Genomic DNA, 57,671 nt, shown 5'->3' with positions numbered 1-57,671 from the left:
GGCTGAGGAAGGCCGCGACCTCGCGGCCGTCGCCGCGGTGGCCCGCCAGGTCAATGAGTCCGGCCGTTCCATGGGCGTGGCCCTGAGCAGCTGCACGGTTCCCGCGGCCGGGAAGCCGACCTTCGAACTCGCCGAGGGCGAAATGGAGATCGGCGTGGGCATTCACGGGGAGCCGGGACGCCGCCGCGTGCCGCTGGCCGGCGCCGCCGAGATCGCTCGTCTGCTCGTTGAGCCGATCCTCGCCGACCTGGATTACACCGGCGCCCCGACGATCGTGATGGTGAATGGGTTGGGCGGAACCCCGTTGATCGAGCTCTATGTCATGTATGCCGAAGTCAGGAAGATCCTGGGCGCCGCCGGCATCACGGTCGCCCGCTCACTCGTGGGCAATTACATCACCGCGCTGGACATGGCGGGCTGCTCCGTCACGATCCTCAAGGCCGACGAGAATCTGCTTCAGCTGTGGGACGCGCCGGTGAACACCTCCGGACTGCGGTGGGGGATCTAGCACCATGACGAATGACACGATCAGCCTTGACCAGTTCACCGGCTGGCTCACCCGCTTTCGCAACCTGGTGACCGAGCAGGTCTCCTACCTCACCGAGCTGGACTCGGCCATCGGCGACGCGGACCACGGCTCGAACATGACCCGCGGAATGGGTGCGGTACTGGAGAAAATCCAGGCCTCACCGGCCGGCGCCGTCGACGAACTGTTCAAAGGCGTGGGGATGACCCTGGTGACGTCCGTGGGTGGCGCCAGCGGCCCCCTGTACGGCACCTTCTTCCTGCGGATCGGTACCTCGGCAGGACCGGTCGGCACCCTGGACGCGCCCGGCCTGGCGGCCGCGCTCCGTGCAGGGCTGGGCGGCGTTGTTGCCCGCGGCAAGGCCGAGGCCGGCGACAAGACCATGTTCGACGTCCTCGCTCCCGCGCTCGACGCGTTCGATGCCGAACTCGTCATTTCTTCCGATATCTCCTCGGCGGCCCGTGCCGCCTACTCCGCCGCGCAAACCGGGCGGGATGCCACCGCACCCCTGGTCGCCCGCAAGGGCAGGGCCAGCTATCTGGGGGAACGCAGCATCGGCCACATCGACCCGGGAGCCGCATCGACGGCGCTGCTTTTCCAGGCTCTGGCCGAGATCCTCGGCGAGGAGTAGACCGTGATCGGAATCGTCGTGGTGTCGCACAGCCCCCGTCTCGCGCAGGCGGCAGTGGACCTCGCAGTGGAAATGGTCGGGGTCAACGGCCCGGACATCGCGATCGCAGCCGGTGCCGGCGAGGGCGTGATCGGAACGGATGCGTTCAAGGTCGCCGAGGCCATCGCCGAGGTTGCCTCTCCCGAAGGCGTGCTCGTGATGATGGATCTGGGATCGGCTGTGATGAGCGCCGAAATGGCGCTTGAGTTCTCGGACGACCCCGACCTGCCCGTCCGGCTCAGCAGCGGCCCGTTCGTGGAGGGCCTGATGGCGGCCGTGGTGCGCGCGGCGGGTGGCGCCACCCTGGACGAAGTGGAACGTGAGGCCCGAGGTGCTCTCCGCGCCAAGCAGAGTCACCTGGGCGACGAGGACCCGGCCGATCTGCCGGCCGACTCGGGCTCGGCGGCGGAACACGCGATCGAGGTGACGCTGCCGAACCCCGACGGCCTGCACGCGAGACCGGTGTCGATGCTCGTGACCGCCCTCAGCGCCTTCGAGGCCACGGTCACGGTCGCCAACCTCCGCACCGGGCGGCCCCCGGTGCCGGCCAACAGCCCGACTGCCCTGCTGACCGTCGACGCCCGGAAGGGCGACACGATCTCCGTCGCCGCGGCCGGGCGGCAGGCCGTGGAGGCGCTCGAGGCCGTGAGCGACCTCGTGGGGAAGGGCTTCGGGGAGCTGGGGGCCGCCTCCGCTCGCGCGCCCGAGCCCGCGCTGTCCCTGTCCCAACCGCAGGCTCAGCCATCCAGCGGGGCACCATCCAGCGGAGCGCCGTCGAGCGGGCCCCTGGGCGTGAGCCCCGGCCTGGCCGTCGGTCCGATCGTGCGCATGCCGGAGACACTGGATGAACCGGGACCGGCAGCCGCACTCCCGGTGAGCGCGCGGGAGGCGGCCGCGGAGCGGATCGTGGCCGCCGCATCATCCGTAGCCCGGGCACTGCGGGACAAGGCGGCCCGGGTGTCGGGCGCGGCGCGGGGCATCCTGGAAGCAACGGCGCTGATGGCGGCGGATCCCGGGCTGATCGACGCTGCAGTTTCCCGGGTGACCGGGCAGGGCCACACTCCGGAGCGTGCCGTCTGGGCGGCCGTGGGCGAGGTCACGGCGGCCTTCACGGAGCAGGGTGGGCTCCTCGCCGAACGCATCCCGGACCTGCATGACGTGCGCAACCGCATCGTGTCCGAGTTGCTCGGCCGACCGGCACCGGGGCTGCCGGATCGTGTGGAGCCGTATGTGCTCGTGGCCCGGGACCTGGCCCCCGCCGACACGGCCCTGATCGACCCCACGGTGTGTCGGGCCATCGTCACCGTCGAAGGCGGCCCCACCTCCCACACGGCCATCCTCGCGCGGGCGCTCGGCCTGCCTGCCGTGGTGGCGGCTCGTGACGCGATGGACCTGCCCGAGGGAAGCGTGGTGATCGTTGACGGCACGACCGGTGAGATCGTCGTGAATCCCTCCGACGACCAGGTGGCGCGAGCCGAGGAACAGCACAGCCGGGTGATCACCTTCGACGGCACGGGACAGACCAGGGACGGGCACCGCGTTCAGCTCCTCGCGAACGTGGCGTCGCCGGACAGTGTTGCCGCCGCGATCGAGGCGAAGGCCGAGGGTGTCGGCCTCTTCCGCACCGAATTCTGCTTCCTCGACCACGCCGAGGCTCCGGGACTCGACGAACAGGTCGCCGCGTACCGGCAGGTGTTCGCCGGATTCCCCGGGAAGAAGGTCACGATCCGAACGCTGGATGCCGGGGCCGACAAGCCGCTGGCCTTCGTCACGGCGGCCGACGAAGTCAACCCTGCCCTCGGCATCCGGGGGTATCGCACAGCGTGGCAGCGGCCAGAACTGCTGGACACCCAGCTGCAGGCCATCGCAGCGGCGGCCGCCGCGGAAAACGCCGACGTCGGCGTCATGGCCCCCATGATCGCGACCGTCGACGAGTCCGTGGATTTCGCGGCCCGCTGTGCCGCGCACGGCCTGCACAATGTGGGCGTGATGATCGAGACTCCCGCTGCCGCCATCACGGCGGGCCCCATCCTCGAACGGGTTGACTTCGCAAGTCTGGGGACCAACGACCTCGCCCAGTACACCATGGCGGCCGATCGGCTGATGGGGGAGCTCGCCCTGCTCAACGACCCCTGGCAGCCCGCGGTCCTGAGGATGATCCGGGAGGCCTGCCAGGCCGGTCTGGCGGCCGGCAAACCGGTCGGGGTCTGCGGTGAGGCCGCGGCCGATCCGATGCTCTCCGCCATCCTGGTGGGACTCGGGGCGACCAGCCTGTCGATGTCCCCGCGCGCCCTGGGCGGTGTGGCGGAGTTCCTGCGCGGCGTGACGGTAACCCAGTGCCGGGACGCCGCGATCGCCGCGGTCGCCGCCGGCAGCGCCGGTGCTGCCCGGTCCGCCGCCGCGCTCCTGCTGGAGCCGGCGCCGGCCTAGCTGCCGGTGCCGGGTCCGCCCGAGCATCGGATTTGCACAGACGTGCACCGCGTGTCTTCAGAAAAAGCAATGTATGTCCCGCAAATCCTGAATTGCATTCAGAAATAGGTCTCGAGACGCCTGTTCGTGCGCCAGATCTCCTCTCGAATCCGGGGCCTCGGGTTGGGCGGACGTGCGGGGCAGCGCGCGGAGGGTGCGGTTGCACGGTCGCCCGCTGCACAGCATCCGGTATCGGTCGAATCGGCGGATGTAGTGTGAAATCTGTGCCCCGGAAGACCGGTTCACCGCCGCCGTCCGACAAAGATGTAGACGCAGTTCGACCAGGAAGAAGGTCCACGATGACCACTCCAATCCGCACAGTCATGAGCCCCGGACGTTACGTCCAAGGCAAGGGAGCGATCGATCGCCTCGGCGAATTCGTATCCCAGATCGGCTCCGCCCCCCTGATCGTCGCTGATGACGTCGTGTGGGGTTTCGCAGGGCAGCAGGTCTCGGCGAGCTTCGCTGCTGCCGGCCTCCGCGTTGAACGGGTCGCCTTCGGCCGCTTCGCAACCGCATCCGCGGTCGACGCGCTGGTCGAGAAGATCCGCGCGACCGCGGCCGACGTGATCATCGGCGTGGGTGGCGGAAGCACGATCGACTCCGCCAAGGCCGCCGGCTTCCTGGCCGGTATTCGCTGGGTCAGCGTGCCCACGGTGGCGTCGACCGATGCTCCCACCTCCGCACTCTCGGTGATCTACACGGATGAGGGCGAGTTCGTCGAGTACCGGTTCTTCCCGCGCAACCCCGACCTCGTGCTCATCGACACCCAGATCGTGGCCAACGCGCCGGTCGAGTTCTTGATCGCCGGAGTCGGCGATGCGCTGGCAACCTGGCTCGAAGCCCGGGCCACGGCGGCTGCCCATGCGACCACGATGGCCGGGGGGCTGCCGACCCAGACCGGCACCGCGCTGGCCAAATTGTCGTGGGACGTCATCTGGGAGAACGCTCTTCCCGCCCTCGACGCCGTGCGTGACAACCTGGTCACTCCTGCCCTCGAGAAGCTGGTGGAGGCGAACACGCTCCTGTCCGGCCTCGGTTTCGAGTCGGGCGGTCTGGCCGCCGCCCACGCCATCCACAACGGCCTGACCGCGGCCCCGCAGACCCACGGGCTCACCCACGGTCAGAAGGTGAACATCGGCTCGCTGACCCAGCTGGTCCTTGAGGGCGCGCCACGGGCCGAGGTGGAAGACTTCATCGAGTTCACCACTCTCGTCGGATTGCCCACCACGCTGACCGAGATCGGTCTCAGCCTGGACGACGAGAAGGAGCTGAGGGCCATCGCCGCGGCGTCAACCCTGCCGGGTGAGACGATCCACAACATGCCGTTCGTGGTCACTGCCGACGACGTCCTCGACGCCCTCAAGTCGATCGAGCGGCTCTCGCGCTCCGTTCGCGTGGCACGCGGCCTGCCTGCCCCCGTCAAGTACGTGCAGAAGCACTGACTTGTCGGCCCGCCGGCGCCACGAACTTTCGTGGCGCCGGCGGGCCTGCGTCTTTTCACTCGCACAGTTCCCGGGCGGTGCTCTCGTCGATGAACAGGTCGGTGATCAGGTTGGCGGCCAGCGCACCACGGAGACTGTCCACCTTGGACTTGCCCGAGACGACGCAGATGCGCCGGGGGGTGCGGCGCAGCACCGACAGTTCCGGGCCGGTGCCGCGATCATTGAGCGGGATGCCGTCGGTTGATCCGTCCGCGCGGTAGAAGACCGTCGCGACGTCGCCGACGACCCCGGCATCGCTGAGCTCCGTGAGTTCGTCATCGTCGAGGTAACCGCCGACATAGACGTGGCTGGGGACGTTGGAGAAGGGCGAACCCACGCTGAAGAGAGCGACGTCCATGTTCCGCTGCATCTCCAGGAGCCGGCGCAGGCCGCGTTCCCGCCAGTACGCCGTGCGTGTGGCCGGGTCGTCGAAAAAGGTGGGAACCGGGAACTGTTCCAGGCGGGCGCCGAACGCGTTGCTGAACCGCTGCAAGATCTCGTTGGCGTAGTCCAGGCCAGTGCTGCGCGTGTTGCCGGCGCCATTCAGCTGCACGATCTGTGCGTTGTGAGTGCGCTTGGGGGTCACGTGGCGGCTGACCGCATTCATGGTGGAACCCCAGGCGATACCCATGATCATGTTCGAATCAAAGAACTCGCCGAGAATGCGTGCAACCGAGAGGGCCACCCGCTCCAATCGGTCGACGTCACTGGCGTGGTCGGGCACCGGCACGACGTGCGCGGTGACCTGGAATCGGTCCAGGATGAGTTTCTCCACCCGGCTCGTCGCGTCGAGCGGGGACCGGATCTGGATGTCGACCAACCCGCTGGTCCTGGCCTGGCTGAGCAGGCGGGACACCGAGGAGCGGGAGGTGTGCAGCTCCCGAGCGATGGCCTCCATGGTCAGGTCCTGCATGTAATAAAGGTGGGCCGCCGTGAGAGCGTCACTCGTTCGGTCCGACAGGGACGGATCGTCCGGATGGGTCATTCTGACTCCTTGCACATATGTTCAAACCGCTTGACCGTTTGTGTAGAACCTAGCAGGGTGGAAGCAATCCCCTCAAACCCCGCAGAGAAGTGAGCGAACAGTGCTGTCCACACCCGATCAGTCTTCCTCCGCACCGGCCACGTCCAGTGGCGCCGCCGCCCAGGCCGCCATCCAGGACCGCCCCCGCGCCCAGGTTCTCATTATCGGAGCCGGCATCAACGGCATCGCGACCTTTCGCGATCTGGCCCTGCAGGGCGTGGACGTCGCCATCGTCGACAAGGGCGACTACGTTTCCGGAGCATCCTCGGCCTCCTCGCACATGATCCACGGCGGTGTGCGCTACCTCGAGAACGGCGAATTCCGCTTGGTCAAGGAGTCGGTGGAGGAGCGAAACAGCCTTCTCAAGATCGCCCCCCATTACGTCAAACCGCTCAAGACGACCATCCCGATCTACTCCACCTTCTCCGGAGTGATGTCGGCGCCGATGCGGTTCCTCACCCACAAACAGGGCGCGGCCCAGGAGCGCGGAGCTCTGCTGATCAAGATCGGCATGATGCTCTACGACTCCTTCTCCCGCGACGGTGGCAATGTGCCCCGGCACGAGTTCCTCGGCAAGAAAGCGTCGCTCACGGTGCTGCCGCAGATCAATCCGGGCCTCAAGTACACGGCCACCTACTACGACGCCTCCATGCACGACCCGGAGCGTCTCGCCCTCGATGTGCTGTCTGACGGCCTGGCCGCCGGCCCCCATGCCCGCAGCGCCAACTACATCGAGGCCGTCGGTATGGATGCTGCGGGCGTGCGTCTGCGCAACACGGTCACCGGCGCCGAATTCAGCTTCGAGGCCGACATCGTGGTTAACACATCCGGACCGTGGACCGACCTCACGAACACGGCCCTCGGCCAGGCCAGCACCTACATGGGCGGCACCAAGGGGTCGCACGTCGTGCTCGACAACCCCGAACTGCTCGCCGCGACCGGCGGTCGCGAGATCTTCTTCGAGCACAAGGACGGCCGCATCGTGCTGATCTACCCGCTCGCGGGCCGCGTTCTCGTCGGCACGACCGACCTCGAGCACGACATGACCCAGCCGGCGCGCTGCACCGAGGCCGAGGTCGACTACTTCTTCGAACTCGTCAACCACGTTTTCCCGAAGGTGGCCGTCGACCGGTCGCAGATCGTGTTCCGGTTCGCCGGCGTGCGCCCGCTGCCCCGCCACGATGACGAGGCGCCCGGTTTCGTCTCGCGCGACTATCGCATCGAATCGCGCCCGCTCGGCGCCCGGCCCGGCACCCTGCTGAGCCTGGTCGGCGGCAAGTGGACTACCTTCCGAGCCCTGGCCGAGCACCTGAGCGGTGACATCCTGACCCTGCTCGGCGTGCCGCGCACCGTCTCGACGGTCGGCCTGTCCATCGGCGGCGGCCGAGACTTCCCGGCGACGGATGCCGCACGCCGGGTCTGGGTGGCCGCCAACGGCGACGAGGTCGGCGCCGAGCGTGCCGACGTGCTGCTGACCCGATACGGCACGCGCGCCACCGAGGTGATCGCCTGGCTCACCGCCGAACCGGACGCACCGCTCACGCAGCACCCCGGCTACACCCGGCGCGAAATCGAGCTCATCGCCCGGGCGGAATCGGTCATGCACCTGATGGACCTGCTGCTGCGCCGCACCAGCATCGCTTTCCGCGGCGAAGTGACTCTGCCACTGCTCACCGAGCTGGCCGGCGTGCTCGCACCGGTTCTCGGCTGGGACGCCGCCCGGAGCGCGCATGAGGTCGACACCGCGGCGAACACACTGCTCGACATGTACGGCGTGCACCTGGCCCCGGTGGAGACGCCGGCCGTGACGGCCGTTTAGGGACTGCTCGCGGCTACTCGACGGGCGGCCGCTGCGGTCGCCTGCCTCAGCCTGACCTCCGGCTCGGCCCCGGCTCGGCTCCGTACCCACAGACTTACAGGCTGATCTGCACAAACGTGCAGCACGCTCAGGACCATCGGCGGTCTCGAGTCGCTAGGTTTTCTACTATCCGTTTCTTTCGCTTTCTTCATTTCAATGATCTAAAAGGATGTCAACGTGGACAATCTCGGTATCGTATTTCTCTCGGAAGTGGTGGGAACCGCTCTCCTGGTCCTGCTGGGCTGCGGGGTGGTCGCCAACGTCGCCCTGACCAAGAACAAGGGCTTCGGCGGCGGATTCCTGATGGTCACCATCGGCTGGGGCCTCGCGGTCTTCGCCGGCGTGATCGTCTCCTATAACTCGGGCGCTCACCTGAACCCCGCCGTCACCCTGGGACTCGTGTCGTCCGGGGCCACCGAATTCGGCTCGGGTGTCCCGGTCAACGCCGTGTCCGTGGCGACGTACATCGGGGCCCAGATGGTCGGTGCCATCCTGGGTGCCACCTTCGTCTGGCTCGCCTACAAGCAGCACTTCGACCAGGAACCGGATCCGGCCAGCAAGCTGGGCGTGTTCGCGACCGGCCCGGCCATCCGTTCCTATGGCTGGAACCTGGTCACCGAGATCATCGGCACTTTCGTGCTCGTTTTCGTCGTCATCGCGTTCGGCGGCGGACGCCAGGGCGAGAACGGCGGCCTGGCCGCCCTCGGTGCCCTGCCGGTGGCCTTGCTCGTGATCGTGATCGGCACCTCGCTCGGTGGACCGACCGGCTACGCGATCAACCCCGCCCGTGACCTCGGCCCGCGCATCGCGCACTTCCTGCTTCCGATCGAGGGCAAGAGTTCCTCCGACTGGGCCTACTCGTGGGTGCCCGTCGTGGGTCCCGTCATCGGTGGCCTGCTGGCCGGCTGGACCTCCGCGTTCCTCCTGCCGATCCTCGCCTAGGCGGCGCGCTCTTCTCCTCTTCTCGTTCCTGAACAACCGTGAACCCAGCATTGACAAAGGAGTTAACAATGGCAAAGTACGTCATCGCAATCGACCAGGGAACCACCAGTTCCCGTGCGATCATCTTCGACAAGGCCGGGTCGATCATTTCGACCGGTCAGCTCGAGCACGAGCAGATCTTCCCCCGGGCCGGCTGGGTCGAGCACGACCCGATGGAGATCTGGAACAACACCCGTGAGGTCATCGGCCAGGCTCTGGCCAAGGCCAACCTGACCCGCCACGACATCGCGGCAGTGGGCATCACCAACCAGCGCGAGACCGCCGTCGTCTGGGACCGGCACACCGGCATCCCCGTCTACAACGCCATTGTCTGGCAGGACACCCGCACCCAGCCCATCGTGGATCGGCTCGCCGCCGACGGAGGCGTCGAACGGTTCAAGGCCCAGGTCGGCCTGCCGCTGGCGACCTACTTCTCCGCCACCAAGATCGTCTGGATCCTCGAGAACGTCGAGGGGGCCCGCGAGAAGGCCGAGGCCGGCGACCTCATGTTCGGCACGACCGACACCTGGGTTCTCTGGAACCTGACCGGCGGCCTCGAGGACGGCGTGCACGCGACGGACGTCACCAACGCCAGCCGCACCATGTTCATGGACCTGAAAACTTTGCAGTGGGACGACGAGATCCTCGCGGCGTTCGATGTGCCCAAGTCGATGCTGCCCGAGATCCGTTCCTCGTCCGAGGTCTACGGCATCGCGAGCGGCCACAGCCTGCTGCGCGAAACCCCGATCGCGGGCATCCTGGGTGACCAGCAGGCCGCCACATTCGGTCAGGCGGCCTTCGACCAGGGTGAGGCGAAGAACACCTACGGCACCGGCAACTTCCTGATCTTCAACACGGGCACCGAGATCATCCACTCCAAGAACGGTCTGCTCACCACGCTCGGCTACAAGCTCGGCGACGCCGAACCGCACTATGCCCTGGAGGGCTCCATCGCGGTCACCGGCTCGCTTGTGCAGTGGCTGCGCGACAACCTGGGCATCATCAACACGGCCGAGGAGATCGAGGCGCTCGCCCTGTCCGTCGAGGACAACGGCGGCGCCTACTTCGTGCCGGCCTTCTCCGGCCTGTTCGCGCCGTACTGGCGTGCGGATGCCCGTGGCGCCCTGGTCGGCCTCACCCGCTACGTGAACAAGGGCCACATCGCCCGCGCCGCACTCGAGGCGATCGCGTACCAGACCCGGGAGGTGCTGGATGCGGTCAACGCCGACTCCGGTGTGCCGCTGACCGAGCTCAAGGTCGACGGCGGGGCCTCGGCCAACGACCTGCTGATGCAGTTCCAGGCCGATATCCTCGGCGTGTCCGTCGTGCGCCCGGTGGTGGCGGAGACGACCGCCCTCGGTGCCGCCTACGCGGCCGGCCTGGCGGTTGGTTTCTGGAACGACCTCGGCGAGCTGCGGTCCAATTGGCAGGAAGACGCACGTTGGGAGCCGAGCCTGGACATCGCCGAGCGCGACCGACTGCTGCGCAACTGGAAGAAGGCCGTCACCAAGTCCCTGGACTGGGTCGATGCCGACGTGATCTAGCCCTCACCCCCCTCCGCACACGACGCACCCCACCGAGACCCGGCGGCCGCACCTGGCCGCCGGGTCTCGGCATCCGTGCCCCGTCGGCCAGTTCCTTCGTGGCGCGTCCCGGTGGGCAGCTCCCGTGGGTGGTGTGTGTGGCTAACTCAGGAGATCTACCCAGGCGGCGCCGAAGGATGCCGGACTGGTGCAGTTTGTCCCTCGCTTCACAGCCGTTTCTCCTGAATTAGCCACGGGTCGGCGGCGCCACCGCGGGTCCTCCACAGCACAGGCTGACCGGAGCAGGCCACAGGTGGGCGGCCGACGCGGCGGACAGAACCCGCGCTGTCCACACTGTCGACATGACTTGGGCAGAGTACTTCCGCGTGCACAATGTGCAGATCGCCGAAACCGGGGCGCTGAACGCCGCCGGCGCCAATTGGCGGGTGCTGAGGGCGGCCGTGAAGAGTGGATATCTGGTGAGGGCACGTCGAGGGCACTATGCGCTTCCCGATACGGATGCGCACATCCTCGAAGCGGTGCGGCTGGGTGGGCGACTCGCCTGCGTCTCCGCGGTTGCGAATGCCGGGATCTTCGCCCTGGACAGCACCTTCGCGCACATCCATGTCGACCCCACCGCTTCCCGGTTGAGGGCGCCGCACGACCGATTTCAACAGCTCAACGCTCACAACCGAGACGGTGTGGAACTCCACTGGGGTCAACTGCTCGACCCCCGCGGCGGCACCGAGTTCCGTATCGGGCTGGCCGATGCGCTGGTCCAGGTTTTCCGGTGCCAGGAGCCGAGATTCGCGATCGCCTCACTCGATAATGCCTTGTATAAGAGACTGCTTGCGGAGCAGGCCGTGGCCCAGATCTTCGCAGCCCTGCCCGCGGAGTTGCAGTCCCTGCGCCCGCTCATCGACTGTCGCAGCGAATCCCGCCAGGAGACCGTGCTCCGCCTCGTGATCACGGGAGCGGGCTTCGACGTCGAGATCCAGGTCGAGATCGGGGGCGTCGGTCGCGTCGACATGATCGTCGAGGGGCGCATAGCGGTCGAAGCCGATAGCCGGCAGTTTCACGACGGCTGGGAGGCGCACGCGCTGGACCGCACCCGCGACTGCGACCTCGCCATGCGGGGGTACCTGACTCTGCGGGTGCTCTCCCGGGACATCATCCACCACCCGGAGCGCGTCATCGCCGCGATCATCGGCCTTCTGGCGTCGACCAGTCACTACCGCACCTTCATCGTCTAGTCGGTTCCCGGCAAGCCGACATCCGCTCCAGCACCTTCATGGTCTAGTCGGTTCCCGGCAAGCCGACATCCGATCCCGCGGGGCTGNCCCGGCAAGCCGACATCCGATCCCGCGGGGCTGCCGGGTCCGGCTCGGCGGTCACCCAACCTGCCGGTCATGTGGTCGAGACCCACCATCGTGTGGCTAACTCAGGAGATCGGCCGGATCGCAGCATCAGAGCCGCGTGTTTGCGGGGTAAATAGGGACGGATGCGACGGATGTCCTGAGTTGGCCACGCAGGCAGGGCCCGTGCCTGCTTCGAGCCCGGCGTTGCCGTCAGCGTGGCCGGGCGGCGCGCGCAGCGGGGCGGCCCGCCCGCGGGCCCGACCTCCATGTGGTCGAGACCCACCCTCGTGTGGCTAACTCAGGAGATCGGCCGGATCGCAGCATCAGAGCCGCGTGTTTCCGGTGCGAAGAGGAACGCATGCGACGGATGTCCTGAGTTGGCCACACAAGGGCCGGCCAGCGGTCAGCGGCACCGTCAGCGGGGACCCCAGCGGCACCGTCAGCGGGGGCCAGCGGTCAGTGGGGTGTGGCTGCGGGCCGCGAGAGCCCCGGGCAGCGCGGCGAGGCTGGCGATCCGGATGACGCCCAGCCGAGCGGCCTCGGCCGCATCGGCCCCGGCCCCAGCACCACCAGCCCCGGCCGCGGTTCGGTCCAGCCAGACTCCGGTCAGCCCGGCCGCGGCGGCTCCGATCGCGTCCGTGCGCAGCCGGTCGCCCACGTAGACGGCCTGCTCCGGCTCCGACCCGAACACCGTGCAGGCATGCCGGAAGATGCGAGGATCCGGCTTGGCTAAGCCCAGGCTGCCGGATGCGATCACGTGCTCCACCCGCACGTCGAGCCCGGTGTCCGCCAGTTTGTGCCCCTGAGGCGTCGACTCACCGTTGGTGATCAGCCCGATCCGCACGCCCGGAAAGGCGATGGCCAGCGCGTCGAGGCAGGGGAGCGCATCGGTGTGGAGGCGCCAACTCGCCCGATAGTGCAGAAAATACGCGTCGAACCAGCTCGTCGCCGCCGGCCCGGTCAGGGTCACGCCGTGCGCCGCCGCGAAGTCGCGGGCCCGCTCCCGGCGCTGCCCCGCGAAGTCCAGACTGCCGGCGAGGTAGGCGTGGTAATGCCGATCTTCCAGGTCGTCCCAGAGTGCCAGCGCCTTGCCGGGGTCGGCGTCGGTGTAAGTGCCGCCCAGAGAGTCGAGGTAGGCGCGGATGCCGTCGGCCACGGCGCCGCGATGGGCGAACAGGGTGTCATCGAGGTCGAACAGAACGACGTCGGGCCCGGGCGCGGACATCCGCTACCCGACGACGACGACGACGACGACGACGTCAACGGGCCGGCCCCGCCCCATCGGCAGCGAGCTCAGCACGATCGACACCACCGCCCTACCGCCGCGGTAGCAGGCCGACGCGGTCGTAGGCGCGCGCCAGCGTCTCGTTGGCCACCGCCGCCGCCCGGTCCGCGTTGAGGGCGAGGAGACGGTCGAGTTCGGCCGGGTCGTCGAGCAGCTCGAGAACGCGCGCCCGGATCGGCCCGAACGTGCCCGTGACCACCTCGGCGAGACCCTTTTTCAGGTCGCCGTAGCCGCGGCCGACGTACTCGTCCTCGATCGAACCCACCGAGCGCTCCGCCAGCACCGAGTAGATCGTCAGCAGGTTGGCCACGCCCGGCTTGTTCTCGCGGTCGAAGACCACACCGCCCTCGGCATCCGTGACCGCGCGCATGATCTTCTTATTCGTCACCGCCGGCTCGTCGAGCAGCCAGATCACGCCCGCGTGCGACTCGGCCGACTTCGACATCTTCGACGTCGGGTTCTGCAGGTCGTAGATTTTGGCGGTCTCCGTGACGATGGCGACCTCCGGCACGGTGAACGTCTGCCCGAACCGGGCGTTGAAGCGCGCCGCGAGGTCGCGGGTCAGTTCGACGTGCTGACGCTGGTCCTCGCCGACCGGCACGATCTCGGTGTCGTACAGCAGAATGTCCGCGGCCATCAGCATCGGGTAGGCGAACAGTCCCACGGTCGTCGCGTCCGATCCCTGCCGGGCGGATTTGTCCTTGAACTGGGTCATCCGGCTGGCCTCGCCGAAACCGGTGATCGTGTTCAGCACCCAGGCCAGCTGGGCGTGTGCTGCGACATGCGACTGCACGTACAGTGTCGACGCCGACGGGTCGATGCCGCTCGCGATGTATTGGGCGGCGGTGCGGCGGGTGTTCTCCCGCAGCTTCACCGGGTCCTGCGCCACGGTCAGGGCGTGCAAATCGACGATGGAGAAGTACGCGTCGTGGGTCTGCTGCAGCGCCTTCCAGTTCAGGAGGGCGCCGATGTAATTGCCGATCTGCAGGGAATCGGCGCTCGGCTGCATGCCCGAGTAGAGGCGGGGCTTGGTCATGGGATCAGATCTTTTCGTAGCGTGTGGCCGCCGGCCGGGCCGAAGGCGCGAGATGGAGGGGAGGTCAGATGGTGTAGTCGACGACCACGGGGGCGTGGTCGGACCAGCGCTGGTCGTAGGCGGCCGCGCGGTCGACGACGTAGCCGGTGACGGATGCCGCGAGCGCCGCTGTGGCCAGCTGGTAGTCGATCCGCCAGCCGGTGTCGTTGTCGAACGCCTGGCCGCGCCACGACCACCAGGTGAACGGCCCGTCCACTTCGCCGGCCCACCGGCGCCCCACGTCGACCCAGCCAAGTCCGGCCCCGGCGTTGTAGTCCGGGGCGTCTTCGGCGCCGACGATGCGGTCGAAGTAGGCGCGCTCCTCGGGCAGGAACCCGGCGCGCTTCACGTTTCCGCGCCAATTCTTGATGTCGAACGTGCGGTGCCCGACGTTCAGGTCACCGAGCACGACGGCCCGGTCGCTGTGTGCGGCGAGCTCGGGCAGTCGTTCGAGCATGGCGTCGAGGAACGTGTACTTCTCGACCTGCTTCGGGGTGCCCACCTCGCCGGAGTGCACGTAGGTGCTCACGACGGTGATCAATTTGCCGTTGACCTCGTAGTCGGCTTCGAGCCAGCGGCCGGCGCTGTCGAATTCGGCGGCGCCGAGCTCGACCCGGTGGATGGCCGCGGTCGATCGGCTGGCCAGGGCCACCCCGGCCCGGCCCTTCGCGGTGGCGGCGTCGTGCAGGATGCTCCATTCCGGTCCGAGCAGACCTTCGAGGTCCTCGGTCGAGGCACGCACCTCCTGGAGGGCGAGGATGTCCACGTCGCGTTCGGATAGCCAGTCGCCCATTCCCTTGCGGAAGGCGGCGCGCACGCCGTTCACGTTCACGCTGGCAATCCGCAGGCGCTCGCCAGCGGAAGCCGCGACCACAGCGGAATCGGCGGAGGCGGCGGAGGAGGCAGGGTCGGACGCGGCCGGGGTGGAAGCGGCAGTCGAGGCGGAAGGCATTCCTCGATTCTACTTTGGCTCAGGCCGGGGGCCGTCGTTCGTCAGCCCAGCGGCTCGCTTCTCGGCGGCGTGCAGGCGCCGTCCCGTCAGCAGCCGGCGGGGCCAGCTCGCGGTGTCGTGCGCGAGGCGGGCCTCCCGAAGCTCGGCCTGCACCACCACGCGGAAGGCCTCCTCCTCCTGCCGGCGCTTCTCGGTGGCAACCTCGTCCGCGCTGATCCGTCGTGGTGATAACCCGGCGTCGTCCATGCCGACGGCGATCCAGGATGCCGCGAGCAGTGTCAGGGTGCTGGTCAGGTTGAACCAGATCAGCAGTCCGATGATCACCACGAATGCGGCGAGCAGCGGGTTGCGGCCGGCGCCGGCGAGCAGCGTGCTGCCGAGGACTTTGAGGACGCCGAGGCCCACCGCGCCCAGGATGGAGCCGGTGATGAGCTGGCGGACGGGGATCCGCACCCGCGACAGCACCCGGAACAGTGCGGCGAGGGTGATCGTGTCGATCAGGAGCACGAGGAGCAGGCCGACCGCGCGTGCGGCGGCGTTGAACCAGAACGAATCCCGGGACACCCCGACAAGCCCGAACAGGGCCCCGAGCGCCTCGGTGCTCGCGATCGAGATCAACGCCGACAGCACGAGCACGACCGCGAACAAAACTCCGAGGCCCAGCTCCCGCAGCTTGACGAGGAGGATGAAGGTTTTGTCGGGCGGCATCCGGAAGATCGTGCGCACCGCCTGCGCCGTTGTCGAGAGCCAGCCGAGCACGGTCGCGAGCAGGCCGACCAGTGCGATGACGCCGGACCAGCCGAAGACCCTGGCGTCGGCGAGGACGCTCGGGTCGATCACGCCTTCCTCGCCGATCAGCCCGGGGACGGACTGGTTGATGAAGGAGTAGAGCGTCAGCTCGAGGTCGGGATTGGACGTGATCCACAGTCCCGCGATGGAGAAGGTCAGCCAGAGGGCCGCGAAGGTCGCGAAGATGGCCTGGTAGGACATGCCGCCGGCCAGGATGCCGCCGCCGCTTTCCCCGAACCGGGTGAAGACCCGCACCGGGCGCGAGCGCATGACCCGCGCGATGAGGGTCTTGGTCCGGTCGATCGCCGTGGGAGTATTCACCCGCTCAGCCTAAGCGGCAGCCGGGCGACGGAGAAAGCGAAAGGCCGGTCTCGCCACGACGAAAGGTCGTGACAAGACCGGCCAGGGTTTGGACCGGCTACACGGTGCCGCGGAGCATGGCCTGCTTGACCTCGGAGATGGCCTGCGTGACCTGGATCCCGCGGGGGCAGGCCTCGGTGCAGTTGAAGGTCGTGCGGCAGCGCCACACGCCTTCCTTGTCATTCAGGATGTCGAGGCGTACGGCGGCGTTGTCGTCGCGCGAGTCGAAGATGAAGCGGTGCGCGTTGACGATCGCGGCCGGACCGAAGTACTGTCCGTCGGTCCAGAACACCGGGCAGCTCGACGTGCATGCGGCGCAGAGGATGCACTTCGTCGTGTCATCGAAGCGTTCGCGCTGGGCGACGGTCTGGATCCGCTCCTTGCCGTCGGTGGGGGCGTTGTTCGCCACCAGGAACGGCTGCACGGCACGGAACGATTCGAAGAACGGCTCCATGTCCACGATCAGGTCCTTCTCCAGCGGCAGGCCCTTGATCGCCTCCACGTACACCGGCTTGGTGATGTCGAGGTCCTTGATCAGGGTCTTGCAGGCCAGGCGGTTGCGGCCGTTGATGCGCATGGCGTCCGAGCCGCAGATGCCGTGCGCACAGGAGCGGCGGAAGCTCAGTGAGCCGTCCTGCTCCCACTTGATCTTGTGCAGAGCGTCGAGTACGCGGTCCGTCGGGTACATCTGCACGTCGAAGTCGTCCCAGTGCGGTTCGTCGTCGACCTCCGGGTTGTACCGGCGGATGATCAGGGTCACGGTGAAGGACTGGATTTCCTCCGGCACGACCGGGGCACTCGCCGTTGTCGGTGCGGTAGCGGTTGCGGTTGCGGTACTCAACTCAGTACTTCCTTTCCATCGGCTGGTAGCGCGTGATGGTGACCGGCTTCCAGTCGAGCGCAATGTGGTCGGCGGCGTCGGCGGAGAGCGGGTCTCCGGTCAGGTAGGCCATGGTGTGCACGAGGTAGTTGGCGTCGTCGCGCAGGGGGAAGTCGTCGCGCATGTGCCCGCCGCGGCTCTCCTTGCGGTTGCGTGCGGAGAACACGACGACCTCGGCCAGGTCGAGCAGGAAGCCGAGTTCGACGGCCTCGAGAAGGTCGGTGTTGAACCGGCGGCCCTTGTCCTGCACGCCGATGTTCTTGTACCGCTCGCGCAGGCCGTGGATCACGTTGGTGACGTCGGAGAGCGACTCGTCGGTGCGGAACACCTGCGCCTTGGCGTCCATCGTCTCCTGCAGCTCCTTGCGGAGCACTGCGATGCGCTCGGTTCCGGTCGAGGTGCGGATGCCCTCCAGCAGCTCCCGCACACCCCGGGCCGGGTCGGTCGGCAGCGGCGTGAACTCGGCCGTCGCGACATAGGCGACGGCGTTGTTGCCGGCCCGCTTGCCGAAGACGTTGATGTCGAGCAACGAGTTGGTGCCGAGGCGGTTGGAGCCGTGCACGGACACGCAGGCGCATTCGCCGGCCGCGTAGAGGCCGGGCACGACGGTCGTGTTGTTGCGCAGCACCTCCGCGTTCACGTTGGTGGGGATGCCGCCCATCGCGTAGTGCGCGGTGGGCATGACCGGCACCGGCTCGGTGACCGGGTCGACGCCCAGGTAGGTGCGGGCGAACTCGGTGATGTCGGGCAGCTTGGTCTCGAGCACCTCGGCACCGAGGTGGGTGCAGTCGAGGTACAGGTAGTCCTTGTTCGGACCGGCACCGCGGCCTTCCGCGACCTCCTTGACCATGCAACGGGCGATGATGTCCCGCGGGGCGAGGTCCTTGATGGTGGGCGCGTAGCGCTCCATGAACCGTTCGCCGGCCGCGTTGCGGAGGATGGCGCCCTCGCCGCGCGCGCCCTCGGTGAGCAGGATGCCGAGGCCCGCCAGTCCGGTCGGGTGGAACTGGAAGAACTCCATGTCCTCGAGCGGCAGGCCCTTGCGCCACACGATGCCCACGCCGTCACCGGTCAGGGTGTGAGCGTTGGAGGTGGTCTTGTAGATCTTGCCGAACCCGCCGGTGGCGAAGATGAACGCCTTCGCCTGAAAGACGTGCAGTTCGCCGGTGGACAGGTCGTAGGCGACGACGGCCGAGGGCTGGTCGACCCCGTCGACCGGTGTCATGACCAGGTCGAGCACGTAGAACTCGTTGAAGAAGTTGATGCCGCGTTTGACGCAGTTCTGGTAGAGCGTCTGCAGGATCATGTGGCCGGTGCGGTCGGCGGCGTAGCAGGCACGCCGTACCGGCGCCTTGCCGTGGTCGCTGGTGTGGCCGCCGAACCGGCGCTGGTCGATCTTGCCCTCCGGCGTTCGGTTGAAGGGCAGGCCCATGTTCTCGAGGTCGATGACCGCGTCGATGGCTTCCTTGGCGAGGATCTCGGCCGCGTCCTGATCCACCAGGTAGTCGCCACCCTTGACCGTGTCGAAGGTGTGCCATTCCCAGTTGTCTTCTTCGACGTTGGCGAGGGCCGCGGCCATCCCGCCCTGCGCCGCACCCGTGTGCGAGCGCGTCGGGTACAGCTTGGAGATTACGGCCGTGCTGGCGCCGGAGCCGGCTTCGATGGCGGCACGCATACCGGCACCCCCGGCTCCCACGATGACGATGTCGAACTTGTGGTAGTGCACACCGTCGACGACGGTGGACTCTGAGGGCGCGGTTAAAGCATCCGTAGTCATATGGGTGTTTGCAGCTCCTAAATGGCCGAGCAGAACGAGGGAAGAAGATCGGCGGGCGAACCGGCCGGGCAGGGATCGAACGTGAAGACCACGAGCGTGCCGAGCACGATCAGGATCACGACGGCCGCCAGGATGGCGGACTTCAGGATGCCGCGGGTCAGACGCTGAGTGGCGTAGTCGTTGACCAGTGTGCGCATGCCGTTGCCGCCGTGGATCAGGGCGAGCCAGAGCATGAGAACGTCCCAGACCATCCAGAACGGGGTGGTCAGCTTGCCGGCGACGAAAGCGAAGTTGAGGGCGCTGACGCCCTCGCCGACCATCAGGTTGACGAAGAGGTGGCCGAAGATGAGCACGACCAGCACGACGCCGGAGACGCGCATGTAGATCCAGCCCCACTTCTCCCAGTTCACGCCGCGGGAGCGCGGCGCGCGAGAGTAGGGGCTTCGGGGAGCTTCGATTGTGGATGTCATGGCTCTCCCCGTTCTAGTGGCTGAACACGTTGATCAGGTGGCGCGGCACGAAAGCGAGCATCGTTACCACCCACAGGGCGATCACGACGTAGAACATGGCCTTCTGATACTTGGCGTTCCAGAAGTCGATCAGGATGATCCGAATCCCGTTGAAGGCGTGGAACACGATGGCCGCGACGAGCGCGGTTTCGCCGAGGCCCATGATCGGCGTCTGATAGCTGCTGATGACCGCGTTGTAGGCCTCCGGGCTGACGCGCACCAGCGCGGTGTCCAAGATGTGAACCAGCAAGAAGAAGAAGATCGCAACACCCGTAATGCGGTGGAGGACCCACGACCACATGCCCTCACGGCCCCGATACAGGGTTCCGGCGGGGCGACGTGATGTCGTCTTCTGCTGGGATGTCAGTGTCGCTGCCTGCTCTGGCATGACCAACCCTCCCTGGCTGAGTAACGGCCTCGACGAATCAGGCCGACAATGCGCCGTGCGCACGTGAATCAATCATAAGTGTCTCTGTGCCGAGATAAAACGCGAATGTCCGGCTAGCGCTGCATTGACAGCGGAACCGCAACCATGGCGCGAACGGCGGCTCGTTCGTCGACGACCTGCTCGTAATGCGCCAGCAGCGCGCCGCACACGTTTTCCCAGGATCGACCGAGCACGCTCCGGCGTCCCGCCTCGCCCATCCGCCGCCGCAACGCAGGGTCCAGAACCAGCCGGGCGACGCAGCGGCGCAGGTCGCTCTCGTCGTCCGGAACGAAGAGGAAGCCGTTTTCACCGTGGCTGACCAGGTCGATCGGGCCGCCGGCCCGCGGTGCGACGACCGGCAGCCCGGCGGCGTGCGCCTCCTGCAGGGTCTGGCCGAAGGTCTCCTCGGTGCCCGCGTGCAGGAACAGGTCGAAGCTCGCGTAGGCCCGGGCGAGATCCGCCCCGTCCAGGCGGCCGAGCCAGGTCACCGGCATCCCGGCGAGCTCCCGCTCGAGTGCCGGCCGCGACGGGCCGTCGCCGACGAGGGCGAGACGGATGCCCGGCAGCCCGCGCAGGGCCCGGAACCTCTCCACCTGCTTCTCCGGCGCCAGGCGGCCGACGTAGCCCACAACGACCTCCCCGTTCGGGGCCAGCCGGCTCCGCAGCGCCGACGCCTCCGGGTCGGATCTCCGGTTGGGGTGGTAGCCGACCAGGTCGACGCCGCGGGTCCAGTGCGCCAGCCGCCGCAGGCCGATGCGGCGCAGGTCCGCCATCGACGCGGAGGAGGGAGCCAGGGTGAGATCGGCTCCCTCGTGCACCCACTTGACGAAACGCCAGGCGGACTGCGCGGCCGGGCCGAGCCGGTTGCGGCGGGCGTAACCGGCGACATCCGTCTGGAAAACGGCGACGCTGGGGACGTCCTGCCGGTTCGCGGCCGCGATGCCCTGGGCGCCGAGCAGGAACGGAGACGCCGCGTGCAGCACGTCCGGGGCGAAATCGGCCAGCAGCCGGTGCACCTGCGGGCTGGGCATTCCCACCGGGAACTGCCGGTAGCGTGCCGCGGGAACACCGTGCACGGGGAACCCGGCGTACTCGGCCGGGGCGCCGGCCGGGGCGATGACCATCGCGTCGTGGCCCGTGCGGGAAAGATGTTCGAGCACCTTGCACACGCTCGTGGTGACTCCGCTGACCGTAGGCAGAAAACTTTCGGTGATGAGTGCAACCCTCATGAGGGTGAGCGTAGGCACGCCCTCCGGCGGGCAGGTGAACGCACCGTGAACGGCGTGGGCCGGGCGGTAGTCTGGCCGAATGCTGCCTTCCACGGAACCACTCGATCGTTTCTACAGCGTGATTCCCGCCGGTGGGATCGGATCCCGGCTGTGGCCGCTGTCCCGCGCCGACGCCCCCAAATTCCTGCACGACCTGACCGGCTCCGGCCAGACCCTGCTCCGGGCCACCTGGGATCGCCTCGCACCTCTGTCCGGCGAGCAGCGCATTATGGTGGTCACCGGCCGCGCGCATCGCGCCGCTGTCGAGGAGCAGCTCCCCGAGCTCGCCGACCTGAACGTGGTGCTCGAAAGCGAGCCGCGCGAGTCCACCGCCGCCATCGGCCTGGCCGCGGCGATTCTGGAGAAACGCGAACCGGGCGTCATCATCGGCTCCTTCGCCGCCGACCACGTGATCAAGGGACACCACCTGTTCCGCCAGGCGGTCGCCGAGGCCGTGCGCGCCGCCGACGCCGGCTACATCGCCACCATCGGCATCCAGCCCACGGAGCCGGCCGTCGGCTTCGGCTATATCAAGACCGCCGGCGCGCTGCACATTGCAGGCGCCGCCAGCGCGCTGTCGGTGGACTCCTTCGTGGAGAAGCCCGACCTTGCCACCGCCCAGGACTACCTGGCCAACGGCACTTATTTCTGGAATGCGGGCATGTTCATCGCCCGCGCCGACCGCCTGCTCGAAGAGATCGGGGCGTCCGAGCCCGAACTTCTCGCCGGGCTGCTCGCACTGGCCGAGGCCTGGGATACCCCGCGCCGCGGCGCCGTGGTCGACCGCGTCTGGCCCCGCCTGAAAAAGATCGCGATCGACTACTCGGTCGCCGAACCGGCGGCCGCCCGCGGCAAGCTCGCCGTGATCCCCGGTCAGTTCGACTGGGACGACGTGGGTGACTTCGCATCGATCGCGAAAATCCACGCCAACGGCCGCAAGCGCGATCTCGCCATCCTCGGCGACGGTGCCCGGGTGCTTGCCGACTCCTCGAGCGGGATCGTGGTCAGCCACACCGGGCGCATGATCGCCCTGATCGGCGTCGAGGACATCGTCGTGGTCGACACCCCGGACGCCCTCCTCATCACTACCAGCGCCAACGCGCAGAAGGTCAAGGCCGTCGTCGACGCGCTGAAGCTGTCCGGCAGCAACGACGTGCTCTAAGGGCATAAAACCCCCCGATCGAGGGCATTTTCGGGCCCGATTCGGCCGGGGCGTCCGGCAGGCTTTCCGTGGACCAGTATCGCGTCTTGATAACCTTTCGCCCACGGGCCCGTTTTGCTCCTCTGAGCAGAGAATCATTCGATAGCGTGTAACCCAACACAGCCCCTTGCGAACCCGCGCCGGGCGACCATTGGAGGTCATTTTGACAATCATGAAACGACGGGTCGCATTCAGCGGCCTTGCCACGCTGGGCGTCGTGGCCCTTCTCGCGGCCTGTGCGCCGGCGCCGACCGATGAGGGAACCGCTGGTGGCGGTGCCGAATCCGACTACCTGCCCTGCATCGTCTCCGACTTCGGCGGCTTCGACGACAAGTCCTTCAACCAGTCCAGCTTCGAGGGCATCACCAAGGCCTCCGACGACCTCGGCATCGAATTCCAGCAGGCCGAGTCCAAGTCGGAAGACCAGTACGGCCCGAACGTCTCCAGCATGGTCGACCAGGGTTGCGACTTCGTCCTCACCGTCGGTTTCGCCCTCTCCAACGCCACCCGCGATGCCGCCCAGGCCGCTCCCGACACCAACTTCGCGCTGATCGACTCCGCGCTCTCCAATGACGACTTCAGCCCGCTGACGCTCGACAACGTGAAGCCGGTGCTGTACGACACGGCGCAGGCCGCGTTCCTGGCCGGCTACCTGGCCGCGGGCACCACCAAAACCGGAGTCGTCGGCACCTACGGCGGACTCCAGTTCCCGTCGGTCACCATCTTCATGGACGGCTTTGTCGACGGCGTCGCGTACCACAACGAGAAGAAGGGCACCGACGTCACCGTCAGCGGCTGGGACAAGGCCACCCAGACCGGCCTGTTCGCCGGTGGCTTCGACGACATCAACCAGGGCAAGGCGCTCAGCACCACCCTGATCGATGCCGGCGCTGACATCATCCTCCCGGTTGCCGGACCGCTCTTCCAGGGCACCGCGCAGGCCATTCAGGACTCCGGCAAGGACGTCGCCATCATCGGTGTCGACAGCGACCTGTTCGAGACCACGCCCGAGTTCGCTTCGCTGTACCTCACCTCGGTGCTCAAGCAGATGACGGATGCCACCGAGCAGATCATCCTCGACGACGCTGAGGGTGACTTCTCGTCCACCCCCTACGTCGGCACGCTCGAGAACGAGGGCGTCGACATCGCCCCGCTCCACGACTGGGAGTCCAAGGTCGACCCCGCGGTCATGACCGAGATCGAGGCCATCAAGGCCGACATCATCAGCGGCGCTCTCAAGGTTGAGTCGCCCGCGACCCCGAAGTAGCACCGAAACAGCACTCAGACGCAGTCGGGGAGGCACGCATCATGCGGGCCTCCCCTCCTGCGTTAGTGGGCGGATGTCGCAGGCCGTGATGCCTGCACACCCGAGCGAACCGTGCCACCCCGCCAACATATGAGCAAGAGCGTCAACTTTCGCTCGCCACTGAATAGAATCGACGACATGAAGCTCGAACTTCGAGGCATTACGAAGCGATTCGGTGCCCTGGTCGCGAATGACCACATTGACCTCACCGTCGAGGCCGGAGAAATCCACGCACTGCTCGGCGAAAACGGCGCGGGGAAATCCACCCTGATGAACGTTCTTTACGGCCTGTACCGGGCCGAAGAGGGCGATATCCTCCTCGACGACGTGGTGCAGCACTTCAGCGGCCCCGGCGACGCCATGGCCGCCGGCATCGGCATGGTGCACCAGCACTTCATGCTCATCCCGGTGTTCACCGTCGCCGAGAACGTCATGCTCGGGCATGAGGAGACCAAGGCCGGCGGTCGCCTCGACCTGCCCGCGGCCCGCAAGCACGTGCGCGAGATCTCCCGGCGGTTCGGGTTCGACGTCGACCCGGATGCGCTCGTCGAAGACCTCCCCGTCGGCGTGCAGCAGCGGGTCGAGATCATCAAGGCGCTCTCGCGCGACGCGAAGGTGCTCGTCTTCGACGAGCCCACCGCCGTGCTCACGCCGCAGGAGACCGACGAGCTGATGGTCATCATGCGCCAGCTCAAGGCGAGCGGCACCTCCATCGTGTTCATCACGCACAAGCTGCGCGAGGTGCGCGAGGTCGCCGACCGGATCACCGTCATCCGTCTGGGCAAGGTCGTCGGCGAGGCGTCCCCGACCGCGAGCAACGTCGAGCTGGCCACCCAGATGGTCGGCCGTGCGGTCGACCTCACCGTGGACAAGTCCCCGGCACTGCCCGGTGAGGCGGTTCTGTCGGTGAAGAACCTCACCGTGCTCGACCCGCACGGCCAGATCCTGGTCAACAACGTCAGCTTCGAGGTGCACAAGGGCGAGATCCTGGCCATCGCCGGGGTACAGGGAAACGGCCAGACCGAACTCACCGAGGCGATGATGGGGCTCCAATCGCGGGTCTCCGGGGAGATCACCCTCGACGGCAAGTCGCTGCGCGGGCATTCGGTGCGCCAGGTACTCGACGCCGGAGTCGGATTCGTGCCGGAAGACCGCAACGAAGACGGACTGGTCGGTGAGTTCACCATCGCCGAGAACCTGATGCTCGACCGCTCGAACGCGCTCCCCTTCGTCAAACGGTGGAACGTGCAGCGGGCCGTCCTCGCCGCGTTCGCCGAAAAAAAAGTCACAGAGTTCGACGTGCGCGCCCAGGGCATCGAGACCCCGGTCGGCAAGCTCTCCGGCGGCAACCAGCAGAAGGTCGTGCTCGCCCGCGAGCTCGGCCGCGATCTGCGCCTCTTCGTCGCCGCCCAGCCCACCCGCGGGCTGGACGTCGGCTCGGTGGAGTTCGTCCACGAACGCATCGTGGCCACCCGGGATGCCGGCACGCCCGTGATCGTCATCTCGACAGAGCTCGACGAGGTGGCAGCCCTCGCGGACCGGATCATGGTCATGTACCGCGGTCGCATCGTCGGCATCGTCCCCGGTGACACGCCGCGCGCCGTACTCGGTTTGATGATGGCCGGCGAAACGCCCGCCGGAGAAGGAGCTGCCGCGTGAGCGCGACACAGGGTCCCACGACCACGTCAGGAACGCCGTCAAGCCCGGCCCCCGAACAGCCGTCCCGCTGGAACCAGGCGTTCCGCGAGATCACCACCGGCAACGCGATCATCTCCGTGCTCGCCGTCGTGCTCGCGCTCTTCGTCGGCGGCATCATGATCGCCTTCACCAACGAGGGTGTTCAGGAAGCCGCAGGCTACTTCTTCTCCCGGCCCGGCGACCTGCTGCGGGAAGTCTGGTACTCCGTGTCCGGCGCCTACTCGGCCCTGTTCCAGGGGTCGGTCTACAACTTCCGTCGGCCGAGCTTCGCCGCTGGCATCAAGCCGCTCACCGAGACGCTCACCTTCGCGACCCCGCTGATCATGGCGGGGCTCGGCGTGGCGCTGGGCTTCCGGGTGGGCATGTTCAACATCGGTGGTCGCGGCCAGATGCTGATCGCCGCCGCCCTCGGCGGCTGGGTCGGTTTCGCCGTCGACCTGCCCTACGGCCTGCACATGGTCGCGGCCCTCGTGGCCGGCGTGCTCGGTGGCGCCCTCTGGGGTGGGATCGTGGGTCTGCTCAAGGCCCGCACCGGCGCCCATGAGGTGATCACCACGATCATGCTCAACTACGTCGCGTTCTACCTGGTCAGCTACCTGCTGCGCGAGGGCTTCCTGAAGACCCCCGGATCGAACAACCCGAAGAGCCCGGCGACGAAGGTCACCGCGGTCTTCCCGGACCTTCTCGGCTCGACGTACTCGCTGCACTTCGGCTTCATCCTGGCCATCGCCGCCACGGTTTTCACCTGGTGGCTGCTGTCCCGGTCGAACCTGGGCTTCCAGTTCCGGGCCGTGGGACTGAACCCCCACGCGGCGCGCGTCGCCGGCATCAGCGTCAAGCGCATCTACGTCTACGCGATGCTGTTCTCGGGCGGACTGATCGGCCTGGCCGGCATCAACCAGGTGCTCGGCACCACGACCAGCGGTTTCGGCGCCGGACTCGACTCCGGCATCGGCTTCGATGCGATCACGGTCGCGCTGCTGGGCCGTTCCAAGCCCTGGGGTGTGTTCGCCGCGGGCATCCTGTTCGGCGCGTTCAAGGCCGGCGGTTTCTCGATGCAGGCGGCGGAGGGTGTGCCGATCGACATCGTGCTCGTCGTGCAGTCACTGATCGTGCTTTTCATCGCGGCTCCGCCTCTCGTGCGGGCCATCTTCCGACTGCCGGCCCCGGGCTCCGCGCCCCGCCGGGCACTGCCCAACGTTTCCCAGGAGGTGGCTGCACAGTGAGCACCGTTGCCCCGGCCGTCCAGCCCGTATCATCCACCGCCGACGATCGCCCCGACTTCGAAATCGTGAAGAGTTGGAAGTCGCCCATCGCCCTGGCGATCTTCACCGTCGTCGCCTTCGCGCTCTTCGTGGCCTTCGGCCGCGAGGGGGTCAGCACCATGCGGCTCTCCACCTCGAGCGACCTGATCCAGCTTTCCGATCTCCTGCTGCCCACCCGGCTGACCGGCATCGTCATCAGTGTGCTGCTGCTGTTGATCACGGGCGTGAGCGTGTGGCTGGTGCAGTCCAGGCGTCAGGTGCCGATCTGGCTGATCTCCGTCTACGCGGTGCTCTTCCTGATCGGATTCCTGGTCTGGGCTGCCGCCGGCGAGTCCATCCCGGTGCCCGGGCTGCTGTTCGGCTCGCTCAGTTTGGCCGTACCGCTGATTTTCGGCGCCCTCGGCGGTGTCATCTCCGAACGGGTCGGCGTGGTCAACATCGCCATCGAGGGGCAACTGCTCGCCGGGGCGTTCACCTCGGCCATGGTGGCGTCCCTGACCAACCAGCCCATCCTCGGCCTCGTCGCGGCCATGCTCGCCGGCGTGCTCGTTTCGATGGTGCTCGCCTCGTTCTCGATCAAGTACTTCGTCGACCAGGTCATCGTCGGTGTCGTGCTCAACGTTCTCGTGATCGGCGTCACCGGTTTCCTTTACTCCCAGGTGATGGCGCCCAACGCGGCCCTGCTCAACCAGCCGCCTCGATTCGAGCGGATCAACATCCCGCTGCTCAGCGAGATCCCGATCATCGGGCCGGTCTTGTTCCGGCAGACCCTGATCGTCTACATCATGTACGTGGCCGTCGCCTTGGTGTACTACGGCATCTTCCACACCCGGTGGGGCCTGCGCCTCCGCAGCGTGGGTGAGCACCCCCAGGCGGCAGACACCGTCGGCATCAACGTCGGCCGCACCCGGTTCTGGAATGTGTCGCTCGCCGGCGCGATCGTCGGCCTCGGCGGCGCCTACTTCACCCTCGGTTCGGTGGGCGCATTCGGCAAGGAGATGACCGCCGGAGCCGGCTTCATCGCGCTGGCCGCCGTGATCTTCGGCCGTTGGGATCCGATCCGGGCCACGCTGGCCGCCCTCCTGTTCGGGTTCGCGACCAACTTGCAGAATGTGCTCAGTGTCATCGGCTCGCCGGTGCCGAGCGAGTTCATGCTCATGCTGCCGTACCTGATCACCATCGCCGCCGTTGCCGGGTTCGTCGGAACGTCGCGGGGACCGGCGGCATCCGGCAAGCCCTACATCAAATCGTGACCGGCGTAAGCCATGGCGCCTCGCCAGCGGCCGGCGACATCGACTGGGCCGCGCTGCGGGAGGCCGCGACGACGGCGATGGCCCAGGCCTATGTGCCGTACTCGAAGTTCCCGGTCGGCGCCGCGGCGCAGGTCACCGACGGTCGTGTGATCAGCGGATGCAACGTGGAAAACGCCTCCTACGGGCTCACCCTCTGCGCCGAATGCGCCCTCGTCTCCGTGCTGCACCTGACCGGGGGAGGCCAGCTCGTCGCGTTCACCTGCGTCGACGGCAACGGCCGAACGCTGATGCCCTGCGGCCGCTGCCGTCAGCTGTTGTACGAACATTCCGCGCCCGGCATGCTGCTGGAGACCGTGTCGGGTGTGCGCACCATCGATGAAGTGCTGCCGGACGCCTTCGGGCCGAGGCAGCTCGCCGAATATCAGGAAGAGTAGCTGTGAGCACCAACGAGAACCGTATCGAGGCCTTCGACGCCGTGGACCTGATCCATGCCAAGCGTGATCGGGGCGAGCTCAGCACGCCGCAGATCGACTGGCTGATCGACGCGTACACGCGCGGTTACGTCGGCGACGAGCAGATGGCCGCCATGACCATGGCGATCTTCCTGAACGGCATGAACCGTCGGGAGATCAAGGATCTCACCATGGCGATGCTCAACAGCGGCGAGCGGATGAGCTTCGCCGGACTCGGCAAGCCGACCACCGACAAGCACTCCACCGGCGGCGTCGGCGACAAGATCACCCTGCCGCTGATGCCACTCGTGGCGGTCTTCGGTGCGGCCGTGCCGCAGCTGTCCGGCCGCGGCCTCGGCCACACTGGCGGCACCCTCGACAAGCTCGAATCCATCCCCGGCTGGCGTGCGCACCTCACCAACGAGGAGATGTTCGCGCAGCTGCAGGAATTCGGCGGCGTGATCTGCGCCGCCGGCGGCGGTCTGGCCCCGGCCGACGGCAAGCTCTACGCGCTGCGCGACATCACCGGCACCGTCGAGGCGATCCCGCTGATCGCGTCGTCGATCATGTCGAAGAAGATCGCGGAGGGCACCGGCGCCCTCGTCCTGGACGTGAAGTTCGGGTCGGGTGCGTTCCTGAAAGACATCGAACGGTCCCGGGAGCTCGCCCGCACCATGGTGGCCCTCGGCGAGGACGCCGGCGTGGCGACATCCGCTCTGCTCACCAACATGAACGTGCCGCTCGGGCTCGCGATCGGAAACGCCAACGAGGTTCGTGAATCGGTCGAGGTTCTCGCCGGCGGCGGGCCGGCGGATGTCGTCGAGCTCACCGTGGCCCTGGCCCGGGAGATGCTCGCTCTGGTGGGCATCACCGACGTCGACGTGGAATCCGCCCTCATCGACGGGCGCGCCATGGACAAGTGGCGCGACGTGATCCGTGCCCAGGGCGGCGATCCCGACGCCCCGCTGCCCGTGGCCCGCGAGACCCACGTCGTCACCGCCCTGCGCGACGGTGTTCTCGTCGAGCAGCAGGCGCTGCCATTCGGCATCGGCGCCTGGCGCCTCGGCGCCGGCCGCGCCCGCAAGCAGGATCCGGTGCAGCACGCCGCCGGCATCGATCTGCACGCCAAGCCCGGCGATACCGTGCGCGCCGGTCAGCCCCTGTTCACCCTCAGCGCCGACGAGCCCGAGCGCTTCGTGCGGGCACTGGAGGCTGTGGACGGCGCATATCGCATCGGAGACCCCGGCGAGCCCGTGCAGGACGGCGGCCCGTTGATCGCCGAGCGCATCGGCCGCTGAACCGCCCGGCCGGTCTCGGCCCGTGCATCTGAACGGATGTGCGGGCCGGCTCGGCCCAGCAGTGTGACTCTCAGCACCCAGCCGGTAGATTAGGGGGGTGAACACGAGCCCTGAGGACTACCTGCTGCCCGGTGCCGGCACGAGCATCAACGCACTGCCGAAGATCTCCCTGCATGACCACCTCGACGGCGGCCTGCGCCCGCAGACCATCATCGAGCTGGCCGACGCGGTCGGGCTGGCGCTGCCGGCGACGGATGCCCGATCGCTCGGGTCCTGGTTCAGCACCCAGGCCGACTCCGGCACCCTGGTCGACTACCTGAAGACTTTCGACGTCACCGTCGGCGTGATGCAGACCCGCGAAGGCCTGGTGCGCGTGGCCCGCGAGTTCGTGGAGGACCTCGCCGCCGACGGCGTGATCTACGGGGAGATCCGCTGGGCCCCCGAGCAGCACCTGGCCCGCGGCCTCACCCTCGACCAGAGCGTCGAGGCGGTGCAGGAGGGCATCGAGGCCGGCATCGCGCTGGTCGCGGGCGCCGGGTCCCGCATTCGGATCGGCCAGCTGATCACGGCCATGAGGCATGCCGAGCGCAGCCTGGAGATCGCGGAACTCGCCGTGCGGCATCGTTCCATCGGGGTTGTCGGCTTCGACATCGCCGGGGCCGAACTGGGGTTCCCGGCCCACCACCACCGGGACGCGTTCGACTTCCTCGCGAAGGCCTTCCTGCCCGTCACCGTGCATGCGGGCGAGGCTGACGGGTTGGAGAGCATCCGCGGGGCGCTCTACGACGGCCGGGCATTGCGCCTGGGCCACGGCGTGCGCCTTGCCGAGGACATCGTGATCGGCCGCGAAGACGCGGAGAACACCTACGTCACGCTCGGCCCGGTGGCGCAGTGGGCGCGCGACCGCGAAATCGCCCTCGAGCTCAGCCCGTCGTCCAACCTGCAGACCGGCGCAATCGCCGCGTGGGGCGCGGACCTGCTCGACCACCCCTTCGACCTGCTCTACCAGCTGGGCTTCCGGGTCACGGTCAACACCGACAACCGCCTGATGAGCAGCACCACCCTGACCCAGGAACTCGCGCTGCTCAGCGACGCGTTCGGCTACGACATCGACGACCTCGAGGTCTTCCAGCTCAACGCGGCGCAGGCCGCGTTCCTTCCGCTCGACGAACGCGAAGAGCTGGCGGACGCCATCGTCGCCGGTTTCGAAAGCGCCTGAGCGACTCGCGAAAGCCGACCCCCTACCCCGTGAAAGTTCCCATGCCCCTTCCGCCCCTGCCCCTTGAAGCCATCGCGATCGGCGTCCAGGTCGACGACTGGCGCGGCGCGGTGGCCGCCGCCGGTGACGCCCTCGAGCGCTCCGGCGCCACCGCCCCCGAATACACGAAGCGAATGATCGCCGTCATCGAGGAATTCGGTGCCTACGTGGTCATCGCGCCCGGGCTGGCGCTCGCGCACGCCCGACCCGGACCCGATGTGCACACCGAGGGTCTCAGCATCGTGACCCTGGCCGACCCGGTGGCGTTCGGACATCCGCACAACGACCCGGTCAGCGTGGTGCTCGGGCTCGCCGTCACCAGCTCCGACGAGCACGTGCTGCTCGTGGCCGAGCTGGCCAACGTCTTCAACGACGCGCACGTCATCCCCTCGCTCGCCGCGGCCACGGATGCCGACGCCATCCGTGCCCTGCTCGGCGTGCCGACCGCAACCGAGGAGCCCTCATGAAGATCGTCGCACTCTGCGGGGTGGGAGTGGGAACCTCCGCCATCCTCAAAATCAACGCCGAGCGCGCGCTCAAACGCCTCGATATCGAGGCTTTCGTCACGGCCACCGACATCGCCGGGGTGAGCACGGTCGGGGCGGATGCCCAGGTCATCCTGACCTCGTCGGAGCTGGTCGACGCCATCGGCAAGACCAATGCCGATATCGTCGTGATCGACAACTACTTCGATGTGGACGAGCTCACCGCCAAGCTGGAGACCGCCCTGGGCTGACGCCCTCGCGGCGGTGCGCTGCAGCTGCGCCCTTGCGCGCGTGGCACGCCACCCGCGCAGCGGCGCAACACCCGCGCGCCGTGCGAACGGATGCTGCACCGCGTTTCGCGGGTCTAGGCGATCAGCACGCGCATACCCCGGTCGAGCTCGGCCAGGGTTGCCTCCGCGGCGGCCCGGCGTTCGGCGACCGTGCCGACGGAACTGCTGGTGTCGAGGTAGACCTTGAGCTTGGGCTCGGTGCCGCTCGGGCGCACCATGACGCGGGAGCCGTCGGTCAGCCGGATGCGCAGCACGTCGCTGGGCGGCAGGCCGTTGAAGCCCTCGGAGAGGTCGTCGATGTGGTCGACGGCGATGCTACCGACGAAGGCCGGGGGTGTCTCGCGCAGCCGCGCCATGACCTGCTCGATCTCGGTCAGGTCGGTGACGCGCACCGAGATCTGGCCGGAGGCGAAGTGGCCGAACCGTTCGCTGAAACGGTCGAGGTGCTGGGCGAGGGTGACGCCCTCCGCCTTCAGATTGCTGACCAGGGAGAGCAGCGCCACGGCGGCGGAGATGCCGTCTTTGTCGCGCACGGTTTCGGGGTTCACGAGGTAGCCGAGGGCCTCCTCGAAGCCGAAGATCAGGTCGGGCGCGCGCGACACCCACTTGAAGCCGGTGAGGGTGTCGGTGAACCGCAGCCCGTAAGCCTTCGCCACGGCCTCCAGCGCCGGGGTGGAGACGATGGAGCACGCGAGGGTGCCGGTGGCACCGCCGTCACCGGTGGCGCTTGCGGCCAGTTCCGCGGCTCGCCAGCCGAGGATCGCCCCGACCTCGTTGCCGCTGAGGCGCCGGTACCCGTCGGGGGACCCCTCCTGCGGGATGGCGATCGCAAGGCGGTCGGCGTCGGGGTCGTTGGCGATGATCAGCTCGGCGCCGGTCTCACGGGCCGTTTCATAGGCGAGGTCCATCGCGCCGGGTTCTTCGGGGTTGGGGAAGGAGACCGTGGGGAAGGCGGCATCCGGGGCGATCTGGGCGTCGACGAGCGTGGGCAGGTCGAAGCCGGCGGCTTCAAACACCCGGCGGGTGGTGTCCCAGCCGACGCCGTGCAGGGCCGTGTAAACCGTGTTGACCTGTGCGAGGGGCCGGCGGGCGAGACCTGCCGTCGCGTCGATGTAGGCCTGCACGATCGACTCGGGCGCCGTCTCGTAGGGTGCCCGGGGCAGGTCGGGAACCCGTTCCTCCGCGGCGACGCGCAGGATCTCGGCCGCGATCGCGGCGTCGTCGGGCGAAACGATCTGGGAGCCCTGGTTGGCGCCGCCCAGGTAGACCTTGTAGCCGTTGTCGTTGGGAGGGTTGTGCGAGGCGGTGACCATGATGCCCGCGCCGACGTCGAGGTGGCGCACAGCGAACGCGAGCACGGGGGTCGGTAGCAGGCGGGGGAGCAGGATGGCGCGCACCCCGGCACCGGCCATGATCGCGGCCGAGTCAGTGGCGAAGACCTGCGAGTTCTTACGCCCGTCATAGCCGATGACGACCGAGGGGACCCGGCCCGAGGCGGTGGTCTTCTTCAGGAACGCGGCGAGGCCGGCGGCTGCCTGGCAGACGAGCACGCGGTTCATCCGGTTGGAGCCGGCGGCGATGGCGCCGCGCAGACCCGCCGTGCCGAAGGCGAGGCGCTCGTCGAAGCGGGCGTGCAGCTCCGCGAGTGCGACGGCGTCGCCGTCGCCGGCCCCGCGCAGCAGGAGGCGCAGCTCGGCCTGGGTCTCGGGATCGGGGTCCTGGCTGAGCCAGGCATTGGCCACGGCGATCACGGTCGGCGTGGCAGCAGCGGCCGGAGCGGAGTCGGTGCCGGTATCGCTGCCGCTCACGGCATCCGTGCCGGTGCTGGTGTCTGCGTCGTCGTCGGCGTCGATGGTGTTGATGACCATCGTGTCGGGCAGGACTGTTTCGGTGGTGCCGGTGCCGGTGCCGGCATCGGACGCGGGAGCAGCGTCGGCGTCGGCGGAATGCCGGCCGGTGAGCTGCGGGTCGGTGTTGTCGAGGCTCACAGTGCGGCCACGATCCGGGCGAGGAGCGCGCTGATGACGGGCTCGGCGAGCTTTCCGGCCTCGAGCACCTCCGAGTGGCTGAGCGGGTCCTGCTGGATTCCGGCCGCGAGGTTGGTGATCAGCGACAGACCGAGGATCTCCATGCCCGACTGGCGGGCGGCGATCGCCTCGAGGGCGGTCGACATGCCGACGATGTGGCCACCGATGACCTTGGCCATCTGCACCTCGGCCGGCGTCTCGTAGTGCGGGCCGCGGAACTGGCAGTACACGCCCTCGTCGAGCGACGGGTCGATGGTGCGGGCCAGGTCGCGCAGGCGGCGTGAATAGAGGTCGGTCAGGTCGACGAACGTCGCGCCCTCGAGGGGCGAGTCGGCGGTGAGGTTGATGTGGTCGCTGATCAGCACGGGGGTGCCGGCTTTCCAGGTCTCCCGGATGCCGCCGGCACCGTTGGTGAGGATCATGGTCGTCGCGCCGGTGGCGGCGGCGGTGCGCACGCTGTGCACGACCCGGCGCACACCGTGGCCTTCGTAATAGTGGGTGCGGGCGCCGATGAGGAGGGCGCGCTTGCCGCTGGGCAGCAGCACCGAACGCAGCGTGCCGGCGTGGCCGGCCAGGGCGGGTGCGCTGAAACCGGTGATGTACTGCGCGTCGAGGGTGTGCGTGGTCTCGCCGATGAGATCGGCGGCCTTGCCCCATCCGCTGCCCAGGGTCAGGGCGATGTCGTGGCGGGCTACGCCCGTGGCTTCGGCGATTTCAGAAGCGGCGGTCCGTGCAACATCAAACGGATCGGTCTCTGGCGCGTCAAGCGGATTATTGTCGGTCTTCAGCATCCCCCTACTCTAATTGCCCCCCGATTTCGTACACGGTCCGTTGTCCGAAAGTGGTGGAGATTCTGCATATGAGCAGCCGAAGAGGGGACGGAACGTCAATTTTGGGCAGAATCCCCGTCGAATTGATTCGTCGACGGGGGAGCGGAGCCCCGGGTTTGGCGGCGGGCGCGCCGGGGCAGGAGAATATGAGCATGGCCTACGACTTCGAACGCAAGCAGCGCATCGCTATCCTCGGCGGAGGTCCCGGCGGGTATGAGGCCGCCCTGGCCGGCGCTCAGCAGGGCGCCGAGGTCACCCTGATCGAGCGTGTCGGCATCGGCGGCTCGGCCGTGATCACGGATGTCGTCCCGTCCAAGTCTCTCATCGCGACGGCCGAGGCCACCAACTCGATCCACGACGCGACCGAGCTCGGCGTGCAGCTGTTCGTGCGTGGCGAAAAGGGCAAGCCGGCCCGCCCCGAGGTGGCCATCAACCTCGCCGCGGTCAACAAGCGGCTCCTGGCCCTGGCCCGGCAGCAGTCCGAAGACATGAAGTCCACCCTGATGCGCGCCGGGGTCAACCTGGTGCACGGCCACGGCCGACTGGACGGAACCAGCGGCGTGATCGTGTCCACGGCCGAAGACGGCTCCGGCACGGACTTCGACCGGATCGAGGCCGACACGATCGTCGTCTCCGTCGGGGCAACCCCGCGCATCCTGCCCACCGCGCTCCCCGACGGCGAGCGCATCCTCACCTGGACGCAGCTCTACAACCTGCGGGCCGTACCCGAACACCTCATCGTCGTGGGCTCCGGGGTGACCGGGGCCGAATTCGCCTCCGCCTACTGCGCCCTCGGTGCCAAGGTCACCCTGATTTCCAGCCGGGACCGCGTGCTGCCCGGTGAGGACGCCGACGCCGCGAACGTGGTCGAGAACGTATTCAAGCGCAACGGCATGGTCGTGCTCAGCACGTCCCGCGCCGAGTCCGTCGTGCGCACGGTGGGCGGAGTGCTGGCCACGATGGCCGACGGCCGAACCGTCGAGGGTAGCCACTGCCTGATCGCGGTCGGGTCCGTGCCGAACACGAAGGGCCTCGGCCTCGAGGAAGCCGACGTGCAGCTCACCGACTCCGGTCACATCCGGGTCAACCGGGTCGCGCGCACGTCGATGCCGAACATCTACGCGGCCGGGGACTGCACGACCGAGCTGCCGCTGGCATCCGTCGCCTCGATGATGGGCCGCACGGCCGTGTTCCACGCCATGGGCGACGCGGTCAACCCGATCGAGATTCGAAACGTCGCGGCCAACATCTTCACGCAGCCGGAGATCGCCACGGTCGGCTGGACCCAGAAGCAGATCGAGGACGGCCTCACCCGCGGCAGCATCTATAAGCTCCCGCTCGCTTCGAACCCTCGGGCCAAGATGATGGGCATCAAGGACGGCTTCGTGAAGCTGTTCGCCACCACCACCACCGGCACCGTCATCGGCGGCGTGATCGTGGCCCCCAAGGCCAGCGAACTGATCTTCCCGCTCGCTTTGGCCGTGGAGCACCGGCTCACCGTCGACGAGGTCGCACGAGCGTTCCCGGTCTACCCGTCGCTGACGCATTCGATCACGGATGCCGCCCGCGCCATGCACATCGTGCTCTGACGCCTTCGAGGGACACCACAAACGAAAGAAAACCCAACGCCCTCGTTCAGGGAACGGGGGCGTTGACGTGTCAGCCGGTGACGCGGGTCAGGCGTCCACTGCTTCCACGGCGTCCATGACGGCCATCAGCAGGAAGCCGGAGGCCACGGTCGCGCCGATGATCGCCCCCACGTTGCCGACGATGCCGTCCTTGTGGGCGGTCAGTGGTTGCTCCATCTTCATGGCCTCCAGCACCAGCAGCAGATCGCCCTTGACGACGAGGTCACCCTCGGCCACGGCCAGCTTCACGATGGTCGCCTGCATCGGGGCGTGTACGGCGTCGCCGGTGGCCGAGCTGACGGACGGGGAGCCGCCGCGCCGACGGGGTGCCGGGCCGGCCGTGTTCTCGGAGGCGGCGCCGGGCAGCAGGCGCACCGGCAGACTGACCTCGATCCGTCGCCCCTCCACCTCGACGACGACGTTGTGGCGCTTAGCGGGGCCGGTCAGCACTTCCGGCGAGCCGTTCCACGGCTCGATGTCGTTGACGAACTCGGTCTCGATCCACCGGGTGAAGATCGAGAACGGCGCACCGTTGGCGGGAGCGAACGCGGGGTCGCGCACGATCCGGCGGTGGAACGGCAGCACCGTGGGGAGGCCCGCGACCTCGAACTCGTCCAGGGCCCGGCGGGAACGCTCGAGCGCTTCCTCGCGGGTGGCGCCGGTGACGATGAGCTTGGCGAGAAGAGAGTCGAACGAACCCGAGATGACGTCGCCGGCGGTGACGCCGCTGTCCACGCGCACCCCGGGACCCCCGGAGGGCTTGAAGACGTGCACCGGGCCGGGGGCCGGCATGAAGCCGCGGCCGGCATCCTCGCCGTTGATGCGGAACTCGAAGGAGTGTCCGATCGGCTCCGGGTCGGGGTAGTCGAGACGACCGCCCTCGGCCAGGCGGAACTGCTCGCGCACCAGATCGATTCCGGTCACTTCCTCGGACACGGGATGCTCGACCTGCAGCCGGGTGTTGACCTCCAGGAACGAGACGGTGCCGTCCTGGCCGATCAGGAACTCGCAGGTGCCGGCGCCCACGTAGCCGACCTCGGCGAGGATCGCCTTGGACGCGCGATACATCTCGTTACGCTGCGCGTCGGTCAGGAACGGCGCGGGGGCTTCCTCGACCAGCTTCTGGTGGCGGCGTTGCAGGGAACAGTCGCGGGTGGAGACGACGACGACCGTGCCGGATGCGTCGGCGAGGCACTGGGTCTCGACGTGGCGCGGCTTGTCCAGGTACTTTTCGACGAAGCATTCGCCACGGCCGAACGCGGCAATGGCCTCGCGGGTGGCGGAGTCGAAGAGCTCGGGCACCTCCTCGCGGGTGCGGGCGACCTTGAGGCCGCGGCCGCCGCCGCCGAAGGCCGCCTTGATCGCGACCGGCAGGCCGTGGAGGTCGACGAAATCGAGCACCTCCGCGGCATCCGCCACCGGGTTGAGGGTGCCGGGCGCCATCGGCGCATGCACCTTCTCGGCGACGTGCCGTGCGGAGACCTTGTCGCCGAGCTTCTCAATGGCGTCGGGGGAGGGGCCGATCCAAATCAGGCCGGCCCCGATCACGGCGCGGGCGAAGTCGGCGTTCTCGGCGAGGAACCCGTAGCCGGGGTGCACGGCATCGGCGCCGGACCGTCGGGCGACAGAGAGCAGCTTCTCGATGACGAGGTAGGTGTCGGCGCTCGTGGTTCCGTCGAGACCGTAGGCCTCGTCGGCCAGATGCGAATGCATCGAGTCGCGATCCTGGTCAGCGTAGACGGCAACCGAGGCAATGCCGCTGTCTTTTGCGGCTCGGATCACCCGGACGGCGATTTCGCCCCGGTTTGCGATGAGGACCTTCGTTATTGGGGGCACAGTGCCTTAGCTTATGGGGCAGAGCGACCGGGTTTTTGGTTCTCTCCCACAAAAAGAGGCCGGAGAAAGGTGCGGATGCCTACAAACAGCCTCGAAAACCGGCAATCTGTCAGTCGTCGGTGCGGTTCCACAGGCTCGGCCACGCGTGTCCGAGACCGGTCACCAGCCGGCGTAGCGTCGGCAGCGAGAGCCCGACGACGGTGGACGGATCCCCGCTGATGTGGGTGATGAACGGCGCCCCGAGGCTGTCGATGGTGAAGGCCCCGGCCACGAGCAGAGGCTCGCCGGTGGCAATATAGGCGTCCAGCTCCGCATCCCCGATGTCGTCGGCGAAGGTGACGTCCGCGACGGCGACGGCGCCGACACCGCGCCCGGCCACGCCGGCCGAGTGGTCGATCAGCCAATGGCCCGAATACAGCTGCCCGGTACGGCCGCGCTGCAGGTGCCAGCGTTCGCGCGCCTTCGCGGCGGTGTGCGGCTTGCCGTAGATGACGTCGTCGATCACGAAGACCGAGTCGCCGCCGAGCACGAGGCCGTCGGTGATGTCGCCGCTGTCGGTCAACATGCGGGACACGGCCTCCGCCTTGGCCCGCGCCAGCAACTCCACGACCCGGTGGGGAGTCAGTGGTCCACCGCCCAACCGGGCCGCGTCGGCGGCGACCAGGTCCTCGTCGACGTCGGGCGCGACCGTGACGGGTTCGATCCCCGCGGTGCGCAGCAGCATCAGCCGGGCCGGAGACGTGGACGCCAGGTACAAGCGCATGGGTTTCCTTCGATGGGGGTGCAAGCGGTGTGGGATCATCGAAGGATGGGCACCAGCAATGACATTCAGGCAGATTCGAACGGGCACTCCGCAGAAGTGGGCGCGGAACTCGAACTCGACGTCACCAACGTAGCCCACGGCGGCATCTTCATCGCGAGAAATGAGGGCCGCGTGGTCTTCGTGAGTGACACACTGCCGGGGGAGCGCGTGCGCGCCCGGCTGACCTCGGCCAGCCACAAAAGCTTCTGGCGGGCGGAGACCGTCGAAGTGCTCACCCCGGCACCGGAGCGTCAGCCGCACATCTGGGCCGCCGCCGCCCTCGACCGGGACCCCGTCGACCGCGCCGGCGGCGCCGAGTTCGGCCACATCGAGCTCGGTTTCCAGCGCGAGCTGAAGCGCCAGGTTTTGGCCGACGCCTTGAAACGGATGGCCGGCATCGAGTCCGAGGTCACGGTCGAGCCGGTCCCGGTCGGCCCCAACGCCTCGCCCGGCGACGCCGCCGACGGCACCGGCTGGCGCACCCGCGTGCGCCTGCACGTGGACGAGGACGGCTCTGTCGGCCCCTATGCCGCCCGCTCGCACCGGGTGATCCCGGTCGGTGACCTGCCGCTGGCCGACCGCCTGCTCGAGGCGGCCGCGCCGCTGGACAAAATGTTCCCCGGCGCCGCATCCGTCGACATCGTCGCCCCGAGCCTGGGCACCGTGCAGATCCTGGTGGCGGAGCAGGACGACAAAGGCCGACGCCGGCACACCCCGAAAACGTTGATCCGCGAGGTAGTGGGCGAGCGTGAGTTCCGCCTCGACGCCGCTGGGTTCTGGCAGGTGCACACCAGCGCCGCCGAAACCCTCTACCGCGCGGTGCAGGACACCATCGACGCGGACGCCTTCGACCCCCGGGCCGCGAACCTGGACCTCTACGGCGGGGTCGGCCTGCTCGCCGCCGCCGTGGGAGACCGGTTCGGCAGCACGGTGCGCATGACCAGCGTCGAGAGTGACCCGCAGGCCACGGACTTCGCGGCCGAGAACCTCGCCGAATGGGTGGGGGCCAGCGTGCAGACCTCCCGCGTCGACCGGTTCCTGAACGCGCTCGTGCGCGATTCGAGCGCCGCCGAGAAGGCTCGCCAGTCGGCCGCCACGGTGATTCTCGACCCGCCACGCTCCGGTGCCGGCAAGGAGGTCATCGACCTGCTCGGCGCCGTGGAACCGGCCCAGATCGTCTACGTGGCCTGTGACCCCGTCGCCCTGGCCCGCGACATCGCCCTCCTCGCCGGACACGGGTACACCCTGCGCCGGCTGCGTGCCTTCGACCTGTTCCCCAATACCCACCATGTCGAAGCCGTCGCGCTCCTGTCCCGGTAGCTATCGTTGACCTGTACGACAACGTGAGGACGTAGGAACCGTGAACCAGCCAGCAACACCTCTCCCCTCGGCCCCGGGAATTCCCGGCGCCCTCGAACTCGGCCATCCCGTGCGGGTGGGCATCGCCGACGATCACGAGTCGGTGCGCCTGGGCATCAAGGCGGCCTGTGAGAACGTCGGCTACGAGGTCGTCTTCACCGCGCCCACCGTGCAGGAACTCGTGGACGGCATCGACGGCCGCGCCGTGGACGTCATCGTGTTGGATCTGTCGCTGGGCGATGGATCCCGCGTCACCGACAATGTGCACCGTGCCCAGAGCACGGGCGCGTCGGTCCTCGTGCACAGCATCGCCGATCGGGTCGCCCTGGTGCGCGAGGCGCTTGCCGCGGGCGCGGCCGGCGTCATCCCCAAATCGTCCCCCACCACCACGGTCATGGCGGCCGTCGCATCCGTGGCCCGCGGTGACGTTCTCAACAACCTCGAGTGGGCCACGGCCATCGACGCCGACCGCGACTTCGCCAAGGCCCAGCTCGGGCGGCGCGAACGTGACGTGCTGCACCTCTATGCGTCGGGGCTCCCGCTGAAAATGGTGGCGATGCAGCTTGGCATCGCTCACTCGACCGCCCGTGAGTACCTCGACCGGATCCGGGTGAAATACGTGGAGGTCGGCCGTCCGGCACCCACCAAAGTGGACCTGCTCCGGCGCGCCGTCGAAGACGGAATCCTTCCGGGCCTCGACCCGGATGGCGGAGATGCCCGCGGGTAAGCCAGCGGGCTCCGGCCCTCTGGGCTCCACCGCGGCGCACTCGGACGCCGAGCTGCTCGATTCCGACCCGATCGTGGGGCCCAAACAGCCGCGCAACCCGATCAGCCGCACCCGGATCGAAGTCGTGGCCTCGCGTTCCGTCGCCGGCGTCGGCGTGGTCTTCGCCCTCCAGGCGATGCCGATCATGCTCGCGCAGGCCCCGGTGCGGGTGCCGGTGATGGGTCTGCTCGCGCCGCTGCTGCTCGGTCTGTCGCTGGCGGCGGTCGTGGTGGCCGCCGTGACCAAGGTCGGGGTGCGGGCATCCGCCGGAACCGTGGCGATGCTCTATCTGGCGGCGCTGCTGGCCTGGCCCATGCTGATGCGTGACCCCGCGGCCGTGCTCGACGGCAAACCGTGGCTCTGGTACATATGCACCATCGCAACGGCCTGCGCCGCTCTGGCCTTCCCGGTGTTCTCGGCCGTCATCTACACGGTGGTCGTGCCGATCGTCTACGGCGTGGTGCGGTCGACACCGTCCGGCGGTAACGCCGATGTTCTACTGTCGTCCCTGGACACGGTCTACGCGATAATCCTCGGCCAGGTCATCCTGATCATCATCTTCATGCTGCGGCAGACGGCCCTCGCGGTCGACAACGCGCAGACCAACGCGCTGCACCAGTATGGGAACGCCGTGAGGCAGCACGCGACGGAGGTCGAGCGCGTGCAGGTCGACTCGATCGTGCACGACAGCGTGCTGGCCACGTTCCTCGCCGCGGCCGCGGCCGGCAGCCCGAAGGCGGCCGAGCTGGCCGCCGGCATGGCCTCTGATGCCCTCACCCGGCTCAACGACGCCGCCATCGTGCCTGCCGGTGACGACAGTACGGTTGCCTTCAGCGAGCTCAGCGCGCAGATCCGGGCCGCCGCCGACCGGCTGCCGGTGCCGTTCACCGTCGACGAGTGCGAGATCGACGGGTTGCGCCTCCCGGTCCACGCGAGCGAGGCGATCCTCGCCGCGAGCGTGCAAGCCATGGTGAACAGCGCCCAGCATGCCGGCACGCCGAGCTTCGAGCCCGACCGTGCCCTCACGATGAGCGGGAACGCTCGCGGGGGCTGCACGATCACGATCGCCGACACCGGCGTGGGCTTCGACCCCCAGCTTGTGCCGGCGGAACGGCTCGGACTGCGCATCTCGATCCAGGACCGGGTGGCCAGCGCCGGCGGATCCGTGCGCGTACGCGCCGGGATGGGCCGCGGAACGACGATCACCATCGAATGGCCGCCGGCCCCGGAAGGAGGTCCCGAGTGATCACCGTTCCGCGCGGACTCGTGCTCTCCCTGGCCGCAATGTTCTCCGCCTACCACGTCGTGCTCGGCTTCTACTCGCTGGGCCAGCCGCGCAGCCCGGTGCCGACGATCCTGGCGCTGCTCGTCTACGGTGTGGCGACCGTGCTCAGCCTCTGGCCGACCAGCCCGATGCGGATGCCGGTGTGGCTGGCGTTCTTCAACGTCGCTGTCTGTGCGATGCTGCCGCTGCTCGTGGGGAGCCAGCTCGACGGCTCCGTCGACAACGGCTACGCCACCTGGTATGTCGCGGCCGTGGGCACCCTGATGACCATTACCGCCACCCGCCGGCGCTCGGGCCTGGCCTGGGTCGGCGCCGCGGCGCTGGTCGTGCACACGATTTTCTGGGCCGGCCCGGCGGCCCTGGGCTCCATGGGCGTCATCGGCAGTGTGGTCTGGGTCGCGGTCGCGGTCATCCTGGTGCGGGCGCTGGCCAAGGCGGGTCGCGACGCCCGGCAGTACGCCCTGGCCGAGCAGGAGGCCACCGAGTGGCAGGCCGCCCAGGACGCGCACCTCTACGAGCGCCAGGTGCGGCTCGCCCAGACCATCCGGCTCGCGGCACCGATGCTGCGCCGGATCATCGACCAGGGCGGGATGCTGAACGACGAGCAGCGTCAGGAGTCCCGCTACCTGGAGGCGGCAGTGCGGGACGAGATCCGCGGACGGAAGCTGCTCAATGACGCCGTGCGTGACGCGGTCATGGCCGCCCGTCGCCGCGGCGCCATCGTCACCCTGCTCGACGAGGGCAGTATCGACGACATCCGCGGCGCGGAGCTGGAATCGGTGCTCAACACTCTGGCGGCCGCGATCGACTCCACCCTGGCGGACACGATCATCGCCCGGACCGCCGGCGACGGGTCCGCGACCGCGGTCACCGTGGTGGGTCTCAGCAGCGCAGACGCGAAGCTGAGCGCCCTCGGCCAGGAGTCACCGGAGCCTGAGGTGCACCTGTGGCTGGAGATCCCGCGCGACCCGGTCCTGACGTCCTCCAGCCCGGGCTAGCTGGTCGGCACGCGAGGTTACACCCGGGCAACGCCATGGCCACGCCGGGGTCACGCCGGCAAATGCGAAAGGGACCAACCGTGGTTGATCCCTTTCGACTTTCGTGCCAGGGCGACAACCCGAATGTCACCCTGACGCGCCCCCAAAACCCGACTGCTTACCCTAGTCGACGGGCTTTAGTTGTGAACTCTAGAGAGCATCACCGAGCAATAACAACACTGGTCTAACCGGTTCGGTAAAAAAAGTCGGCATTTAGGGGGACCGGGAGCCCCCGACGGTTGGGAACCGAAGGTTCAGGCCGAGAATCCGCGCCAGCGGCCTGCGCCGGGGGTCAGAGCCACCCGGACACTGCGCTGGCTGCGTTGCCAGGCGCTCTGGCCGCGCACGGGTGCTTGGCGCAGGTTGTCGCTCTCCTCGCGCACGAGGCCGTGCAGAACGGCCGACACGGCGGCCGCCTCTGTGGGGGAGACGCCGCGGGTCAGGAAACGCAGCCCGGGCACCGGGGGAACCTCGGTCTCCTCGGTCTCCTCGGTCTCCTCGGTCTCCTCGGTCTCCTCGGTTGAGCTCGAAGAGCTCGGGGAGCTCGGGTCATTCGCAACATTCGATGAATCGGTCATAGCACCCGCCTACAGCGGAATGTTTCCGTGCTTCTTGGGCGGCAGACTCGCTCGCTTGGTGCGCAGGGCGCGCAGGGCCTTGGTCACCGCGACGCGGGTCGTGGCCGGCTCGATGATGCCGTCCAGTTCGCCGCGCTCGGCCGCCAGGAAGGGACTCGCCACGTTGTAGGTGTACTCGTTGGCCAGCCGGGTGCGCACGGCGGCAACATCCTCCTCGGCTGCTTCGGCCTTCTTGATCTCGGCACGGTACAGGATGTTCACGGCGCCTTGGCCGCCCATCACGGCGATCTCCGCGGTCGGCCAGGCCAGGTTGATGTCCGCGCCGAGCTGCTTGGAGCCCATCACGATGTACGCGCCGCCGTAGGCCTTGCGCAGGATGACGGTGACCAGAGGCACGGTCGCCTCCGCGTAGGCGTAGAGCAGCTTGGCGCCGCGGCGGATGATTCCGGTCCACTCCTGGTCGGTGCCGGGAAGGAAGCCCGGCACGTCGACCAGGGTGAGGATCGGAATCGAGAACGCGTCGCAGAAACGCACGAACCGGGCGGCCTTCTCGCCGGCCGGAATGTTGAGCGTGCCGGCCATGGCGTTGGGCTGGTTGGCGACGATGCCGATCGAGCGTCCCTCGACGCGGGCGAAGCCGACGACGATGTTCGGGGCGAACAACGGCTGCGTCTCGAGGAAGTCGCCGTGGTCGACGATGTGCTCGATCACGGTCTTCACGTCGTAAGGCTGGTGCGCGGAATCGGGGATGATCGTGTTCAGGCCCCGGTCGCCATCCGTCGTCTCGAGCTCGATGTCGCTGTCGAAGACGGGCAGGTCGGCCAGGTTGTTGTCCGGCAGGAAGCTGAGCAGGGTGCGGGCGTAGTCGAGGGCGTCGGGCTCGTCGCTGGCCAGGTAGTGCGCCACACCGGAGATCGTGTTGTGCGTGAGCGCGCCGCCGAGCTCTTCCATGCCGACGTCTTCACCGGTGACGGTCTTGATCACGTCGGGACCGGTGACGAACATCTGGCTGGTCTTGTCGACCATGATCACGAAGTCGGTCAGGGCAGGGGAGTAGACGGCGCCGCCGGCGGCGGGGCCGCAGATGATCGAGATCTGCGGGATGACGCCGGACGCGGCCGTGTTCCGGCGAAAGATCTCGCCGTACTTGCCGAGGGCGACGACGCCCTCCTGGATGCGCGCTCCGCCGGAGTCGAGGATGCCGATGATGGGCACACCGGTCTTGAGGGCGAGATCCATCACCTTGATGATCTTCTCGCCGGCAACCTCGCCGAGCGAGCCGCCGAAGATGGTGAAGTCCTGCGAGTAGACGCAGACCTGGCGGCCGTGGATGGTGCCGGTGCCCGTGACGACCGCGTCGCCGTAGGGCCGCTTCTTCTCCATGCCGAATGCGTGCGTGCGGTGTCGCACGAACTCGTCGATCTCGACGAAGGAGCCCTGGTCGAGCAGCAGGTCGATGCGTTCCCGCGCGGTCATCTTGCCTTTGGCGTGCTGTTTCTCGATCGCGGCCTCGCCGCTGGCGGTCACGGCTTCGTGATAGCGCAGCTTGAGGTCGGCGAGCTTTCCAGCCGTCGTGTACAGGTCGGGGCCCGCAAGGGGCGAGTTCTCAGTCACGCGGTTCACTCTACCGGCCAGCCCCTGCTCCCGATCGTTGACGATTGTCTACAAAAACCGGCCGGTTTGCTGGTCGGGTGCGTCTGCCTTCCTGTGGCCAACTCCTGAGGATTGGCGGATTCGGGCCGGAAATTGTGCCATTTGCGCCCGTATTCGCCAGAATTACAGGAGTTAGCCACAGGGAGAGAGAACCAGATGGAGTTTCCGCTCAGCCGCGAGGTCGTGCCGCGTTTCGAGTACCTGCCCGAGACCGGGTCGACGAACGACGTGCTCGTCGCCCACGCTGCGGGCGAGGATGCCGCAGCCTGGCCCGACCTGTCGACGGTCGTCACCGACACCCAGACTCGCGGTCGCGGCCGATTGGGTCGCACCTGGCTCGCCCCCACCGGAAAGTCGCTGGCCATCTCGGTGCTACTCCGCCCGAGGGCCTCGGCCGCCCCGCTCCCGATCGGCCATTTCGGCTGGTTTCCCCTGCTCGCTGGAGTCGCGATGACCCGGGCCGTGCGCGCGGTCGTCGAGGCGAGCCTGGCAGCCCGGGTGGACGATGCCGGCGAGGAGGCGCCCCGGCACGAGGTCACCCTGAAATGGCCCAACGACGTGCTGATCGACGGCTACAAGGTGTCGGGCATCCTCTCGGAGCTGCTGCCCGACGCGCAGGGGCTGGTTATCGGCGCCGGCCTGAACGTGTCCCTCGACGAGCACGATCTGCCCACGCTCACCTCGACGTCGCTGCTGCTGGTGACCGGTTCGGCCCCCGACCCGGATGCCGTGCTCGCCCGCTACCTCACCGAACTGCGGCAGCTCACCCGGGCATTCCTCGACGCGGAGGGCGACCCGGTCCAAAGCGGGCTGCTGCACGCGGTGACCGAAGTGTGCGGCACACTCGGTGGGGTCGTGCGGGTGGAACTTCCCGGTAGCACCGACCTGGTCGGCACCGCGATTGCTCTCGACCGAAGCGGCCGGCTCATCGTCGAGGACCAGGCGAACGGTGAACTGCAGGCTGTCGCCGCCGGGGATGTCACCCACCTGCGGTATTAATAGGTTATGACAAAGACAGCGGGCTTCGGGGCGGCCGAGGCGCTTCCCCCGGCCGAGTCGGTCGTGGCCGGGCTCCGGCCGCACGCCCGAGTTCTGTTCTGGCCCACCCTGGCGCTGCTGGCCATTTCCGCGGCGACCGGGTACTTCTACGGTTCCCTGCCGGAGCCGTGGCAGAATATCGCACTGCTGGCAGCCGCGGCCGCCCTCGTGCTGCTGCTCTGGCTGCTGCCGCTGGCGTCGTGGCTGAACAACCGCTACACGATCACCACCCGGCGCATCATCTTCCGCCACGGATTCTTCGTGCGCACCCGCCAGGAATTGCTGCACAGCCGCGGCTACGACGTGACGGTGCGCCAGAACTGGCTGCAGTCGCTGGCCCACTCGGGTGACGTTCTGATCAACGCCGGGCTGGAGCATCCGCTCGTCTTGAAAGACGTGCCTAACGCCGCCCTGGTGCAACAGGTGTTGCACGACCTGATGGAGTCCTCGCATACCTTGATGGGCTTGCGCCGCCAGGAACAGTCAGCACTCGCCGACGAGACCGCGCACTGGGGCTCCCGCTAGGCAACCAGCGCCCGCTCCGACGCGGCCCTCGCCGTGCGCCGCGGGGAGAAAACCCAGTGCCGGTAGAGCACGAAACGGAAGGCCGAGCCCAGGCCCAGCCCGATCACGTTCGACGAGATGTTGTCGGCGAGCAGGCTGGTATAGCCGAGCCCGTAGCGGCTGACCCAGAGGCAGGCGAGGCCGATGGCCATCCCGACGAGACTGACCGCGAAGAACTCGGCCGCCTCGCGCAGCGTGCGCGACTGCCGGTTGGCCCCGAAGGTCCACAAGCGGTTGCCGATCCAGTTCACGAGGATGGCCAGCGTGGTCGACACGACTTTGGCGTAGATCGGTCCGGACTCCACCACGGTGGGGTCGAAAACCGTGGTGCGCAGCAGGTTGAAGACCGTGAAGTCCACGACGAAGCCGACGAGGCCGACAGCCCCGAACTTGCCGAGTTGGTGGGCGAAAGCCAGAAGCCGTGCTGATCGGCGCTGTGTACTCGGCATGCATCCCTCCGGATGATGGGCAAAGATAGAGGTCGAGAACCTGAGTCTATGGCGAGGTCCAGCCTGCAGCCTGAGAGAACCCGTACCGGAGAATGACCGGTACCAAGGAATTGGTGGAGCGATGAACACGACTGTGGGCGTTATCGGCGGCGGCCAGTTGGCCAGGATGATGATTCCGGCGGCTGTCAACCTGGGCATCCGGATCCGGGTTCTGGCCGAGAACGAGGGCATGTCGGCCGACCTGGCCGCGGTGCAGGTGGGCGACTACCGCGACCGAGACGTGGTGCTGGCCTTCGCCGACACCGTCGACGTCGTTACGTTCGACCACGAGCACGTGCCGCAGGGGATCCTGCGCGAGCTCGTGGCCAGGGGCGTGGCCGTGCACCCGGGCCCCGACGCGCTGCTCTTCGCCCAGGACAAGCTGTTGATGCGTCAGCGCCTGAGCGAGCTGGGCCTGCCCGTGCCCGACTGGGCGCGGATCGAGAACGCCGCCGAGCTGGGTGTGTTCCTGGCCGCCCACAACGGTCGGGCGGTCGTCAAGACGGCCCGCGGCGGCTACGACGGCAAGGGCGTTCGGCTGGTCACCCACGAGCACGAGGCCGACGACTGGTTCGCCGCGCTCGCCGAAGACGGCAACGACGGCGCCCTCCTGGTGGAGGAGCTGGTCGAGTTCCGTCGCGAGCTCGCACAGTTGGTCGCGCGACGACCGTCGGGCCAGATCGCACTCTGGCCCGTGGTGGAGACCGTACAGCAGGGCGGCGTCTGCGCCGAGGTCATCGCGCCCGCACCCCAGTCCGAGGGCAGGCTGGCCCGGGCCGCCGCCGACATCGCCGTGCGCATCGCCGAGGGCATCGGCGCCACTGGCATGCTGGCCGTCGAACTGTTCGAGACGACGGATGAACGCATCCTGGTCAACGAGTTGGCGATGCGCCCACACAACAGCGGCCACTGGTCGATCGAGGGGTCGACGACGAGCCAGTTCGAGCAGCACCTGCGCGCCGTGCTCGACCTTCCCCTCGGGGCGACCGACGTCAGGGACCCGTGGACGGTCATGGTCAACATCCTCGGCGGACCGGCGTCGGGGACCCTGTCTGCGCGCTTCCCGGCCGTGTTCGAGGCCCACCCGGCTGCCAAGGTGCACATCTACGGCAAGGATCCCCGGCCGGGGCGCAAGGTTGGCCATGTGACCGTCGGCGGGGATGATTTGGACCTCGTCGCGTACCAGGCGCGGGCCGCAGCGGCAGTTTTTCAGGACTGACCAAATAGGATCGACTGCGTGACAGACAACCCTGTGCTCGAGACCGCTCCGCGCGAGACCGCCCTGACGCCGCTTGTGGGCGTCGTGATGGGCTCCGATTCCGACTGGCCGGTGATGAGCGACGCGGCGCAACTCCTGCGCGACTTCGACGTTCCCTTCGAGGTGCAGGTCGTTTCCGCGCACCGCACCCCGGAGAAGATGATCGCGTACGGCCAGAGCGCCCATGCGCGCGGCATCCGGGTGATCATCGCCGGCGCCGGAGGGGCTGCTCACCTGCCCGGCATGCTCGCGGCCGTGACCACCCTGCCGGTGGTGGGCGTGCCCGTTCCGCTGGGTCGGCTCGACGGCCTGGACTCGCTCCTGTCGATCGTGCAGATGCCGGCCGGGGTGCCCGTGGCCACCGTCTCCATCGGCGGAGCACGCAACGCGGGCCTGATCGCCGTCAAGGTCCTTGCCATCGCCGACGACTCCCTGCGGGTCAAGCTGCTCGGCTATCGGGAGATGCTCGCCGCACAAGTCGAGCAGAAGAACCTGGACCTCCAAGCAAAACTATGATCAGTGCACGCACGCCGATCCGGCATCCGGATCTCGGGTCCGCCCCGATCATGACCAAACGGGCCTGGTGGCTCGTCGTGCTCAACTTCGTGCTGCCCGGCTCCGCGCAGGTGCTGGCCGGCAACCGTCGGCTCGGCCGGTTCGGCCTCGGCATGACGCTCACGCTGCTCGCCCTCGCGGTGGTCGTGGGGGTCGTCTACACTCTCTGGCCTGCCGTCGCTCTGACCGTGTTCACCAACTCGATCGGCCTGTGGGCGGCCGCCCTGCTGCTGGCCTTCTACGGTGTGGTCTGGCTGATCCTGTCCCTGGACACCCTGCGTCTCGTGCGGCTCGTGCGCGCCACCCCCAAGGCCCGCCCGATCATCGCCGGGCTCGCGACGGTACTGATGGTGGGCGTGGTCGGCACGGCCGGGTACGGCGCCTACGTGGCCACGACGGCCAGCGGGTTCCTCTCGTCGGTCTTCGTGGCAGGCCCGACGGAGCCGCCCGCCGACGGCCGCTACAACATCCTGCTGCTCGGCGGCGACGCCGGCCCCGACCGTGAGGGTCTACGCCCCGACAGCATCTCCGTGGTCAGCATCGATGCGGAGACCGGCCAGGCCAGCATGATCGGCTTGCCGCGCAACCTGGAGGACGTGCCGTTCTCTGCGGGGCCACTCGCCGACCTGTACCCGGAAGGGTACGGGTCGATCGACGGTTGTGAGGTCTCCGCGTGCATGCTGAACTCGATCTACACCGAGGTGGAGGTGAAGAGCCCGGAGATGTACCCGGATGCTGTCGACAGCGGCAGCGAACCCGGCATCGAAGGCATGCGCGACGCGGCCCAGGGCGTGACCGGGCTGACAATCCAGTATTACGTATTGATCGACATGCAGGGATTCTCCGACCTCGTCGACGCGCTCGGCGGAGTCGACATCAACGTCGACCACCGTGTCCCGGTGCACACCGACGAGACCTTCACCGAGGTTGCCTTCTGGTTCGAGCCCGGCAGGCAGCACATGGACGGGTACCACGCCCTCTGGTACGCACGCTCACGCCATGACACGAGCGACTACGACCGGATGGTGCGGCAGCGGCAGGTGCAGGAGGCGATCCTGCAGCAGGCGAGCCCCGCCAACGTGCTGACGAAGTTCCAGGCGGTTGCATCGGCCGGCAGCCAGGTCGTGAAGACCGACATCCCTCAGAGCATGCTCGGCTATTTCACGCACCTGGCGTCGAAGACGAAGGCGCTGCCGATCCAGTCCGTCGAGTTGGTGCCGGAAAACGACATCGACCCGGAGGATCCCGACTACGACGTCATCCGCAGCCTGATCGAAGCCGCCCTGGTTCCGCCGCCCACGGCGGAACCGGTCCCGTAGGGTCGGTTGGGTCTGGGGTCGGTCGAACGGCCCCGGAATCGGTGGTGCTGTTACAGGTCCGCGTGCAGCAACCAGATGCGCTCGGCGGAATCGCGCCAGGTGAAGGCCTGGGCTCGATCGGTACCGAAGATGCGCAGCCGGTTTGCAAGAGTGGTGTCGCTCAGCACCTGGGTGACGGCCGCAGCCAGTCGTTCGGGGTACCCGGAGGCCTTCTCACGCGCGACGACCAGCCCCGCGTCGCCGGCGGCCTCGACCAGGGCCGGGGCGTCCGAATGCACGACCGGGGTGCCCAGGTGGAACGCCTGGATCATCGGCCCGGCGAAGCCTTCTTCCCGGCTGGGGTAGACGAACACGGCCGCCCGGGAGATGACCACGGCCAACTCTTCGTCGGTCAGCCCGTTCAGGGCGCGCACCCGGCCCCACGGGAGGCCGGCCTCGTCGGCGACGGATGCCATGTCGAGCTCACCCCAGGCGGCCGGTCCCAGAACGATCAGCGGGAGATCCGGCGCTCCCGGCAGGCCCAGGGCCGTGATCAGCGCCGTGATGGCCTTCCGCGGCTCGAGCGTGCCGACGGTGACGATGTACTCGTTCGGCAACGCCAGGCGTTCCGCGATGATCTCCGTCGCGGAGGAGTTAGACGGAAGGCGGAGGCCGCTGCCGATTCCGCCGCCGATCACCCGTACGCGGTCGCCGAGGTCGACGATGTCCGCGAGCTGGTGGGCCACGGCGTGGCTGGGCACCACGATCGCATCCGCGTGTTTGCGGGCGCGTTTGACCATGACCTTCGTCCAGGCGACGGTCGCCGGAGTGAGCGCCTCCGGATGCGTCCAGGCCAGCACGTCGTGAATGGTGACGGTCACCTGGGTGCCGTCGTTGACGATGCTGTGCTTGCGCAGGGGCGCCAGCAGGGAGGGGGCATGGATCATGCCCGACCCGGAACTGTTGGCGATGCCCAGTTGCCAGGCCGCCGTGAGCTCGCGCCGCGGCAACGTGGTCTTGTGCAGACTGGCCAGACCCGGCAGGGACGCCTCGACCCTGGCGTAGTGCTCGGCCGACGCCGACGACACGATTCCTTCGACGTCGCAACCGGCCGGCGCCGCCGCGATCAGGGCCCGGGTCAGTTCTTCGGTGTAACGCCCGATGCCGCCCGGGACCGGTGCAATCATCTGGTCCAGGACGACTCTCAGTGTGGTCATCGGTCCGCGAAGATCCCCTGCTCGGCCGCCGCGGCCAGAGCCTCGCGCCAGTCGCGAATGGGGGACAGCCCGGCGGCAGCCCAGGCATCGTGGCCGAGCACCGAATATGTGGGACGGGGGGCCGGGCGCACGAACTGCGAACTGTCGGTCGGGGTGACCCGTTCAGGGTCAAGGCCGGCTGTGGCGAAGACGGCCCGGGCGAAGCCGAACCAGCTCGTCACTCCGGAGCTGGTGCCGTGGTAGATGCCGGCGGGGGCGTCGGAATCGAGCAGGGCGACGATCTGCGCGGCCAGGTCGGCGGTCCAGGTTGGCTGACCGACCTGGTCGTCGACGACGCTGAGGGTGTCGCGGGCTGCAGCCAGCTTCAGCATGGTCTTGGGGAAGTTCGGGCCGTGTTGGCCATAGAGCCAGGCCGTGCGCACGATGTAGCTGCCCGACGGGTGTTCCTGCAGCACGAACGCCTCGCCGGCGGCCTTGGTGCGACCGTAGGCGGAGATCGGGTCGATCTCGGTGTTTTCCGCGTAGGGCGCGGTGGCGCTGCCGTCGAACACGTAGTCGGTCGAGATCTGCACGAGATTCGCCCCGGTGGCGGATGCGGCCAGCGCCAGGTTGTGGGGGCCGGTCGCGTTGATCGCGTACGCGGCATCTTCGTTCGTCTCGGCGTCGTCTACCTGCGTGTAGGCGGCGGCGTTGATGATGACGTCGTAGCCGATGACCTGAGCCAGAACCGCGGCTCGGTCGGTGATGTCCAGCTCGGTGCGGTCGTATGCCGTGACGTCGCGGCCGGCGAGGGCGGCCTGCAGGTCGCGTCCGAGCATCCCGGCCGCGCCGGTGATCAGATAGCGGGTCATCAGCTCAATGCCGCACGGGCCTTGAGGGGTTCCCACCAGCTGCGGTTGTCCCGGTACCACTGCACGACGTCCGCGAGCCCCTGCTCGAACGGAACCAGCGGTGCGTAGCCGAGTTCGGCCTGGATCTTCGAGATATCCACGGAGTAGCGCAGGTCGTGGCCGAGGCGGTCGGCGACGCGGTCGACGTAGGACCAGTCCTTGCCGGCGGAGTCGAGCAGCATCTGCGTGAGCTCCTTGTTGGTCAGCTCGGTACCGCCGCCGATGTTGTAGATCTCACCGGCGCGGCCGCGTGAGAGCACCATCGCGATGGCGCGGGTGTGGTCGTCCACGTGCAGCCAGTCACGGATGTTGTTTCCCTCGCCATAGAGGGGAACGTGCAAGCCGTCGATCAGGTTGGTGACGAACAGCGGGATGACCTTCTCCGGGAAGTGGTACGGCCCGTAGTTGTTCGAGCAGCGCGTGATCGAGATATTCAGACCGTGCGTGCGGTGGTAGCTGCGCGCGAGCAGGTCGCTGCCGGCCTTCGACGCGGAGTAGGGGGAGTTCGGCTCGAGCGCGCGCTCCTCGTTCCACGATCCCTCGGCGATGGATCCGTAGACCTCGTCGGTGGAGACGTGCACGAACCGGGCCAGGTTGTGGCGGAGCGCCGCGTCGAGCAGCTGCTGCGTGCCGAGCACGTTCGTCTCGACGAAGATCGACGCGTCGCGCACCGAGCGGTCCACGTGGGACTCGGCGGCGAAGTGCACCACGGCGTCGAGAGAAGGGAAGAGCTCGTCGAGCAGTGCGGCGTCACGGATGTCGCCGTGCACGAACGAGTAACGCGGGGACCCGGCGACGGGGGCCAGGTTCTCGAGGTTGCCCGAGTAGGTGAGGGCGTCGAGCACGACGACCTCGGCTCCTTCGAGGCCCGGGTAGGCGTCTTCGAGGGTGCGCCGAACAAAGTTTGAGCCGATGAAACCGGCTCCGCCGGTGACGAGGATCTTCATATGTGTGTGCCCTGTCTGTAAACGTAAAGTGCCGCGCCTATACTACCGGGCGCGCGCGGCTCTTCCTGAGGGTGCCCGAACGGGTGCCTTCCCCTGTCGTTGAAATGCTGCTTGGATTCGAGGGGGGGCACGGCACTGGGTCGTACTCGACGCGCGGGGAACGAGTTGCCATGGCCATTTCACAAGTAGCAGGGTCGCGTCTCGCGATAGCGACGTCACTATTCCTGTGCCTTGCCCTGCTCCAGGGCGGAACCGCCGGGGCCTTCGCCACGCCGAAGCTCACGGCCGAGTCCGGCCCGGTGCGCGCGCACGACCTCGCTGACGACACGGTGAGCCCGGCGGACCTCCTGGGCGTCCCGGTCGGCCCGGAGGCGCGGTCGGCGGCCCCGCCGGAATTTTCGGTCGCCGACTTCGCAGCCGCAGCGCACACGATCGATGTTGCCGTCGTCATGCCCGCCGACGCTGCGGGGCCGTTGACGTTCATCACGGACGCGGCGGTCCGCCAGCTGGTTGCCGAGACGGGCGCGTATTGGAAGGCCCAGTCGAAGAACCAGGTGGTGTCGCTGACACCCGATCCCAGCATCCGTCGCTACGCCAGCGGTAACGTGTGCGACCAGCTGCACACGATCTGGGAGGAAGCGGGAGCAGCCTTCGGGCATCCGGACCTCGGTCACTACGTGTCCACCGCGGCCCGCCACCTGATGGTTCTGGTGCCGGACGGTTGCGGCGGCACCGGCGTGGGTTCCGTCGGCAGCTTTTCGGCTCCGGTGAGCGGCAACAACGGTGGCGTCATCTGGGTTTCCGTGGGCGGTGCCACCAACCTGGATGTGGTCGCACACGAGTTCGGCCACAACCTGGGGCTGAATCACTCCAATGTTCATTTCTGTCCGGACGCAACGATCAGCGAGGGCCAGCTCGATTCCTCCACCGGAACTTTCTCGGACGGATGCTTTGACGATCTGTATATGGACCTGTACGACGTGATGGGGTTGGCCTTCACCATGAACGGCGTGTCCAATGTGGTGCCCACCGCCCTGAATGTCACGCACAAACTGCGGCTCGGCGCGCTGTCGGACGGTGAGGTCCAGGCGATCGCCCTGCCCGCAGGTGGGAACACCCTGGAGGTCGTCACCTCACTCTCGACGACCGGGGCGGCATCCGGGCGTCGGGCCCTGGCCATCACCGATCCGGTCACGGGGAGCATCTACTATGTCGACTTCCGTGGTGGCGGCGGCTCCGACACCGGTGCCCTGTATGCGGGGGGACAGCTCGGTGGCTACGGCATCAGCACAGGCGTGCGGGTTCTGACCCTGCGCGACGACGGATCGTCCGTCGTTCTCCTGAGTCCGGATGCGGGCAGCATCGATGGCCACAAGCTCTACCTGTCGGCAGGCCAGAGCCTCGAAACGCGGTCCCAGGGTGTCAGGGTGACGGTGGGGGTCATCTCCGGCGGCACCGTTTCGGTGACGGTCTCCCTGCTCAGTCCGATTCCCCGTCTGTCAGGGGCAGACCGGTTCTCGGCATCTGCGGCGATTTCCGCGGCGAACTTCGCTCCCGGCGTTGACACGGCGTACGTGGCGAGCGGGCTCAATTTCCCGGATGCGCTGTCGGGGGCGCCGGTTGCGGCCCGGGAGGGGGCTCCGATTCTGCTGGTGCTGCCAGGCAGCATCCCGGCCTCGATCAAGACGGAGCTGGAGCGACTCAAACCGGGGAAGATCGTGATTCTGGGTGGTCCGGCGTCCGTGGGCACGACCGTCGAGACAGCGTTGGTTCCCTTGACTCTCGGCCGCGTGACTCGGCTGGCAGGCGCTGACCGCTTCGCCGCGTCCGCGGCCATCTCGGCGGCAACGTTCACGGAGGCCGGACGGACTGTCTACATTGCGAACGGGCTCAAATTCCCGGATGCGCTGTCGGGGGCACCGGTCGCGGCCAGGGACGGCGCGCCGGTTCTCCTGGTGACAGCCGACGCCATTCCGCCAACGATCCGGACCGAGCTGGATCGGCTGGCCCCGGCGAAGATCGTGATCCTGGGGGGTCCGGCATCGGTGAATGCGGCCGTGGAGACGGCGCTGACGCGCTGGGCGCCGGGCCAGGTGACCCGGCTGGCGGGCGCTGACCGGTTCTCCGCATCGGCGGACATCTCGAAGCAGAAATTCCCGGTGACGGGTGGCGCGGTGTACATCGCGAACGGGCTGAAGTTCCCGGATGCGCTGTCGGGGGCGCCGGTCGCGGCCAAGGACGGCGCATCGATCCTCCTGGTGCTGGCTGACAGCATCCCGGAGTCGATACGGGTGGAACTCCTCCGCCTCAAGCCCGGGAAGATCATCGTTTTGGGAGGGGAAGCCTCCGTCTCGGAGGCGGTCGCCAGACAGCTCGCGGGCTACCTCCCCTGACCGGATAGCCGGTCGTGCGAGCCGCTCCGCCACACCCCGAACGAATTCGACGGAGATATTGGCTCTCCTGTCGTAACCGTGGGTTAATCCCGGCCTGGAGCACTGGTTTGTGGCCGCCGAGGCTGAGCATGGCGAGGGCGATGAGGGCGTCGGGTGATTTGAAGCCGAACGCGATGCGGGTGAGCAGTCGGATCTTGGTATTGACGGATTCGATGCGGCCGTTGGAGAGGCCGTGCTCGATCGATGCAAGGATCGCGGCCCGGTGCTTGACGATGGAGCGTTGGAGTTTCACGAACGACGGGATCCGGCTGCGGCGTGCCCATCCGACCCACTTGTCCAGGGCCTCGGCGGCTTCGTCGCGGGGCAGCTTGAAGACCAGCCGGAGGCCTTCTTTGAGGTAGTAGGCCCGGCCCAGGGCCGGGTTGGTGTGAACGACCCAGGCCAGCTTGATCTGTTGTTTCTCGGTGAGGTTCTCGGGGTTTTTCCAGAGCGCGTAGCGGGAGTTCATCATCAACTTCGCGTGCTCGCTGTGAGGCCGGGCCGGGGCGTCGTGCACGGGCCGGCCAACCGTGCGGGACTCGTTTAGGCGGGCCTGTTTGCGGGCCTCGGTCCAGGCGGCCTTGCGAACTTCATCGAGGGCTTCCGTGGCCCACTTCACGACGTGGAACGGGTCCGCGCAGCGGACTGCGTTCGGGCAGCGTGCTGCGACGACCGACGCGATCCACGCGGCCCCATCCGCGGAAACATGCGTGATCAGGGCGGATCGTTCCGCGCCGAGCGCATCGAAGAACGCGCCCAGGGTGGCCTTGTCCTGGCCCGGAGCAGCCCAGACCAGGCGCCCCGAATCGTGGTCCACGACCACAGTCAAGAACTTCCGGCCGCGCTTGAAGGAGATCTCATCGATCCCGATCCGGGTGAGCCCGGCGAAGGGATCATGGAGCTCTTCCGTGTCAGCCCAAACCCGGGTGATGATCGCCCCGACCGTGCGCCATGCGATCCGCATCAACTGAGTTGCCGCGGTTTTCGAGGTTTGAGTGGCCAGCCACGCGACATATGAATCGAAGTGGCGGGTGTGGCCGGCCTGGTGCCGCGCCCATGGCACCGCAGCCACGATCACACCGTGCTCCCGGCACGAGACCCGCGGGGCATCCGCCTCCAGAAAGACCCGGGTCGAGCCGAAATCCAATCCCCGCCACCGGCGGCGCCCGGTCACGTCCCGCGGAGTGGTGGAGTTTCTCGACACCGTGCGGGTCAGTGGTTCCAGTTTAGGCGGCGGCGAGTTCGGGGAGTATCACCGCCTCGTCGAGGACTTCGATGGGGTTGTTCATGGTGGCCAGCTCGAGCATTGATGCTTCGGAGAAGTAGCGTCGTTCGCCGGCCTCCCACTCGTCCTGCTGCTCGATCAACACCGACCCGGCCAGGCGCAACAGGGCCGCCGCGTTGGGGAAAACGCCGACGACGTCGGTGCGGCGTTTGATCTCTTTGTTGACGCGTTCTAGCG

50 protein-coding genes and 1 pseudogene (1 of these 51 running past the window's edge) are annotated in these 57,671 nt (G+C 68.0%); 29 read left to right on the top strand and 22 right to left on the bottom strand.

The window, feature by feature from the left end:
* From dhaK to E3O22_RS08240, 4 genes are all read left to right on the top strand, one after another.
* Positions 1-508: the 3' portion of a dihydroxyacetone kinase subunit DhaK gene (dhaK, locus tag E3O22_RS08255; protein WP_134395279.1), read on the top strand. 491 nt of this gene lie to the left of the window's left edge; 508 of the gene's 999 nt are visible here — the last part of the coding sequence; the start codon falls outside the window, past its left edge; its stop codon occupies positions 506-508.
* 4 nt (positions 509-512) lie between these two features.
* Positions 513-1,157, top strand: coding sequence for a dihydroxyacetone kinase subunit DhaL (gene dhaL, locus E3O22_RS08250; RefSeq protein WP_134395278.1), 645 nt, complete (start codon positions 513-515; stop codon positions 1,155-1,157).
* A gap of 3 nt (positions 1,158-1,160) precedes the next feature.
* Positions 1,161-3,626, top strand: a complete 2,466-nt coding sequence (ptsP, locus tag E3O22_RS16315; protein WP_134395277.1) for a phosphoenolpyruvate--protein phosphotransferase — start codon at positions 1,161-1,163, stop codon at positions 3,624-3,626.
* A gap of 338 nt (positions 3,627-3,964) precedes the next feature.
* Positions 3,965-5,110 (top strand): glycerol dehydrogenase, encoded by a 1,146-nt coding sequence (locus tag E3O22_RS08240; protein ID WP_134395276.1) that lies wholly within the window; start codon positions 3,965-3,967, stop codon positions 5,108-5,110.
* A 55-nt stretch (positions 5,111-5,165) separates the two neighbouring features.
* On the opposite strand, the gene E3O22_RS08235 is transcribed toward E3O22_RS08240, so the two are convergent.
* On the bottom strand, positions 5,166-6,134 hold the full coding sequence (locus E3O22_RS08235; protein WP_134395275.1) for a sugar-binding transcriptional regulator: 969 nt from the start codon (positions 6,132-6,134) through the stop codon (positions 5,166-5,168).
* Between the two features lie 103 nt (positions 6,135-6,237).
* Between E3O22_RS08235 and E3O22_RS08230 the strand changes: the two genes are divergently transcribed.
* From E3O22_RS08230 to E3O22_RS08215, 4 genes are all read left to right on the top strand, one after another.
* The gene (locus tag E3O22_RS08230) at positions 6,238-7,992 is read left to right on the top strand and encodes a glycerol-3-phosphate dehydrogenase/oxidase (RefSeq protein ID WP_174722053.1); all 1,755 of its coding nucleotides are present in this window, start codon (positions 6,238-6,240) and stop codon (positions 7,990-7,992) included.
* Positions 7,993-8,208: 216 nt separating this feature from the next.
* Complete coding sequence (locus tag E3O22_RS08225) at positions 8,209-8,973, top strand: MIP/aquaporin family protein (RefSeq protein WP_134395274.1); 765 nt, start codon at positions 8,209-8,211, stop codon at positions 8,971-8,973.
* A 68-nt stretch (positions 8,974-9,041) separates the two neighbouring features.
* On the top strand, positions 9,042-10,556 hold the full coding sequence (glpK, locus tag E3O22_RS08220; RefSeq protein ID WP_134395273.1) for a glycerol kinase GlpK: 1,515 nt from the start codon (positions 9,042-9,044) through the stop codon (positions 10,554-10,556).
* Between the two features lie 341 nt (positions 10,557-10,897).
* Positions 10,898-11,788, top strand: coding sequence for an endonuclease domain-containing protein (locus E3O22_RS08215; RefSeq protein ID WP_134395272.1), 891 nt, complete (start codon positions 10,898-10,900; stop codon positions 11,786-11,788).
* A 544-nt stretch (positions 11,789-12,332) separates the two neighbouring features.
* Here E3O22_RS08215 and E3O22_RS08210 read toward each other — a convergent pair.
* From E3O22_RS08210 to E3O22_RS08170, 9 genes are all read right to left on the bottom strand, one after another.
* The gene (locus E3O22_RS08210; protein ID WP_134395271.1) at positions 12,333-13,118 is read right to left on the bottom strand and encodes an HAD family hydrolase; all 786 of its coding nucleotides are present in this window, start codon (positions 13,116-13,118) and stop codon (positions 12,333-12,335) included.
* 91 nt (positions 13,119-13,209) lie between these two features.
* The gene (gene trpS / locus E3O22_RS08205; protein WP_134395270.1) at positions 13,210-14,214 is read right to left on the bottom strand and encodes a tryptophan--tRNA ligase; all 1,005 of its coding nucleotides are present in this window, start codon (positions 14,212-14,214) and stop codon (positions 13,210-13,212) included.
* A 64-nt stretch (positions 14,215-14,278) separates the two neighbouring features.
* Positions 14,279-15,205 carry an exodeoxyribonuclease III gene (locus E3O22_RS08200; RefSeq protein ID WP_134395269.1) on the bottom strand — a complete coding sequence of 309 codons (927 nt, stop codon included), beginning with the start codon at positions 15,203-15,205 and terminating at the stop codon, positions 14,279-14,281.
* A gap of 9 nt (positions 15,206-15,214) precedes the next feature.
* Positions 15,215-16,315, bottom strand: coding sequence for a YihY/virulence factor BrkB family protein (locus E3O22_RS08195; protein ID WP_134395268.1), 1,101 nt, complete (start codon positions 16,313-16,315; stop codon positions 15,215-15,217).
* Positions 16,316-16,412: 97 nt separating this feature from the next.
* On the bottom strand, positions 16,413-17,195 hold the full coding sequence (locus E3O22_RS08190; RefSeq protein WP_370448419.1) for a succinate dehydrogenase iron-sulfur subunit: 783 nt from the start codon (positions 17,193-17,195) through the stop codon (positions 16,413-16,415).
* 1 nt (position 17,196) lies between these two features.
* Positions 17,197-19,011, bottom strand: coding sequence for a succinate dehydrogenase flavoprotein subunit (gene sdhA / locus E3O22_RS08185; protein WP_134395267.1), 1,815 nt, complete (start codon positions 19,009-19,011; stop codon positions 17,197-17,199).
* Between the two features lie 17 nt (positions 19,012-19,028).
* Positions 19,029-19,481: a succinate dehydrogenase hydrophobic membrane anchor subunit gene (locus E3O22_RS08180; protein WP_104100347.1), complete on the bottom strand. Its 453-nt coding sequence runs from the start codon at positions 19,479-19,481 to the stop codon at positions 19,029-19,031.
* A gap of 13 nt (positions 19,482-19,494) precedes the next feature.
* Positions 19,495-19,908 carry a succinate dehydrogenase, cytochrome b556 subunit gene (gene sdhC / locus E3O22_RS08175; RefSeq protein WP_134395266.1) on the bottom strand — a complete coding sequence of 138 codons (414 nt, stop codon included), beginning with the start codon at positions 19,906-19,908 and terminating at the stop codon, positions 19,495-19,497.
* A 113-nt stretch (positions 19,909-20,021) separates the two neighbouring features.
* The gene (locus E3O22_RS08170; protein WP_134395265.1) at positions 20,022-21,176 is read right to left on the bottom strand and encodes a glycosyltransferase family 1 protein; all 1,155 of its coding nucleotides are present in this window, start codon (positions 21,174-21,176) and stop codon (positions 20,022-20,024) included.
* A gap of 79 nt (positions 21,177-21,255) precedes the next feature.
* Here E3O22_RS08170 and E3O22_RS08165 point away from each other — a divergent pair, with 79 nt between their 5' ends.
* The 10 genes from E3O22_RS08165 to E3O22_RS08120 all read left to right on the top strand — a co-directional run bounded on the left by E3O22_RS08165 (position 21,256) and on the right by E3O22_RS08120 (position 31,682).
* Positions 21,256-22,377 carry a mannose-1-phosphate guanylyltransferase gene (locus E3O22_RS08165; RefSeq protein WP_134395264.1) on the top strand — a complete coding sequence of 374 codons (1,122 nt, stop codon included), beginning with the start codon at positions 21,256-21,258 and terminating at the stop codon, positions 22,375-22,377.
* A gap of 211 nt (positions 22,378-22,588) precedes the next feature.
* Positions 22,589-23,683, top strand: a complete 1,095-nt coding sequence (locus E3O22_RS08160; protein WP_134395290.1) for a BMP family protein — start codon at positions 22,589-22,591, stop codon at positions 23,681-23,683.
* A gap of 177 nt (positions 23,684-23,860) precedes the next feature.
* On the top strand, positions 23,861-25,381 hold the full coding sequence (locus E3O22_RS08155; RefSeq protein ID WP_134395263.1) for an ABC transporter ATP-binding protein: 1,521 nt from the start codon (positions 23,861-23,863) through the stop codon (positions 25,379-25,381).
* The gene (locus E3O22_RS08150; protein WP_166784597.1) at positions 25,378-26,646 is read left to right on the top strand and encodes an ABC transporter permease; all 1,269 of its coding nucleotides are present in this window, start codon (positions 25,378-25,380) and stop codon (positions 26,644-26,646) included. The genes E3O22_RS08155 and E3O22_RS08150 overlap by 4 nt, the downstream gene beginning before the upstream one ends.
* Complete coding sequence (locus E3O22_RS08145) at positions 26,643-27,938, top strand: ABC transporter permease (protein ID WP_370448418.1); 1,296 nt, start codon at positions 26,643-26,645, stop codon at positions 27,936-27,938. The genes E3O22_RS08150 and E3O22_RS08145 overlap by 4 nt, the downstream gene beginning before the upstream one ends.
* Positions 27,935-28,372: a cytidine deaminase gene (locus tag E3O22_RS08140; protein ID WP_255570047.1), complete on the top strand. Its 438-nt coding sequence runs from the start codon at positions 27,935-27,937 to the stop codon at positions 28,370-28,372. Before E3O22_RS08145 ends, E3O22_RS08140 begins: the two co-directional genes overlap by 4 nt.
* A gap of 2 nt (positions 28,373-28,374) precedes the next feature.
* Entirely contained in the window at positions 28,375-29,688 is a 1,314-nt protein-coding gene (locus E3O22_RS08135) for a thymidine phosphorylase (protein ID WP_134395262.1), read from the top strand.
* A gap of 97 nt (positions 29,689-29,785) precedes the next feature.
* Positions 29,786-30,907: an adenosine deaminase gene (locus tag E3O22_RS08130; protein WP_134395261.1), complete on the top strand. Its 1,122-nt coding sequence runs from the start codon at positions 29,786-29,788 to the stop codon at positions 30,905-30,907.
* Positions 30,908-30,948: 41 nt separating this feature from the next.
* The gene (locus E3O22_RS08125) at positions 30,949-31,413 is read left to right on the top strand and encodes a PTS sugar transporter subunit IIA (RefSeq protein WP_134395260.1); all 465 of its coding nucleotides are present in this window, start codon (positions 30,949-30,951) and stop codon (positions 31,411-31,413) included.
* Positions 31,410-31,682 (top strand): PTS sugar transporter subunit IIB, encoded by a 273-nt coding sequence (locus tag E3O22_RS08120; RefSeq protein WP_104100338.1) that lies wholly within the window; start codon positions 31,410-31,412, stop codon positions 31,680-31,682. The genes E3O22_RS08125 and E3O22_RS08120 overlap by 4 nt, the downstream gene beginning before the upstream one ends.
* A 113-nt stretch (positions 31,683-31,795) precedes the next feature.
* Here the strand turns inward: E3O22_RS08120 and E3O22_RS08115 are convergent, their stop codons facing one another.
* Positions 31,796-33,589: a phospho-sugar mutase gene (locus tag E3O22_RS08115; protein WP_134395287.1), complete on the bottom strand. Its 1,794-nt coding sequence runs from the start codon at positions 33,587-33,589 to the stop codon at positions 31,796-31,798.
* Positions 33,590-33,705: 116 nt separating this feature from the next.
* On the bottom strand, positions 33,706-34,539 hold the full coding sequence (locus E3O22_RS08110; RefSeq protein ID WP_134395259.1) for a purine-nucleoside phosphorylase: 834 nt from the start codon (positions 34,537-34,539) through the stop codon (positions 33,706-33,708).
* Positions 34,540-34,730: 191 nt separating this feature from the next.
* On the opposite strand from E3O22_RS08110, the gene E3O22_RS08105 reads away from it, so the two are divergent.
* The gene (locus tag E3O22_RS08105) at positions 34,731-36,167 is read left to right on the top strand and encodes an NAD(P)H-quinone dehydrogenase (RefSeq protein WP_134395258.1); all 1,437 of its coding nucleotides are present in this window, start codon (positions 34,731-34,733) and stop codon (positions 36,165-36,167) included.
* 87 nt (positions 36,168-36,254) lie between these two features.
* Here E3O22_RS08105 and E3O22_RS08100 read toward each other — a convergent pair whose 3' ends face one another.
* Together E3O22_RS08100 and E3O22_RS08095 are read right to left on the bottom strand one after the other, a co-directional pair.
* A complete protein-coding gene (locus E3O22_RS08100) occupies positions 36,255-38,042 on the bottom strand; it encodes a biotin carboxylase N-terminal domain-containing protein (RefSeq protein WP_134395257.1) in 1,788 nt (595 codons plus the stop codon).
* A 109-nt stretch (positions 38,043-38,151) separates the two neighbouring features.
* Positions 38,152-38,805, bottom strand: coding sequence for a nucleoside triphosphate pyrophosphatase (locus E3O22_RS08095; protein ID WP_134395256.1), 654 nt, complete (start codon positions 38,803-38,805; stop codon positions 38,152-38,154).
* Between the two features lie 45 nt (positions 38,806-38,850).
* Between E3O22_RS08095 and E3O22_RS08090 the strand changes: the two genes are divergently transcribed.
* From E3O22_RS08090 to E3O22_RS08075, 4 genes are all read left to right on the top strand, one after another.
* Complete coding sequence (locus tag E3O22_RS08090) at positions 38,851-40,164, top strand: class I SAM-dependent RNA methyltransferase (protein WP_134395255.1); 1,314 nt, start codon at positions 38,851-38,853, stop codon at positions 40,162-40,164.
* A 79-nt stretch (positions 40,165-40,243) separates the two neighbouring features.
* Entirely contained in the window at positions 40,244-40,930 is a 687-nt protein-coding gene (locus E3O22_RS08085) for a response regulator transcription factor (RefSeq protein WP_104171437.1), read from the top strand.
* The gene (locus tag E3O22_RS08080; RefSeq protein WP_134395254.1) at positions 40,917-42,215 is read left to right on the top strand and encodes a sensor histidine kinase; all 1,299 of its coding nucleotides are present in this window, start codon (positions 40,917-40,919) and stop codon (positions 42,213-42,215) included. Before E3O22_RS08085 ends, E3O22_RS08080 begins: the two co-directional genes overlap by 14 nt.
* Positions 42,212-43,252: a hypothetical protein gene (locus tag E3O22_RS08075; RefSeq protein ID WP_134395253.1), complete on the top strand. Its 1,041-nt coding sequence runs from the start codon at positions 42,212-42,214 to the stop codon at positions 43,250-43,252. The genes E3O22_RS08080 and E3O22_RS08075 overlap by 4 nt, the downstream gene beginning before the upstream one ends.
* Positions 43,253-43,545: 293 nt before the next feature.
* Here the strand turns inward: E3O22_RS08075 and E3O22_RS16310 are convergent, their stop codons facing one another.
* Together E3O22_RS16310 and E3O22_RS08065 are read right to left on the bottom strand one after the other, a co-directional pair.
* Positions 43,546-43,869 (bottom strand): hypothetical protein, encoded by a 324-nt coding sequence (locus E3O22_RS16310; protein WP_241976567.1) that lies wholly within the window; start codon positions 43,867-43,869, stop codon positions 43,546-43,548.
* 9 nt (positions 43,870-43,878) lie between these two features.
* Positions 43,879-45,492: an acyl-CoA carboxylase subunit beta gene (locus E3O22_RS08065; RefSeq protein WP_370247467.1), complete on the bottom strand. Its 1,614-nt coding sequence runs from the start codon at positions 45,490-45,492 to the stop codon at positions 43,879-43,881.
* A gap of 186 nt (positions 45,493-45,678) precedes the next feature.
* On the opposite strand from E3O22_RS08065, the gene E3O22_RS08060 reads away from it, so the two are divergent.
* Positions 45,679-46,521, top strand: coding sequence for a biotin--[acetyl-CoA-carboxylase] ligase (locus tag E3O22_RS08060; protein ID WP_134395250.1), 843 nt, complete (start codon positions 45,679-45,681; stop codon positions 46,519-46,521).
* A 6-nt stretch (positions 46,522-46,527) separates the two neighbouring features.
* On the top strand, positions 46,528-47,085 hold the full coding sequence (locus E3O22_RS08055) for a PH domain-containing protein (RefSeq protein WP_241976566.1): 558 nt from the start codon (positions 46,528-46,530) through the stop codon (positions 47,083-47,085).
* On the opposite strand, the gene E3O22_RS08050 is transcribed toward E3O22_RS08055, so the two are convergent.
* Positions 47,082-47,573 carry a GtrA family protein gene (locus E3O22_RS08050; RefSeq protein ID WP_134395249.1) on the bottom strand — a complete coding sequence of 164 codons (492 nt, stop codon included), beginning with the start codon at positions 47,571-47,573 and terminating at the stop codon, positions 47,082-47,084. The two genes, E3O22_RS08055 and E3O22_RS08050, sit on opposite strands and share 4 nt — an antisense overlap.
* A gap of 121 nt (positions 47,574-47,694) precedes the next feature.
* Here E3O22_RS08050 and E3O22_RS08045 point away from each other — a divergent pair, with 121 nt between their 5' ends.
* The 3 genes from E3O22_RS08045 (at position 47,695) to E3O22_RS08035 (ending at position 50,744) form a co-directional block, all read left to right on the top strand.
* Positions 47,695-48,831 carry a 5-(carboxyamino)imidazole ribonucleotide synthase gene (locus E3O22_RS08045; protein WP_134395248.1) on the top strand — a complete coding sequence of 379 codons (1,137 nt, stop codon included), beginning with the start codon at positions 47,695-47,697 and terminating at the stop codon, positions 48,829-48,831.
* Between the two features lie 87 nt (positions 48,832-48,918).
* Positions 48,919-49,386, top strand: a complete 468-nt coding sequence (gene purE, locus E3O22_RS08040) for a 5-(carboxyamino)imidazole ribonucleotide mutase (protein WP_104100370.1) — start codon at positions 48,919-48,921, stop codon at positions 49,384-49,386.
* Positions 49,386-50,744: an LCP family protein gene (locus tag E3O22_RS08035; RefSeq protein ID WP_134395285.1), complete on the top strand. Its 1,359-nt coding sequence runs from the start codon at positions 49,386-49,388 to the stop codon at positions 50,742-50,744. Before purE ends, E3O22_RS08035 begins: the two co-directional genes overlap by 1 nt.
* Before the next feature lie 50 nt (positions 50,745-50,794).
* Here the strand turns inward: E3O22_RS08035 and E3O22_RS08030 are convergent, their stop codons facing one another.
* The 3 genes from E3O22_RS08030 to rfbB are packed head-to-tail and all read right to left on the bottom strand — an operon-like array spanning position 50,795 to position 53,777.
* Positions 50,795-51,940, bottom strand: a complete 1,146-nt coding sequence (locus tag E3O22_RS08030) for a glycosyltransferase family 1 protein (RefSeq protein ID WP_134395247.1) — start codon at positions 51,938-51,940, stop codon at positions 50,795-50,797.
* Positions 51,937-52,791, bottom strand: a complete 855-nt coding sequence (gene rfbD, locus E3O22_RS08025) for a dTDP-4-dehydrorhamnose reductase (protein WP_134395246.1) — start codon at positions 52,789-52,791, stop codon at positions 51,937-51,939. The genes E3O22_RS08030 and rfbD overlap by 4 nt, the downstream gene beginning before the upstream one ends.
* The gene (gene rfbB / locus E3O22_RS08020) at positions 52,791-53,777 is read right to left on the bottom strand and encodes a dTDP-glucose 4,6-dehydratase (RefSeq protein WP_134395245.1); all 987 of its coding nucleotides are present in this window, start codon (positions 53,775-53,777) and stop codon (positions 52,791-52,793) included. The genes rfbD and rfbB overlap by 1 nt, the downstream gene beginning before the upstream one ends.
* A 170-nt stretch (positions 53,778-53,947) precedes the next feature.
* Between rfbB and E3O22_RS08015 the strand changes: the two genes are divergently transcribed.
* A complete protein-coding gene (locus tag E3O22_RS08015; protein ID WP_166784596.1) occupies positions 53,948-56,170 on the top strand; it encodes a cell wall-binding repeat-containing protein in 2,223 nt (740 codons plus the stop codon).
* 97 nt (positions 56,171-56,267) lie between these two features.
* Here the strand turns inward: E3O22_RS08015 and E3O22_RS08010 are convergent.
* A pseudogene (locus E3O22_RS08010) lies at positions 56,268-57,377 on the bottom strand (ISL3 family transposase); the annotation flags it as partial.
* Positions 57,378-57,435: 58 nt separating this feature from the next.
* A partial coding sequence (locus tag E3O22_RS08005; protein ID WP_174722051.1) for a transposase occupies positions 57,436-57,671 on the bottom strand: 236 nt, incomplete at its 5' end.

The organism is Cryobacterium sp. TMT2-18-2 (assembly GCF_004402245.1).
In the GTDB taxonomy this organism is placed as follows: domain Bacteria; phylum Actinomycetota; class Actinomycetes; order Actinomycetales; family Microbacteriaceae; genus Cryobacterium; species Cryobacterium sandaracinum.
Note: the sequence above shows the minus strand (reverse complement) of the source record. Positions and strands in the feature narration are given on the sequence as shown.

Excerpts from the sequence above, each read along its gene's own strand:
- dhaL (WP_134395278.1), top strand. The coding sequence starts at position 513 with ATGACGAATGACACGATCAGCCTTGACCAGTTCACCGGCTGGCTCACC.
- E3O22_RS08240 (WP_134395276.1), top strand. The coding sequence starts at position 3,965 with ATGACCACTCCAATCCGCACAGTCATGAGCCCCGGACGTTACGTCCAA.
- E3O22_RS08235 (WP_134395275.1), bottom strand. The coding sequence starts at position 6,134 with ATGACCCATCCGGACGATCCGTCCCTGTCGGACCGAACGAGTGACGCT.
- glpK (WP_134395273.1), top strand. The coding sequence starts at position 9,042 with ATGGCAAAGTACGTCATCGCAATCGACCAGGGAACCACCAGTTCCCGT.
- E3O22_RS08215 (WP_134395272.1), top strand. The coding sequence starts at position 10,898 with ATGACTTGGGCAGAGTACTTCCGCGTGCACAATGTGCAGATCGCCGAA.
- E3O22_RS08210 (WP_134395271.1), bottom strand. The coding sequence starts at position 13,118 with ATGTCCGCGCCCGGGCCCGACGTCGTTCTGTTCGACCTCGATGACACC.
- trpS (WP_134395270.1), bottom strand. The coding sequence starts at position 14,214 with ATGACCAAGCCCCGCCTCTACTCGGGCATGCAGCCGAGCGCCGATTCC.
- E3O22_RS08200 (WP_134395269.1), bottom strand. The coding sequence starts at position 15,205 with ATGCCTTCCGCCTCGACTGCCGCTTCCACCCCGGCCGCGTCCGACCCT.
- sdhA (WP_134395267.1), bottom strand. The coding sequence starts at position 19,011 with ATGACTACGGATGCTTTAACCGCGCCCTCAGAGTCCACCGTCGTCGAC.
- E3O22_RS08180 (WP_104100347.1), bottom strand. The coding sequence starts at position 19,481 with ATGACATCCACAATCGAAGCTCCCCGAAGCCCCTACTCTCGCGCGCCG.
- sdhC (WP_134395266.1), bottom strand. The coding sequence starts at position 19,908 with ATGCCAGAGCAGGCAGCGACACTGACATCCCAGCAGAAGACGACATCA.
- E3O22_RS08170 (WP_134395265.1), bottom strand. The coding sequence starts at position 21,176 with ATGAGGGTTGCACTCATCACCGAAAGTTTTCTGCCTACGGTCAGCGGA.
- E3O22_RS08165 (WP_134395264.1), top strand. The coding sequence starts at position 21,256 with ATGCTGCCTTCCACGGAACCACTCGATCGTTTCTACAGCGTGATTCCC.
- E3O22_RS08160 (WP_134395290.1), top strand. The coding sequence starts at position 22,589 with ATGAAACGACGGGTCGCATTCAGCGGCCTTGCCACGCTGGGCGTCGTG.
- E3O22_RS08155 (WP_134395263.1), top strand. The coding sequence starts at position 23,861 with ATGAAGCTCGAACTTCGAGGCATTACGAAGCGATTCGGTGCCCTGGTC.
- E3O22_RS08125 (WP_134395260.1), top strand. The coding sequence starts at position 30,949 with ATGCCCCTTCCGCCCCTGCCCCTTGAAGCCATCGCGATCGGCGTCCAG.
- E3O22_RS08120 (WP_104100338.1), top strand. The coding sequence starts at position 31,410 with ATGAAGATCGTCGCACTCTGCGGGGTGGGAGTGGGAACCTCCGCCATC.
- E3O22_RS08115 (WP_134395287.1), bottom strand. The coding sequence starts at position 33,589 with ATGGTCATCAACACCATCGACGCCGACGACGACGCAGACACCAGCACC.
- E3O22_RS08110 (WP_134395259.1), bottom strand. The coding sequence starts at position 34,539 with ATGCTGAAGACCGACAATAATCCGCTTGACGCGCCAGAGACCGATCCG.
- E3O22_RS08105 (WP_134395258.1), top strand. The coding sequence starts at position 34,731 with ATGGCCTACGACTTCGAACGCAAGCAGCGCATCGCTATCCTCGGCGGA.
- E3O22_RS08095 (WP_134395256.1), bottom strand. The coding sequence starts at position 38,805 with ATGCGCTTGTACCTGGCGTCCACGTCTCCGGCCCGGCTGATGCTGCTG.
- E3O22_RS08090 (WP_134395255.1), top strand. The coding sequence starts at position 38,851 with ATGGGCACCAGCAATGACATTCAGGCAGATTCGAACGGGCACTCCGCA.
- E3O22_RS08080 (WP_134395254.1), top strand. The coding sequence starts at position 40,917 with ATGCCCGCGGGTAAGCCAGCGGGCTCCGGCCCTCTGGGCTCCACCGCG.
- E3O22_RS16310 (WP_241976567.1), bottom strand. The coding sequence starts at position 43,869 with ATGACCGATTCATCGAATGTTGCGAATGACCCGAGCTCCCCGAGCTCT.
- E3O22_RS08060 (WP_134395250.1), top strand. The coding sequence starts at position 45,679 with ATGGAGTTTCCGCTCAGCCGCGAGGTCGTGCCGCGTTTCGAGTACCTG.
- E3O22_RS08055 (WP_241976566.1), top strand. The coding sequence starts at position 46,528 with ATGACAAAGACAGCGGGCTTCGGGGCGGCCGAGGCGCTTCCCCCGGCC.
- E3O22_RS08050 (WP_134395249.1), bottom strand. The coding sequence starts at position 47,573 with ATGCCGAGTACACAGCGCCGATCAGCACGGCTTCTGGCTTTCGCCCAC.
- E3O22_RS08045 (WP_134395248.1), top strand. The coding sequence starts at position 47,695 with ATGAACACGACTGTGGGCGTTATCGGCGGCGGCCAGTTGGCCAGGATG.
- purE (WP_104100370.1), top strand. The coding sequence starts at position 48,919 with ATGGGCTCCGATTCCGACTGGCCGGTGATGAGCGACGCGGCGCAACTC.
- E3O22_RS08030 (WP_134395247.1), bottom strand. The coding sequence starts at position 51,940 with ATGACCACACTGAGAGTCGTCCTGGACCAGATGATTGCACCGGTCCCG.
- rfbD (WP_134395246.1), bottom strand. The coding sequence starts at position 52,791 with ATGACCCGCTATCTGATCACCGGCGCGGCCGGGATGCTCGGACGCGAC.
- rfbB (WP_134395245.1), bottom strand. The coding sequence starts at position 53,777 with ATGAAGATCCTCGTCACCGGCGGAGCCGGTTTCATCGGCTCAAACTTT.
- E3O22_RS08015 (WP_166784596.1), top strand. The coding sequence starts at position 53,948 with ATGGCCATTTCACAAGTAGCAGGGTCGCGTCTCGCGATAGCGACGTCA.